Origin of the sequence: Microbulbifer halophilus (assembly GCF_026183675.1) — a bacterium.
GTDB classification, from domain to species: domain Bacteria; phylum Pseudomonadota; class Gammaproteobacteria; order Pseudomonadales; family Cellvibrionaceae; genus Microbulbifer; species Microbulbifer halophilus.
Genome location: NZ_JAPIVK010000028.1, coordinates 1 through 57,671, shown reverse-complemented (window position 1 = coordinate 57,671; position 57,671 = coordinate 1). Strand labels below are relative to the sequence as shown.

Below are 57,671 nucleotides of genomic sequence, written 5' to 3'. Positions count from 1 at the left end.
TGGTCAAGCAGGACAAGTCCGGTGCCAGCGAGATTCTCGCCATGGGGCTGGCCCGCCAGGGCGCCGTGCGCCGGCGTGAGGATATTGAGATCGCGATGGAAGAGAGCATGATGGAAATTGTTCCACAGCTCGAGAAGCGCACACCTTACGTCGCGCTCTTTTCCAACATCGCCACGCTGCTCGGCCTGCTGGGCACCATCATGGGCCTGATCGAGGCGTTTACCGCGGTGGCCAACGCCAACCCCGCCGAGAAAGCGGACCTGCTTTCCGCCAGTATCTCGGTGGCGATGAACACCACCGCTTTCGGGCTGATGACCGGCATTCCGCTGCTGATTATCCACGCCCTGCTCAACTCACTCACCGGCGAAATCGTCGACAGCCTGGAAATGGTGTCGGTCAAGGCCCTGAACATCATCTCCATGTCCTCCCGCCGCCGCCGCGACGCCGGATCGGAAGAACCGGCTGAGCGTACCGAAGGGGATGCCGCCGCGACCGAAGCGCCCGACGCCGAAGGTGATACCGACGGCCACAGTGAAGAGACCGCGAGCGAAGAAGACCTGCAGGCGGAAAAAGCGTAATGAGAAGACGGCGCCTAGGGAGAGATAAAGAAACTCCGGAGCTGGATATTACCGCCTTCCTCAACCTGATGGTGGTGCTGGTGCCCTTCCTGCTGGTATCCGCCGTGTTCTCGCGGGTCACCATCCTGGAGCTGAACATGCCGTCCGGTGCGGGCGGCGGTGCACCGGACGACCCGACGGTGACGGTGGAGGTCGTGGTGCGCAAAGAGGCACTGGAGATCAGTGACGGTGAGAAAGTGGTTGCCCGCTTCCCCAACCTGAATACTGCGGAACAGGGCGAGGCAGGGGACACTGCGGAGCAAGCGGCGGACCGGGAAGACACCGCCGGTGAAGCGGATGGCGCGACCGTACCGCCCACCGACGAAGTCTACGATCTGGAGAAACTGAGCCGGGCCCTGCTCGATATCAAAAGCGAGTATCCGGAGAAAACCGATTCCATGCTGCTGATGGAGCCGAATATCGCCTACGAGCACCTGGTCGGTGTCATGGATACCGTGCGCGGTGCCGATGTGCGCGAAGAGGGCAGCGACCCGGAGGACCCGGAAGCGGTCGAGCATGTAATCCTGTTCCCGGATATTTCCATAGGAGACGCGCCGTGAAACGACAAAGCCGACGCATGAAACGCATGGCCCGGAGTCACAGGCGCAAAAAGACTCAGGGCATGAACCTGACATCGCTGATGGATGTTTTCACCATCCTGGTGTTCTTCCTGTTGACGAACACATCCAGCAATGAAGCGCTGGAACCGCCGAAGGTGATCACGTTGCCGGATTCGGTAGCGGAATCCAAGCCGCGGGAGACGGTGACGCTGATGGTGACCGATGAGGAAATCCTCGTGGAATCGGAATCCGTGGTCGCCACGGCCGACGTGGTCAACAGCGAGGAGATCGTGATCGCCGCCATCAAGGAGGCGATGATCGCGCAGATGGACAAGGCCATTGTGGCGACCGAGACCGACCGGGAAGGAGAGCAGGAAGACGCCGCTGCCACTGAAGGCGAAGACGAGCCTGCGCAGCCGCCGGAAGTGAATATTCTCGCGGACAGGGGCATTCCGTTCCGCCTGCTCAAGAAAGTGATGTCCAGTTGTACCGACGCGGGCTATACCAAGGTTTCGCTGGCGGTGATTCAGAAAGCAGCTCAAGGTTAGTGGAAGTTTGTGAGTAATTTTCTTCAACAAAAGCAGGCGCTGAGCGGCGAGCTGGAGCAGGTTCGCCAGCATTTGCGCGTGCTTGAAGGCGAGCGACAGCAGATCGAAGCCGATCTGGCGGAGCTGCGCAAGGACGAGAACAAGCACCAGCTCCTCGACGAAATCTCCGAGCGTCTCAACAAGCTGGAAGAGCAGGGCGGTGGCGATCTCTTCTGGGCCGACGACTACCGGGAGGATTCGGCCAAAGCGGTTATCCACCGTATCGAGCGGACCGTCAGTGTCTACAACGCCAACCTGGATCTGCTGCAAGGACGCCGCCGGCGTGTTGTCGAAAAGATCGAGGACTGCAGGGACGATATCTTCGAGCTGGACGCCCGCGCGGACCAGATCCGCCGCGACGAGGAAGAGGCGGAGTTCGAATTCGAGGTGACCCGCGATATCGAGCAGGGCGAGTACCGTCCGTCCGTGATGCCCTGGCACACCCAGGGCGAGGACGAACGACGCTTCCGCCGCTGCCTGGTGGCATCGCTGTTGATGGCACTGTTTCTGGGCTACATGGTGCCTCAGTGGACCCTGCCGGAACCGGACGAAGACGAAGTGGTGGAGATTCCCGAGCGCCTGGCCAAACTGGTGATCGAGAAGAAAACCAAGCCCGAGCCGCCTCCGGAGCCGGAAAAGCCCCAGCCTGAGAAAGAGAAGCAGGAAGAGCAGGAGCAGAAACCCGAGCCCGAACAGAAAGTCGCCAAGGAAGAACCCGAGCCCACCAAGGCCGAGAAGAAACAGGCGCGCAAGAAAGCCGAGCGCTCCGGCGTACTGGCCTTCAAGGACAACTTCCAGGACCTGATGGAAGACGACCTGGACGATCGCCTGGGCGAGCGGACACAGCTCAGCACTGCCGACAAGAAGGACAACCAGAGCCAGCGCTCGCTTATCACCGCTGAGGCCGAGGCCAGCAGCGGCGGTATCGACACCGCCGAGCTCAGCCGCAACACGGGCGGCACCGGCGAGTCGATGGAAGGCGTCGCCTTCTCACGTGTGGAGAGCTCCATCGGCACCGAGGGCGACTTTGCCGGCGAAGACCGGCCGCTCAGCGACGGCGTGGGTCCATCCCGCACCGACGAAGAGATCCAGATCGTCTTCGACCGCTACAAGGCCGCACTGTATCGCATCTACAACCGCGAGCTGCGCAAGAACCCGGCCCTGCAGGGCACGATGGTCCTGAAGATCACCATCGAACCCGACGGCTCGGTTTCTCTGGCCCAGGTAGAGTCCAGCGATATGGATTCGCAGACGCTCAACGCGAAGATCATCGCGCGGGTAGAACGCTTCAACTTTGGCGCGAAGGAAGGTGTCCCGACCATTACCATCCTCTACCCGATCGACTTCCTCCCCGCCGGCTAGTCGTTGCGCCCCACTCCCTCCGGGAGAGGGGCCGGGGGAGAGGGTGCTGGGTGCGCCGAGCTCCAGCTCGGCAAGCGGACCACCCGAGACCGCGGAGCTCCCGCCGGGAACGCCGAGCCCCAACTCGGCAAGCGGGCCAAAGGGCATCGTAGAAGCCTGCTCGCAGGCAAAAAAGAGTAAAACCCGTGCTGCCCCATCCGGGGGCGGCCGTCGACCGCCACCGTTTCTGACATCCAGCTTTGGTTTGAATGTCAAGCGTTGTCAACCACTCAGGAGCGCTCAAGAAAGCAGCTCCCAGGCTGCCGCGCATCTCTTAATAATCCACCTGAACTCTCCCTGAGAACCACTTGGCAAACTTCAAAAAAGTTCCCTGCCAGTCCACTAATTTAGACCTGCTTCACGGCCTGTCCACGCCATCCCCTCTAAAGTCCGCCTACCGGGTAGTGTCTGCCCGGCGGCACCCCTGCGCGAGCACCGGGCAGCAATCCTGAAAGAGAACAGCGGCTGATAACTAACGATGATGTCTGAAGTAACTGGGCGAAAATCTTTGAAGAATGCGCTTGTTGGCTTGCTGCTTGGCTGCGGGAGGGGGCCGCTTGGTGCGTTGGGAAGGTTGCTTCCGGTTGCGTTGCTGGTTCTTGTGTCCGGACAGGCCTGGGCCGATTACACCAATATGTGTGTGGCCGATGAGCAGGATCCGCCCACAACGCTGGTCACGCTGGTAGAGGGAGAGAACAACAGTTACTGCGAGTTCTGTGGTTACGGCTGGGTGGAAGTGGAAATCACCAACCCCTACCACGAGGGCTCCAATTCCTCGGACGGGGATGAGGAGTATGAAACCCGGACAAATAACTGGTGTTACGAAGAATACGTAGGTGATTGGCCATGGGGGGACTGGGAATGGCGGTCCTGTACCGAAAGCCGTCGTAACTCGCCGGATTATGGTTCGCCGGATCCGGCGCTGGACTTTGATAACGACAGCTTGGTTATTGAGCTGACTGACGGGCTGGAGCTCTATACTGGAGCCGCGCCAGATCTTCCTCTGGGCGGCACTGTTAGTGGTACCAACATTATTACCGTCAACAACATGAGTGATCTGGCTCCTGGCCAGACAGAGGTGGTGCGTATCCCGGTGCACCGTGATGTCGATAACACCCCGGAAGACCTTTACAACACCAGCCCCTCCGCCACGGCCACGATCAACTACGATATGGCCGACAACTGTAGTGACACTCCCGGCCGACGCCACAACTGGCGGGGTGATGGCTGGTACAACGACTGTGACGGTGGCGGTAGGGGGTGTTCTGGCGACCCGAATAACCCGCCCACCGATTTCTGGCAAAACTACGACCAGCCCAACAACCAGGACAGCGGCAATATCGATATCCTCCAGCCGAGTCTGGAAATCGACAAGCAGGGCTGGAACTACGATTCAGGCCAGCGCGAAAACACCCTTAGCGATACCATTTACGGCCACAACGACGATGACATCGTCTGGCGTCTGCAACTGGAAAACACCGGCGATGCACCGCTGCAGGATTTGCGCATCGATGATGTACTGTCCCGCGCCGATGTGCTCAATGAAAATTTCGTCTGCCCCGATGCCGCCTCCGCCAATGATGTAGCGGATAATAATGGTGCCTTGCCGAGCGGCTCCAGTTGTGTTTCCACCGATAACTTCACCGGCACGGTGCTGAACAATTGGGATGTGGTGCCGCCCTTCGGTGATGGCAATGATATTCCTGCGCCTTATGCGGCCACGGTGGAAGCGCAAACGCCGGGCTCGTCCAACGGCACCATCGATATTGCTCAGGGCGGCACCATCAGCCTCTATCTGGTCGGCAAGCTGCAGGGCAATGCCTCCTGCAGCAATGGCACGCCGCTGATCAATACCTTCAACGATGTGCAATTTGGCTGTGCGGTGCAGACCCCGCCGGGGGGCATTGACTTGGGGCTTAATGATACCGGCGAAGTTCGCACTTACTACGGCCAGGGTTCGGTGGGCGGTGGCCCGGATGCGTTGCAGGTGGAGCGCACGCTCACCGGCATCGACGGCAGCGCCACCGTGGGCATGCGTGGCCTGATGACCATTACCCTGTCCAACCAGAGTGGCGGCACCGTCTGGTTTGATGGCAGCATGGATTACCATCTGCGCGATGAGCTGCCTGAAGGTTATGTGCTCGACCCCAGCTATGCGCCGCAATTACTGCGCCCCGAAGGCAGCAGCGGTTATGCCGATGGTTCTCTTTATGGGAGTTATGCGGGGCAAGTGGATGGCCTGGAGTGGGTCAACCCGGCCGGTGGTGTCGATACGGTGGATACCAACAATTTCACCGATTACCTGAATAACACGGCGCCGGAATTCAAGCTGTTCAGCACCACCGATTATCCAGACGCTAACGCCCCGTCTTCTGATGGTAGTTACCGAGACCTGATGCGCCACGGCGATGTGGTGGTGCTCCGCTTTGCGATTATCTACAAGAACCCCGAGCATTTTGACCTCGCCGCCGATCTGGATGTGGTCACCGAAGAGCCCGGTATTGAACTGTATCAACGCCCCGAGCCTACTGACCCGCCCGCACTGGGCGCCTTGGAAAATATTCTGGAAGTCCAGTTCAAGACACTCTGTGATGCCCAGGTCATCCAGAGCTACAGCCTGACCAATAACGGCACGAGTACCGCCGACGACACCGGCGCAACGATTGATTTTGATCCCGAGGATCTGGATGTCGAGGTTCTTGATGAATCCTTTATCGTCACCAACGACCCGGATCAAACCACGCCGCTGCGCGTGCGTGCCACCAACAATGGTGGCGTCAATGCCCGTGACGCAAATGTCTTTATCAGTTTTGGCCCCACGCTGGAAGTGACTTCGGTGGCGCCGCAGAATGGTAATTGGCAGTGCGATATTGCCGGCATGAGCAACGACCTGGTGCCGCAGCCGACGCCCTACACCGCCTGGGTGGTGAACCCGCCGGGGGATCCGGACCAGCTGCACTTGCCACTCCCCTCCAGCCCTTATGCGACGGTTTACCGTTGTTATCCGAACCACGCTGACCCGCTGAATCGGGTGCTGGCCCCCGGTCCCGGTGAGGCCGTGGAGTTCCACTTCGAAGTCAGAAAGGATGAGGATTCCGGGGCGATTCTGGAGGACGACGTGACCTTCCGTGCCGATGCCATCGGTGAAATCTGGACCGTGGATGACCTGGCACTGGCTGACCCCACTGTGGATATGAGTCACAGCGGCGGCAATACCAACAACCGGGTGGTGCAGAGCTTTTCCACCACCAACACGGCAACAGCCATCACCAACCATCATCCGCAGTGGTTCCCGCAGCCGGGTAATACCAACCAGAACAATGCCCGTAGTGACGGTGAAGTGGATCGCGGAAATCTGTACTCCCTGGATGCGCATTGGTCACGGGGGATTGGCTTTAACCTGATGAAGGATCAGGTGGCATGGAGTGAGACGGGCGGTGATACCGCAGCCATGCATGGGGCAATCCCCACGCTGGGTGAATGCAACGAAGACAACCCGGCAGCATTGATTCCGGCCTTGCCCGACAGCGAAATGTCGGATGACAACCCCAACATCGCTCGCAAGGAGCGCGAGCGGGTACAAATTGGCGAGGAATGTACCAATCGTATCCAGACCGGCGGTTGGTTTGGCTTTGAGTCACGCGGCTTTTCTTTTATTGGTGTGCGCGACGTTCTGGTGCAGGATCAGGTGCAGGATGGCCTGGCTTATATCTCCAATACCGAGCCACAGGTGACCCCGCAAATCGAAGGTGCCACCCCGGAACCGAATCAGCCGACTAGGACCCCCCTGGAAGAGGGGCTCTTCGGCTGGGAGTTTACCGGTAGTCAACCCGGTGGCGATGGAGGTAATGATTACATCATCACCATCGACCAGTGGTTCCATGTCAACGCCACGACTAGGGTTCAGAACAAAGCGGAAAATGATCGCAACGACCCCAATGAGCATGGTGCCGACCGCAATAATATTGTGAATTCCAGTTTCGAGGCGGCCTACCACAACGAAAATACCGGCGAAGACGAATACTTTGACTTCGACGGCACTATTGTCGGTTACCCCTGGGAGCGCATCCGCCGCACCGACGTCATGCTCACCGAGCCCAAAGTGGAAGTTGCCAAGCTGGTTTGTGATAAGGGTAACTTTTCCGCTGATGGAAGTGGCGGCGGTACCTGTTCCTCTGGTTGGCAGACTGATATCGGCGCTGCCGATACCTCGCACAATTATGTTTTCCGCCTGTTCGTGTGTAATGGCGATATACAGAATTCCGACAGCCCGGCGCCCAGCTGTGATGCCAACAACGACAACGGCCAGCCCCGCGCTCCTGCCTATGACCTGGTAGTGACTGATACCATTGACACCCAGGTGCCTACCGACCTGATTAAAGTGATCCCGTTTAATGAAGACGGACTCGATAACGATGGTGATGGACAGGTCGACGAAGGCGACGAGGTTCAGGGTGATGCAGCGAACTCGTTTTCTGCCATTAGCGACAATGTCCTGAATAACAGCACGCCGCCAGTGCTGACTTTCTCCCACGAGGTGGGTGTGGATGAAACTGGTCTGCGTCGTATCGACAACGGTGACAGTGTCTCCCTGTTCTACGAGATCAATCCGGATGAGCGCCTGCAACCGAACCAGGTGATCGTCAATAATGTGACTATCGATACCTATGATTCGTTGGCGGGCAGCACCAACGAGCATGGTAACCAGACCGTGGAGACCCCGGGCAATGGGGATGTTGGTGGAGCACGGATTTACCCGGATACGGATGACCAGAATGTCGATGACCAAGTCACACTGACCCTGATCCAGCCGCAGGCTGAGCCCAAAGAGGTTATTAACACTTCGTTGAATTTGGATAACTCTCCGGAAGTGGTTATCGGCGAGGAAGTTCAGTATCAGCTTACCGCCCGCCTGCCGGTGGCACAGTTACGCAATCTGCAAGTGGTGGACAATCTGCCCGCGGGACTGAGCTGTAGTGATGCGGCAGATGTGGATTTGAGCCAACCTCCCTGGGACGGAGCGGGCTTCAAACGCATTGATGCCAATGGGGACATAGTTGGCGAGGTTCCGCCAATTTCCATTGCCAATGGCGGTATCACCTGTACGGACTCTCAGGTGACCTGGAATTTCGGCAATGTATCGGTGGAGAATGCCACCCCGGGGGATACTCATTTCATTTTCCCGCTCACCTTTGTTGCTGGCGTGGACAACAGCGCCGGCAATAACGATGGTGAGCCCCTTACCAACGGCGGTGGCAGCAACGACACCGATCTCACCAACGGCAGTAAATTGTACTGGCAAGAGGCGAGTGGTACCGAACGTACCGTGGCCTACGGTGAAGTAGATGTGGAAGTCACCGAACCTGAGATTACCGCCTTCACCAAAGACTGGGATATCTCCGCGGCCGATACCAGCACCCCGGATGCCGGTGATGAAATCACCATCACTGTGAGCCTCACCAACAGTGGCAGCGCCGCCGCCTACAACCTGCGCGTGCTGGATACCCTGCACCCGGCCCTGACGTATGTGGCCGACAGCGAAGCCGGTGCCGGTGCTCCGGATTCCGTGGATTATAGCGATCCGAAAGCGCCTATCTTTATCTGGGGCGAGCGTACCGACAATACCGCTAACAACCCGCTGGCTGCCGGCGCCAGCCGCGAGTTCACTTTCAGGGCGAGTGTCGATACCGAGATTCAGCCCCATACCCAGCTGAGCAATAGCCTAGTGGCAGACTGGACTTCGCTGCCAAATGCGCAAACTGCGCTCAATCGCCGTAACAGCATTGGTGCCGATGGCGACCCGGACGGTATGCGTATCGGCTCCCTGGACAACAGTCACACCGCGCCCAACGACTATGTGGCCACCTCCAATGAAGTGGACGGGGAAATCCGTGGCCTGACGCTGACCAAGAACGACCTGACCCCGGCGCTGGCCCCGGAAATCGGCGCCCATAAACAGTTCGAATTGGTTATCGATCTGCCGGAAGGCACCACGCAAAATCTGCAAGTGGCGGACCAGCTCGACAGCGGTTCGGTGAGCTACCTGCTCGCCCGCGATGAATATTATGACGTCAGCTATACCTTTACCGGTATCGACACCATTAACGACGATCCCCCTGAGGAAGCCGCTTTTGATGCCGTCCCGGCGCATGGTGAAAGCGGCACCGTGGAATGGGATATCGGCACCGTAATCACCGAGACCGAAAACGATCTGCCCACGGCAGGCTCGGTGGTCCCGCAAATCGTCATCACCTATTACGCGCGCATCAACAATGATCTGAACACCAATGGCGGTAATGACGGCAATAGCACCCTGGAAAACGGGGCCACGGTGGATTACACCGATGGCCAGACCGGTACGGCGGCCGCTACGATCAATGACGGCACTTCCACCATTTCCGTTACCGAATCCGATCTGGTTCCGAACAAGGCGGTTGAGCAGGTAGGAAGCGGCCAGCTCACCGCCGGGTCGGTGCTTGAATACACCCTGAGCCTGGAAAACACCGGCGATGCCACCGCCTACGACGTCAATATCGTTGATCACATGGACGCCGGCCTGGAGCTGGACAGCAGCTTTACGCCCACCATCAGCGGTATCACCGACACCTCCGGATTCGACGCGACCCCTGACGACGTCGGCGCCGGTGTGCTTACCTGGGGACGTGACAATACCACCGACATTCCGGCAGGCGACGGCAGCCTGGATATTGAACCCGGCCAGACCCTGGTGCTGACCTACCGGGCAGTAGTTACCAACCCCGACGGTACCTTTACCAACACCGCCAATGTGGATTGGACCTCGCTGCAGGACGATGTGGATCACAACAGTGACTACGAGCGTACTGGCGACGGCTGCCCGAATTTCACCGACCCGGATGACTACTGTGTCAGCGCCACTGTGGAGACCGATGAAGCCTCCAACGACACGGCGATCGCCAAGGTTTTCGACAGTGATTCCTGGGTTGATGACGGCAGCGATAACGTCGACGCCCGGCTGCGGGTGGGCGACACCGTGGACTATCAGCTCACCCTGACGCTCAATGAAAACCTCACCGAAGCGGTCACTCTCACCGATGTGTTACCGGCAGGATTGGCATTCGATCAAATTGTTTCGGTGAATGGCGACACTACCGCCCCCTTTGATCCGGCTGGTGACTTTGATCATTCAGCGGTATCCGACCCGACGCTCGCGGGGGATGCCAGCGGCGGCCAGACCCTGACCTTCAACTTGGGTGATATCGACAACACGGATGATGACGGCTCCCCCGATGATTTCGTCATCGTTTACCGCGCCGAGGTGGTAGTCGATGTGCTCGATCATGTGGATACCCTGGGGCCGCTGGATAACACCGCGACGCTGGAGTACAGCCTCAGCGGCAACGCTCAGGCGCCGGAAACCGCGGGCCCGGTCGGCATTACCGTCAATCAGCCAGTCCTCACCGCTCTGGAAAAAACCGACACAGCCAGTGGTCGTACTGGTGCTGGTACTCAAACAGATCCCTATCAGGTAGTACTGGCTACCGACACCATGCAGTTCCGTCTGCAAACCTGTAACGAGGGTGACGCACCGGCCTACAACGTCCAGCTCTCCGACACCCTGGCCACTCAGTTGGATGAAAGTGCCCTGGCCGATGCCAGCGCCTTCACCGTGGAGGTCGGCGGCACTGTAACCACGGATTTCAGTTACAGCGGCCAGCCAGACAATGGTGGCAACTTTGCCCTGACCCTGAACGACAGCGAACCGTTGTTGCCCGATCAGTGCCTGACGGTGGATTACAGTGTCGGCTTCCACGCCGATGTCACCACCAGCGAGATATTCCACAACAGCGCCAGCCTGGATAGCTACTGGTCGCTGCCTGGGGAAGATGGTCAGCAGTACACGGATGACACCGTGGCGGAAGTCTGGATGCAGAACCCGCTCAGCGATGCGCCTCTGCCGGTCAAAACCCTGTTGACTGCCAATACCGCCACTATCGGTGAAGAGGTGCGCTATAGCATCGAGATCCCGGCGGACAATATAGCCCGCGCCGATGTAGTGCTTACCGACGATCTGGCAGGCCAATTTGCTTTTATCGGTGCCTCCTTGAGTATTGACGGCGGCACCGCCGGTGATCTTGTCAATAACGGCACCGATAGCAGCTTGAGCTTCGACCTCGGCACCCTGCAAGCCGGCGAAGAAGCGTTGGTGGAATTGACCCTGCGTGTGGTCAATAATGCCGACAGCAACGCCGGCGACAGTGTGATTAACCAGGCCAGCTACAGCACCGGTGGCAACACTCATACCAGTGCGGCCAGCGATCCACTGACCATCACTGAGCCGCAATTGGCACTGGACAAGTCGGTCGTCAACCAGCCCGCCGATATCAGCGCCGGCTCGGCGCTAGATTACCGCCTGACGATCACGGAATCGGGCAATGCCGATTCCGCCCAGGCCCATGATCTGGTTATCACCGATACGCTGGACCCGGGCCTGGAATATGTCTCCAATAGCTCCAGTGCCAGTATTGGCGAGCCGACAATCAGCGGCGATCCGACCAACGGCCAGACCCTGGAGTGGACGGTTAGCGATTTGGCCGTGGGTACCAGCCAGACCCTGGATTACCAGGTGGAAGTCCAGGACACCGTCAGCCCCGGCCAGACCCTCGGAAACAGCGCCCAGGCAACCTGGACCGGCCTGCCGGGTACTCCCGCCAACCCGGACCATGAGCGTGACGGCAGCGAAACCCCGGAATACAACGATTACGTGACCGAAGAAGCCCGCGTCGAGGTGATGGTGTCGGACAACACCACCTTCGACAAAGCGCTGGTGGATGACACCTTCGGCGGTAACGGTACCCTGCGGGTAGGGGACCGGGCGCACTTTGCTCTGACTCTGACGTTGCAGAATGGTACCTACCCGAATCTGGTGGTCTCCGACACCCTGCCTACCGGGCTGGTGTTTGAAGAGGTGGTCAGCGCCGATTTCTTCGGTAGCGATGAAACCGCCACCGTGGTGAACAATACGAATGTAAACGGCTCCGAAGTAACCTTCGAGCTGGGCAATGTTACCAACCCGGCCGATGCCGCTAGTGACAAACTGGTAATCGTCTATGAAGCGCGGGTGGAGAACGGCAGTGTGCTTTCTCAGGAGCCCACCACCCAGACCCTGGGAAATAACGCGACACTGGATTACGACCTGCCTTCCGGGCCAGCCGATACGCTGCCAGCGCAGGACAGCCTGGACGTGCTGCAGCCGCTGCTCGACATCAGCAGTGTGAGCGTGACCACCGCAGATGGAAACGACGGCGAAATCACGGTGGGCGAGCAGGCCACCTTCACCGTGGATATTGTCAACAACGGCCCGGCGCCGGCCTATGACCTGCAGATCCGGGATCTGCTGCCGGAGGGAATGCGTAACAGCGGTGGCGCGACCACCCAGAGCATCGAGCTGCTCAATAACGGCCCGCTGCCGGTGCGCCAGCCCAACTATGATGCCGCCACCGGTATCGCCCTGTGGGACTTGGACGACAACGATGTCTACACGATTCCGGCGGGCGATACCCTGCGCCTAGTCTACACCGTCGATGGTGATGACAGCCTGGGTGCGGGGCTTGAAATAGAAAACAGCGTGACTCTGCCGGTCTACTACTCCTTCGATAACGACGAGGTGCCAGCCAACGGCCAGCCGGATGAGCGCCAGCCCTATAGCTTTGAAGAGCCGGTAAGCGCCACCCTGACCACACCACTGCCGGAAGCACTATCCAAGGATATTACCCAGCCCGAAGCGGCCATCGGCGAGCCGTTCGCCTACCGCATTACGGTGCCCGCAACACCCGCCGATACCGCCCTCTACGATGTGCGGATTATCGACGACCTGTCCACCTCGGCGGCGGATCTGGGCTTTGTCGCCGTGGACAAGATTAGCGGTTCGGGCGACTGGACACCGGAAAACATCGGTAGCGGCAGCCAGGTGGAAATCGCCGATACCACCGATGGCATCGACATCCCGGCCGGGGAGCAGATCGAAATTGAGTTGGTGGTGGAACTGCTCGACACCGAAACCAATGTTGCCGGGTTGACCTTTAACAATACCGCCAGCTACACCTTCAGCACTTTTGAAGGCGACGAGAGCGCGCTGGCCGATACCTCGCCAGACATGACCCTCGTCGAGCCCGATCTCACTCTGGTGAAATCCGGCCCGGATGTTCTGCATGCCGAACTCGCGGGCGAGTTTACGCTGGATATTGAAAGCGTGGGCGACAGCTCGGCGTGGGATATTGCCGTTGTCGATGTTCTGCCGGACGTGGAGCAGGGCGGCATGTGCGCTACCGAACCGGAGATCGACGCCGTCCGGATTGTTGCGGACGATGGCAGCACTCTGGTGCGGGAGCTGGTCGAAGGTACGGACTACCAGCCCAGCTATGCCGATTGCACCCTCACCCTGCAAACCACCGGCGTCGAGCTGGAGCCCGCCCAGCACCTGATCGTTGAATACCGGGCATGGCTGGATGAGGACACCGCCGGTGACCAGACGCTGGCCAACGTGGCGGCGGCCCAGTGGTTCAGCCAGGGCGAAGACAGCGAGAATCGCCGCGAATACGGCGCGCAGCCCACCAACGGCACGCCGGATATTCTGGACCACGAGGACAACCACGAACTGGTCACCGAGAGCGCCACTCTGCAGGTACTGAAAGAGGCGATCAATGTCACCACCGGGCAGAACCCGGGCGTTGATGCCAGCCCCGGCGACACGCTGCGCTATGAGGTTACGGTTAACAATGTCAGCGAGGTTCCGCTGGCGGAGTTCTCCATCGAAGACGAGCTGGGCGTGCTCAATAACCAGCAGGTTTTTGAAGCGGGCACGCTGACTATCGACGGTGCCACTCTGCCGGCCGGTGCCAGCGACAACAGCGATGCCAGCGGCGGTGCCGCCGGCACGGGCTGGGTGAATGTCGGCAACCTGAGTCTCTCGCCCCAGGGCGAGTCCGGCGACAGTGTCACCGTGGCTTTTGAAGTGCAGTTGGCAGAGGCGATTAACGACGGAACCGAAGTGCTGAACCAGTCGGAAGTCATCGCCTACGGGCAGATCCTGGGTATCAGTGACGATCCCAATATCAATGGTGCGGAAGATCCCGAAGTGGAGGGCGATGAAGACCCCACTCGGATTCTGATCGAATCCGCCCCAGACCTGCTGGTAGAAAAAACCTCGGAAGACATCACCGACGACCCCGACCTGCTGATGGCCGGTGACACCCTGCGCTACACCCTGAGCGTGGAAAACACCGGCGATGAAAATATTGTCGATGCCATCCTGCGCGACCAGGTGCCCGCCAACACCACTTATGTTGCCGGTTCCACCACCCTGAACGGCGCGGAGATATCCGACGGTGGTGCTTCGCCGCTGTCCGCCGGCCTTGCCATCAACACTGCCGGTGAGGAAGAAGGTTTCGTGGCCGCGGGCGAGGGTATCGAACCGGTACTGGTTACCTTCGATGTCACCATCAACGATGTGAGTGACGGCACCATTATTTCCAACCAGGGCTTCGTCAACGGCGCTGGTGCGGGTTCCGGTCCCTTCGAGGAGAAAGCCTCGGACGATCCCGCCACCAGCGAAGTGGACGATCCCACTATCGACATCGTCGGCGATGTACCGCTGCTGTTGGTGGGCAAGACGGTGGCCATTGCCGAAGACAATCTGTCTCCGGGCATCGTCGATCCGGAAGATGTGCTGCGCTACACCATTACCATCCGCAATATGGGCGGTGTGGACGCCACCAATGTGGAGCTGACGGACCTGGTGCCGGCGGATACCACCTATGTGGCCGGTACCACCACCCTGAACGGCAGCGCGGTGGCGGACAGCGGTGGGGATTCCGCGTTGACTGCGGGCCTCGCGGTGAATACCCAGGGCGCTGGCTCCGGTACCGTGGCTTCCACGGAAACTGCCACGGTGACATTCGATGTGCGCGTGGATGCGGGAACGGCCACCGGCACGGTGATCAGCAACCAGGGTGAGGTGAGCGCGGATGAACTGCCGCTGACCCTCACCGATGCGGACGGCAATCCCTCCAACGGTGCCCAGCCCACGGAAATTGTGGTGGGCGATGCCCAGCAACTTTCCATCGCCAAGGAAGTGGCGGTTGTCGGCGGCGGTGCGGCCCTGCCGGGCGCGACACTGGAATACCTGGTGCGCGTTACCAATATCGGTGCCGTGCCGGCCACCGATGTGGTGATCAGCGATGACTTGTTGCTGGCCGGCGACGGCGTGCTCACCTATGTGGATGGCTCCGCGCAGTTGAACGGGCAGGCGGCCGGCGTTTCCGTAACCGGTTCGGTAATCACCGCGAACCAGACGGAACTCGCCGCTGGTGACAGCGCCACCCTGCGCTTCCGGGCCACCATCGGCAGCGCCATGGAGATCGGCTTTACGATCACCAATATCGCGGAGGTGCAGTGGAACGATCCGGCCTCCAGCAATGAGGCCAGCGTCTCCATCGACGTGGGCGGTACCCCGGGTATTGCCAACCTGGCCGGTGCGCTCTGGCACGATGTGAACTTCAACGGCGTGCTGGATGGCGAGGAGCGCCTGTTGCAGAACTGGAACGTGGAGCTGTATTTCGATGGCGCGCTGTTGGAAAGCGCGCAGAGTGATGAAAACGGCCTCTTCCAGTTCGGTGGCCTGGTGCCCAACGGTGCGGGAAGCGGCGCCGGCTACGAATTGCGTTATGCCGCGCCCAATGCCGGTGAAAATACCGCATCCCTGGGTAATACCAGCTCGGACTTCACCGACGGCCCGCAACAGATCACCGAGATCTTCGTCGGCTCCGGTTCCAACCCGCAGAACCTGAACCTGCCGATTGCGCCCAACGGCGCGATCTACGATTCGGTGCAGCGCCAGCCGGTGTCCGGTGCCACGGTGACCATGCTGAGCGCCTCCAGCGGCCAGGAGCTGCCGGACCGCTGCTTTGACGATCGGAAGCAGCAGGGTCAGGTGACCCGGGCCGGCGGCTACTACAAGTTCGATATCAACTTCAGCGAAGGGGCCTGTGCGGCGAACAGTGACTACCTGATCCGGGTACAGATGTCGGGCGAGGATTACATCGCCGGCGAATCGCAGATCATTCCGCCGCAGACCAATGTGGAAACGGCCGGTTTCGATGTGGGCGCCTGCCTGGGCGGTACCGACGACCTGATCGGCGCTACGCCGGATCACTGTGAAGTGCAGCTTTCCGCACAGGCGCCGGGTATCGATATCGACGCTCGCAGCGGGGCTACGGATTACTACCTGCGCCTGCGGCTGGACGACGACCTGATCCCCGGCGAGAGCCAGCTGTTCAACAACCATATTCCGGTGGACCCGCAGTTGGATGGTGCCCTGTCGATCACCAAGACCGCGGCGCTGCTGAACGTCACCCGCAGCCAACTGGTGCCCTACACCATCACCTTCAGCAATACGCTGGGCGTGCCCATGCGCGATCTGCGCCTGATGGATTTCTTCCCGGCAGGTTTCAAATACGTTGCCGGTTCCGCGCAGGTGGACGGCGTGGCGATGGAGCCGGAAATCAATGGTCTGCAGATGAGCTGGTCGAATCTGGACGTGGAACCGGACCAGACCCGCACGGTGAAAATGCTGCTGGTGGTTGGTTCCGGTGTCGGTGAAGGCAAGTATGTGAACCGGGCGCGTATGTATAACCAGCTCTCCGGCCAGCAGGCGTCCGGCGAGGCCTCGGCCACGGTGCGCGTGGTGCCGGATCCGACTTTCGACTGTTCCGATGTGATCGGCAAGGTCTACGACGATAAAAACATGAACGGCTACCAGGACGATGGCGAGGGCGGCGTACCGGGCGCGCGGGTGGTGACCGCCACCGGCCTCAATGCCACCACCGATGCTCACGGCCGTTTCCATATCACCTGTGCGGTAGTGCCGAACCAGGATCGCGGTTCCAACTTCATCATGAAGCTGGACGACCGCAGCCTGCCCAGCGGCTACCGCCTCACCAGCGAAAACCCGCGCGTGGTGCGCGCCACCCGCGGTAAGGCGATCAAGGTGAACTTCGGCACCAGCCTGCACCGCGTGGTGCGCCTGGATATGGCCGAGGCCGTGTTCGAACCGCAGACCACCGAACTGCGCCCGCAGTGGCATTCGCGCACTGAACTGCTGCTGGAAAAACTGAGCGAGGCGCCCTCGGTGCTGCGCCTGTCCTACTTGGCGGAAAACGAGGAGCCGGCTCTGGTAGAGCGGCGGCTGCAGGCGATCAAGGCGCAGATTGCAGACGAATGGGCGCGCGACTACGGCGACTACGAATTGACGATTGAAACCGAAGTCTTCTGGCGGCGCGGCGCGCCGCCCAGCGAAGGAGGATTGGAGTGATGTCCTCTGATAAATATGGCATGCACAAAGCTGATTTCATAAGCTCCCCTCTCCCCTCGGGACAAATCGGCAGGACCGCTGATTTGGACGCCGCAGGCGCCCGCGGAGCGGGTGAGCGCCAGGGATGGCGCAAATCAGTGGGGCCGGGGGAGAGGGTGGCCGATGGTGCCCCCTCCTCTTCCCTCTCCCCCAACCCCTCTCCCAGTGGGAGAGGGGAGCGAGGCCGCGATCCCGGGGTCCGGGTCCCGATGATCCCGGGGCCCGTAGCCTGCATCCTCGCCTTACTGCTCGCATGTCCGACCCACGCACAGGAGCCGGAAGAAACTGTGCAAGCTGACGCGCCCTGGTGGCAGGTCTGGAAACAAATCCCCGGTCTCACTCCGGAAATCGAGGAGCCGGAAGTCGAGTACGAAGAACAGCCGGTCGGCAATAACACCGAGAGCATGATGCTGGGCCAGCCGCGCAAACAGTGGGTGCAGGATGCCACCTTGTTCTCCGAGGCAATGGAGCCGGTGGTCGAGGACGATGCGATCGAGCCGCTGCCCTATGAATCGGTGGACGATCCGGTCAGTGAAGAGGCGGTGGAGACCCTGAAGGAAAAGCTGGACTCACTCGGGGACAAACACAACCTGAAGCTGCACTTTATCGGCCACACCGATGCGGACTCCCTGACATCGCAGCAGCTCGCCGAGTATCTCGACAAGAAAGAGTATTCCCGCGCGCGGGCAAAACATGTGGCGGAGTTTTTCCAGCTGGCGCTGGAGCTGCCGCAGGAGGCGGTGACCTTCGAGGGGCGGGGCGATGCCGAGCCGTCTTCGGACAATATCACTTCAACCGGTCGCGCCCTGAATCGCCGCGTGCAGGTACAGCTCAGTTACGACGAACTGGACGAGGAAGCCCAGGCGGAAATGATGCGCGCCCAGGCGCTGCAGCTGAACCGCGTGAAAGTCTGCCGCCAGGAAACCGTCTGCCGCCTGCACTACCAGGCCGGCAGCGACCAGCGCGCGCGCATCAAAAATCTGGTGACACCGCTGCGCTGGGAGCCGGGGCAGGTGGATCTGCCCGAGGCCTTTGTGCGCCGCATTCGCCAGGTGCGTGCCAACCTGGCGGACAAGAACAACCTGGTGATTCATTTCGTCGGCCACACCGATGCGCTGCCGCTGCCGGAGGGGCCGGCGGAGCTGTACGACGATCATATGGCCCTGTCCCGCGCCGAGGCGCGCCGTGTGTCGCTGGCGGTGCGCGATGCGTTGGGATTGCCGGACTACGCGATTACCAGCAGTGGCAAGGGCGCCACCCAGCCGATCGCCGCCAACGACACGCCCAAGGGGCGCTCCCTGAACCGGCGCGTGGAAGTGGAATTCTGGTACGACGACCCGATGGAGACCGCCGGCGACGGTGTGCAGGCCTGCCCGGAAGCGGCCAGTGCCGAGACCATCACCATCGCCCACGAATCCCCCGGCGGTGAGATTCCGCCGATCCGTTTTGAAAGCGGCGATCCGGCCATTTCCGAGTCGCAATTGATGCGCATGAAAAGCGCCATGGCGGAAGTGGCAGACAAGGCCAATGTGCGGCTGAGCTTCGTCGGCTACAGCGATAACGAACGCATGGAGCGCCGCGAGGCAATGGTCTATGGCGACGATGTGGGCCTGTCCCGCGCCCGCGCCCGCCGCGCCATGGAGCAGGTGCAACAGCAGCTCGATCTCGGCGAAGAAGAGGTGGAGTTCGAGGGCAGGGGCTATGTGCAGTCCGACGATGTGGTGGCCACCGGTTTTATCGAGATGGACGGCGCGCGGGTGGAAGTGCAGGTGCTCTACGACGAGCTGGCAGTGCTGGCGGACAGGGACCGCCTGGAGATCGAACGCATCGAGCGCGAGGCGCTGGCCTACAATCCCTACTCGTTGAACCTGATGCGCATCACCGTGGATGGCGAGCCGGAATACGATCCCTACAAAAACTCCGCCGACCTGCAGCGCTGCACCGACGTGGCACTGGAAAATGCGCATATCCAGTTCCGCTTCGACAACCAGAAGATGTCGCCGCGGCTGAATGTCAGCGCCTATCCCAGCACCATTCGCTACGCCGACGATCCGGAAACGGAAGTGGCCGATAACCGCGTGCGATTCAAGAGTTACAGCAACTATCCGTCATTCGTCGAGCGCGCCGAGGTGCGCCTGTTCGAGGAAGACCAGTCCCTGCGCGACGAGCCGCTGGCCGTGGTGGAACTGGACCGGCGCGGCGAGGGCGAATGGCAGGCGGACTTCGAGGAGTTTCGGGCGCCGCTGAAAAAGGTGCAGTACCTGCTGCGCGTCTACGACAGCGAGGGCCGCTACGACGAAACCGAGGCGCAGAACCTGTGGCTGGTGGACCGGCTGGAGCCGTCGGAAGAACCGCTCGACCCGGAACAGGAGCTGCTGGTGGGCTACGGTGAGAACCGCCTGGCGCGCCGCAACATCCCGCTTGACGGCAACACCGTGCTGGTCAACGGCTCGCAGATTCCGGACGGGCACACCGTCTGGCTCGCGGGCAACCCGGTGCCGGTCAACGGCCAGGGCGAGTTTGTTTCCGAGCAGATTTTCTCCCGCGGCCTGCACACGGTGGAAGTGTCGGTACTGGACGAAGAGGGCAACGGCGAACTCTTCCTGCGGGACCTGCGCTTTGCCAACAACGACTGGTTCACCGTCGGCATTGCCGACATGACCATCGCCGCCGACGACACCAACGGCCCGGCGGCACTGGTCACCGGTGACGAGACCCACTACGACAACTCCGTCAGCTACGACGGCCGCCTGGCCTTCTATACCAGTGGCGGTTTCGGAGAGGGCTGGCGCCTGGCCGCCAGTGCGGACACCGAAGAGGGGCCGGTGGACGACCTCTTTTCCAATTTCATGGAGAAAACCCCGGACGCGCTCTTCCGCCGGCTGGACAGCGATCTCTACTACCCGACCTTTGGGGACGATTCCACCGTGGTCGAGGAAGCGCCCACGTCCGGCAAGTTCTACGTGAAAGTCTCCAATCACGACGACTATGGCCTCTGGGGCAATTTCAAGGCGGCCTATACCGACAACGAGCTGGCGCATATCGATCGCGCCCTCTACGGGGCCAACGGCCACTACGAGAGTGACGCAGTCACCAGCTTTGGCGAGAAGCGTTTCCAGATCGATGCCTTCAGTGCCGAGCCGGGTACCATCGCCGGTCGCGACGAGTTCCGCGGTACCGGCGGTTCCCTCTATTTCCTGCGCCACCAGGATATATTGAACGGTTCCGAGCGGCTGCGCGTGGAAGTGCGGGACAAGGATTCCGGCCTGGTATTAGGAGTCAAGAACCTGACGCCGGTGATCGATTACGATATCGATTACATTCAGGGCCGCGTGCTGCTGAACCGCCCGCTGTCTGCGATTGCCAACGACAACCTGCTGATCCAGGACGGTTCCTACAACGGCAATCCGCAGTTTCTGGTGGCGCGCTACGAGTACACCCCCGGCTTCCAGAAAATCGACACCCTCGCTGTCGGCGGCCGCGCCCACTACTGGCTCGGCGACCACGTCAAGCTCGGTGTCAGCGGCACCCAGCAGGATGAAGAGGATAATGAAACCTCATTGCAGGGCGTCGACCTGACCCTGCGCAAGAGCGCCAGCAGCTGGCTGAAACTGGAAGTGGCCGACAGCCAGGGCGGCAACCTGGATGCCACTTCCTCCTACGACGGCGGCTTCAGTTTCAACAACCCCAACCTCAATGGAGGGGAGCCGATCGACCCGGATGCCAAGGCCGGCGCACAGCGGCTGGAGGGCAGCCTGCAACTGTCGGACTTTTTCGAGGAGACGCGCGGTTCCGGTACCTTCTACCACCAGGAGCGCGAGGCCGGCTTCTCCGCGCCGGGACAATTGGTCAACGGCGAGACCACCCAGTACGGCGCCAGCGTCAGCGTGCCCGTCGGCAGCCGCGCCGATGTCAGCCTGAAGGCGGACAGCAAGGAGCAGGAATACGGCCTGCAGACCACGGCGGTGGATATGGCGGTGGGCTATCGCATCAACGATCGCTGGCGCATGACCACCGGCGCCCGCGCCGATACCCGCGAGGATTATTCCGCGGTAGTGCCGGCCACCCAGACCCAGGGTGACCGCACCGATATGGCGGTGGAAGCGGCCTACGATTCCGGCGAGGACTGGAGCGCTTACGGTTTTGTGCAGGGCACTGTGGAAGTATCCGGCACCCGCGAGGAAAACAACCGTATGGGGCTCGGCGGCGCCTACCGCGTCAGCGAGAAGCTGACGCTGGACAGCGAACTGTCCGGCGGCGATACCGGCACCGCCGCGCGCGTGGGTACCGACTACCTGGTGACCGACAGGACCAACCTCTACCTGAACTACACCCTCGACAACGAGCGCACCGATACCGGACTCCGTTCGCGCAAGGGCAATATGAGTACCGGCTTCCGCAGCCGCTACACCGACAGCCTGAGCATCTACGGCGAGGAGCAGTACAGCCACGGCGATGTCTCCACCGGCCTGACCCATGCGCTGGGTATGGACCTGGCGCCCAACGACCGCTGGAATTACGGCACCAGCGTGGAGGCCGGCACCCTGGAGGATCCGCGCACCGGCGCCAAGACGGATCGCCGGGCGCTGGGGGTGAATATGGGCTTCAGCGACGACGATATCCGCCTCGCTTCCGCGGTGGAGTACCGCACCGACGCGATGGAGACGGCCGCCGACGAAGATACGGTGACCGAGTCCGAACGCCAGACCTGGCTGCTGAAAAATACCGCCAGCTACCAGGTGAGCCCGGACTGGCGCATCGTCGGCAAACTCAATTACTCCGACAGCAAGAGCTCCCAGGGCGAGTTCTACGACGGCAAGTTTACCGAGGCGGTGATGGGCTACGCCCACCGTCCGGTGGACAACGACCGCTGGAATACGCTGCTGAAGTACACCTACTTCTACAATGTGCCCACCCGGGACCAGGTCACGGTACAGAACACCGCGGCGGAGTTTGTCCAGAAGAGTCATATCTTCTCGGTGGACACCAGCTACGACGTCAGCCGCCGCTGGACCCTGGGTGCCAAATACGCCTACCGCCTCGGTCAACTGAGCCAGGACCGCCAGGACCCGGAATTCTTCGACAGCCGGGCCCACCTGTATGTGCTGCGCGCCGACTGGCATTTCGTCAACCGCTGGGACCTGCTGATCGAGGGCCGCATGCTCGACCTGCCGGACGCCCGGGACAGCCGCAGCGGCGCGCTGATCGGTTTATACCGGCATATGGGCAAGCACCTGAAGGTGGGTGTCGGCTATAACTTTACCGACTTCTCGGACGACCTGACGCAGCTGGATTACGACAGCCAGGGTGTTTTCCTGAATATGGTAGGCAAGCTCTGATTTGGGTTGATGGGCACGTCGCTGCGCTCCTTTGACTCGCGCCATCCCTGGCGCTCGCCCGCTTCGCGGGCGCCTTTGGCGTCCAAATCGGCAATCCCTGCCGATTTGTGCCCATCCTACGCTATTGCCCCACACGTAGGATGGGCAAAGCGCAGCGTGCCCATCAGGATCTACAGAGAATATTCAACGGGAGTCTGGACATAGCGGAGCTGTACCACTAGAATGCGCAGCCTCTTCGGCGCTAGTTGAACAAAGCGCCAACAGTTGATGCGGGGTGGAGCAGCCAGGTAGCTCGTCGGGCTCATAACCCGAAGGTCGTAGGTTCGAATCCTGCCCCCGCTACCAAATTCAGGTGTCAGAGGCATCGAAGTGGCCCGACGAGTCGGGCTCACTTTCTTCTTTGGCTGGCCGAAGGTCATAGGTTCAAATCCTGCCCCCCTCTACCAATTTCTTTGCTGCTGTTCGCCAGCGAGGCCCTCAGAAACCTGCAATGTGAATAGCAGGGGTTGGTTTACAATTCTCGGGCCCCGTGCCTTGCTCAACGGAATCTCCGACCGCTCGGTTTAATCCAGGGGGGCGAAGCGCGCGGTAAAATGCCTTAAATGCTCTGGTGCCCAGGTTATCTTGTAACCGCGCAAGGTGCTTTTTCGCTCGACAATATTTTCCATGCTTGCGAGCACATGATCCAGATGCGCCCGGGTGTAGACGCGGCGGGGAATCGCCAGGCGAACCAGTTCCATTGGCGGATGGCGCCACTGGCCGTTGTCCGGATCTTGATGGGCGAAAGCCACGGAGCCCAACTCTACGCCGCGAACGCCACCTTCCAGATACAGTTCGGAAACCAGCGAGATACCGGGAAATTCCTCTACCGGAATGTGTGGAAGAAAAGCGCCGGCATCAATATAGATTGCATGCCCCCCTATCGGTTTAACAACCGGAACTCCCAGCGCGGCCAGGCTTTCCCCTAAATAGGCTGTTTGCTTGATCCGGTACTCCAGATAGTTCTCGTCCAGTCCTTCCTCCAACCCCTGTGCCATTGCCTCCATATCCCGCCCGGCAAGACCGCCATAGGTAGGGAAACCCTCCTTCAGGATCAGGGTATTCCTGATGTCGGTAAACAATTCTCTATCATTGACGGCCAGAAAGCCCCCTATATTTACGAGTCCGTCTTTCTTGCCGCTCATGGTGGCTCCGTCCGCCAGGGAGAAAAACTCCCGAGCGATAGTTTCGATAGACTTGTCGGCGTAACCGGCTTCGCGCTGTTTTATAAAGTAGGCGTTTTCCGCATAGCGACAGGCATCGATGAAGAACGGAATACCCTGACTCCGATATATTTCGCTGATTCCTCGCAGGTTTTCCATGGAAACCGGCTGCCCGCCGCCGGCATTGTCGGTGATGGTGACCATCCCATAAGGGATGTTTTCAGCTCCTGTTTCCTCTATCAGTCTACGCAGGGCGGCAAGATCCATATTGCCCTTGAAAGGATGTTGCTGCGCGGCGCTGGAGGTGCCGCTCGCGCCCAGGTTTACCGGTCGTCCACCACATACCCGGATATTCGCTTCGGTAGTATCAAAATGGGTATTGGATGGTACAACGTTTCCGGGCTTCACCAGTATACCGCTCAGGATATGTTCAGCGGCCCGCCCTTGGTGAGTCGGTACAAAATGCTCGAAACCGAACACACGCTCGACCACTTCTTTCAGGCGGTAGAAGGACGTTGCTCCGGCATAGCTTTCGTCTCCGTTCATGATCCCTGCCCATTGAGCTGAACTCATGGCTCCGGTACCGGAGTCTGTCAGCATATCGATATACACGTTATCTGCAGGAACCATAAAAATATTGTAATCGGCTTTAGTCAGTGCTGATATTCTTTCTGCGGCTGTGAGCCGCTGAATCGGCTGAACAGACTTGATGCGAAATGGCTCTTCCGGATATTCCATTTTCTTTTTCTCCCTGCTTTGAAGATTTTTGATTCTAGGGATGCAATGGAATAAATGATACAGGCGAGGTCGCCGGCTTCATCGGCGTTATGCTAACTATTTAGCAGAAATACAGCTGAGTTTTTTCACGCCAGTGAGAGAGTGCCCCTCCAGGGTAGGGAGGCTGAAGCTATAGTGTAATTTTCGATCCGCGGGTACGTCTTGGGTTGGGCTTCTCGAGAATTTCCTGCGTATGACGGAACTAGTGGTCCATGCGGTAAATTAAGTAACACTATCTCTTCGCCACAGGCCCCAGTGCTGCGTTGAAAAAGCTTGAATTAGCGCTGCTAGTCCTGCGCTTTTTCGCCTTGCCTTGGAACCTGTGGCTGTGAGCTAGAGTCACCGAATTTACCGCATGAACCACTAGGGTCGCGTAATTCTACTCCCAGCCACTCAAAACAATCTTGCCAATTGTTCGACCACCCTCAACCAACCTGTGCGCTTCGCGCAGGTTGGCTGCATTGATCGGTTCCATCACCTGGTTGACGGTCGTCGTGAGTTTACCGCGGTCGATGAGTCGGCTTATCTCGTTGAGAATTTCCTGTTGTCGAATCATGTCCGGTGTCTGGTACATGGCGCGGGTAAACATGAATTCCCAGGAAAAAGTGGCGCTTTTGCTTTTCAGCAGGTTCAGTTGAAGGGGCTCTTTATTGTCGACGATCGAGCAGATTTTCCCCTGGGGCGCTATGGCGCTGGCCATGGCGCGCCAGTGCTGGTCGGTGTCGTTCAGGCAGAGAATATAATCGACGGACTCGATGTAGAGGTCGCGCAGCTCCCGATGCAGGTCGTTGCGGTGGTTGACCAGGTGGCGCGCGCCCATCCGTTTGACCCAGATGCCGGATCTGGTGCGGGAAGCCGAGGCGATCACCTTGAGCCCGGCCAGCTTGCTGGCCAACTGGACGGCGATGGAGCCGACCCCGCCGGCGCCGCCGATAATCAATATGGATTTGCCGGCATCGTCGCCGCGCGGTGATATTTCCAGTCGGTCGAACAGGGCCTCCCAGGCGGTGAGACCTGTCAGCGGTAGGGCGGCGGCCTGTTGGTAGTCGAGGCTTTTCGGCATCCGCCCGACAATGCGCTCGTCCACCGGCTGCATCTGGCAGTAGCTGCCCGGCCGGGTGATATCGCCGGCGTAGTAGACGCGATCGCCCACTGCGTAGTGTTCCACCTCGGCACCCACGGCGAGCACTTCGCCGGCGGCGTCCCAGCCCAGGATACGGGCCTTCTCTTCTCTCGAGGTATCCCCGGGTTTGGGCGCGCGCACCTTGGTATCCACCGGGTTTACCGAGATTGCCTGCACTGCCACCAGCAGATCCCGGGAGCTGGTCTGCGGGCGGTCGACATAGACATCCACCAGCGAGTGTTCATCCTCGATGGGCAGGTATCTGTAGAGGCCGATTGCTTTCACTGCGTGGTTTCCTGTCCCTGTGTGATTGGGGCCTGAATGCGCGGATTCAGGTTGGGCCTTATTCTTCCTGCCGAAACAGCATCTCTACCTTGAGGCCGTCGGGGCCGGCAACAAACACCTGGCGGTCGCCGGTGGCGGGGACGGTCGTTTCGCGATAATCGGCGCGGTGTTGCTGGAGCCGGGATATCAGTTGCCGGTAGTCGGCGCCCTCGATGGCGACATGGTCGAACGGGCCACTGCCTATTATGTCACCAACTTCCACCACGTGAATCATCGGTTGCCCTTCGCTGTAGAACCAGGCGCCGGAAGAATTGAAAGGCGGGCGATAGCCCTGCTCCAGGCCGATCACCCGGGTCCAGAAAAGGGTCATTTTCTCGAGATCGGTAGCGCGCACCTGTACGTGATTGATCTGCATTTTCCCTCCCGTGAAGATACAGATGATAGCGCCTTTCGCGTCAGGCGTTCGCGGGTTTCAGTGCGCGGGCGCGCCGCAGCGGACGGCGCTTCTTCCACCAGAGATAGACGCCGGTGGCGAACAACAGCGCGGGCATGAGACCGGCGAACAGCACCAGCCAGCGGCCGAACAGGCCCAGGGCATCGCCGTTGTGCAGCGGGAATTGCCAGCGCAGCACCTTGTTGCCCGGCGGGATTTCGGTGACGTCCCGCACCATCAGTACTTTGCCGCTGTACTGGTCCAGGCGCACGAAGCTGGCGCCGTAGTTGCGCCAGGGTTCGCCGTCAGCGCGGAACGACAGGCCGTAGCTGTCGCCGGCGTCGCGCGGCAGGTAGATGCGTTTCAGCTCGCCGCCGGGAAACGCGCCGCGCCCGATTTCCACGATGGTATCCGGGTTCAGGGGCGTGCCGGTGTCCTGTCGGGAACGGGGCAGGGAGGGGCGCGGTTCGGTGGGCAGGAATGTGCCGACCACCGCCTCCACCTGTTGCGGGAATACCAGCGTCACGCCGGAGAAGGCGGTCAACAGCAGCAGTGGCAGGAAATAGATGCCGGCTACCTTGTGCAGATCGAAATAGAAACGGAAGCGGTTGCCATCGCGCTTGATGGTGAAAGCCCGCTTCCAGCGGCCACCGCGGCGGCTGCGGCGCGGCCACCAGATTACCAGGCCGCTGATACAGAAGAGCATCAGCAGCAGGCCCACAAAGCCGACAACGGTTTTACCGGTCTTGCCGGTCAGCAGTGTGTAGTGCAGCCGGTAGATCCAGGTCATGGTGTATTCGCCCCAGCCGCGCACTGCCAGTACTTCGGCGTCGGTGGGGGAAACGCTCACTTCGATCGGGCCCGGCGCGCCCTCGGGCGCAGGAAAACGCACGACAAAGGGGCTGCCCTCGCCGCGGGGTGTCATCAGGCGCTGCGGCTCGCTGCCGGGCACGGCTTCGCGGGCGGCTGCCAGCACCTCGCTGTAACTGGCCGGTTGTGCACTCGGCTTGAAATCGACCGTGCGCGGCGCGAGTTTTTCATCCAGCGCGTGATCGAATACCAGCAGGCTGCCCGTGAGGCCGATCAGGGACAGCAGCAGGCCCAGGGTCAGGCCGGCGTATTTGTGCAGGGGAAAAAAGAATTGCCGCATGGATTTTTACATTGCCGGTTTGCCTGCAGTTGCGCCCCTCTCCCATTGGGAAAGAGACCGGGGGAGAGGGCGCGCGGATACGCCACCAGAGCCGGTATACCGGCGAATGATAACTCAAGTTTCGGGGTTCGATTCAGGGAGCTGGAGCGGGGTGCGCCTTTCTGGGACACGCCGTGTATACGTCCCTGTAGGCTTGTCTGCGAGGTGTCCCGGCCGCTCCAGGTATTCACGGCGCCTTCGGCCCCTCTCGCAGACAGTCCCAGAAAGGCGCACCCCGCTCCAGCTTGTGCCACTCGCGAGCACCACAAACTCCGAAACTTGAGTGATAAGTCAGAACAGGCGCGAGTAGGACAGGTTCACGCTGCGGCCCAGGCCCTTGAAGTTGCGCGTATCCTGGTACGCGACACTGGTGAATGTCTGGGAGTAGTAGGTGAAGTAATCCTCGTTGGTCAGGTTCTGCACTCCCAACGTGAAGTCGCCACCCAGTGCTTGCAGGTTGGCACTCAGGTCGATGGTGGTATAGCCGTCGAACTCCGAGTAGGTGTTGCCATCTCCATCCTTGAAATCGCGGCTCAACAGCCAGTTTGCCTGCAGTCGTGTGCTGAGGCGATCGCTCCAGGCGCGGCTCCAGCTCAGGTTGGCGCGGCTGGGGGCAATGTCGGCTCCACCCTGGTCTCGGTCCACTTTGCCGTCGCCATCGGAGTCGGATTGGCCGTCGGTCTGGGCATAACGCAGTTCCAGTGTGTCGGTTTCGCTGGCAGACCACTGGCCGCGGAACTCCAGTCCGTCGATTTCGGTTTTCTCGCGCTTGAGGGTATAGATCCCCCTGGGGTCCGCCTGCAGCCGCTGGCCAAAATCGGAGTCCGAGCGGTAGTAGGTGACCTGCGCCGCCAGCCCGGCACCGCTGTATTCGATACCGATCTCTTCGTTATCAGTGATGATGGGGGTCAGGTTCAGGAAGCTTTCCACATCCTGTCCCGGCTGGTCGATACCGCGCAGAGCGCGACCCACGTCCGGCATGGAATAGCCCTCGGCATAGTTGGCGAACAGCCGCCAGGCGTCGTTGAGCTGGTAGGTGGCGCCGAGGTTGCTCAGGGTCTCGCTGAATTCGGGTTCTCCGCCCTCGACAGACTGGCTGCCGTACTTGGCCAGGGTGGTGAAATCGTCCACTTTGAGTCTGGATATTTCGCGGCGCAGCCCGGCGGTGACTGCCAGTCGGTCGATGCCGCTGAACTCGAGCTGTGCGTAGGGGGCGACACTCTCGTAGCGGGTTTTCGGTACCCAGGTGCGGTTGGTGAGGATCAGCTGCTGCCAGGTCTTGTCTTCGAGCAGGTCCAGGCCGTAGGTCAGGTTCACCGGCGCGCCGGCCAGTTGATCCGCGATCAGGGTGATTTTCACCCCGCGCTTTTCCGAGTTGTTCTGCGACTGGTCGTAGATGGTCTCGCCGTAGGTTTCGAGATCCTGGAAGGTGGCGCTGTCGGTAGCGCCATAGGTGCCGGCAAAATCCTGGGAGAAGGCCTGAACCCGCAGCTTCTGGCCGAGCAGGTCTTCGTTGCTGTACTGCAGGTTGACGGTGGTGGCTTCGTTGGAGGGGGATTTGCCGGGAACTGCGCCCTCCTCGGCAGTAGTGGGGATACCGGCGTCCCAGTCGCCGTCTACGGAAACCCAGTTGGTACTGCCGGACAGTTCGTAGCGGTTCAGGGTCAACTCCAGCCGCTGGTCGTCCCAGTTGTGGCCGATTTTCACAAAGGCGTTGACCGTCTCGCTGTCCATGGTATCGCCCTGGGTGTTGTCGAAACCGATAACATCGCCGTTGGCGTCGTAGCCGAGACCGGTATCGCGATAGGTCACGCTGCCCAGCAGATCGAAGCTGTCGAACTGGCCGGACAGGCTGTAGCTGCCGCTATAGCCCAGGCTCTCGCCGGTATCCTCCGGCTGCAGGGCGGACTCCAGCCGCAGGCTCTGTTGCAGCTCATCGCTCGGCTCGCGGGTCACCAGATTGATGATGCCGCCGGAGGCGCCCATGCCGTGGATGGCGTTGGCACCGTGAATCACTTCCACCCGCTCCAGCATCAGCGGATCGATGGTGTGGCCGTCGCGGCCGCCGCTGCGCAGCGGGTTGGACTGGGGGACACCGTCGATCATGTACAGCGGTTTGCGCCCGCGCAGGCTCTCGCCGGAGTTGGTCATCTTCTGGCGCGCTGGCGAGAAGCCGGGAATCAGGTTGCCGAGCACCGTGGACAGGTCGCTGGTGGCGCTGAGCTGTTCCGCCAGCTCCTCCTGGTCGATCAGGGTGACGGTGTTGGGGATGGTGCTCAGGGGCTTCTCTGTGCGGTTGGCGGTGACGACAATCTCCTCCTCGATGGTGCGCTCGTCGGCAACGCCGGCGGAGGAAATCAGGGAAATGGCCAGGGCGAGCGTGGTGCGGGTGCGCATACAGAGAAACTCCTGTTTTATTGTCTGGCTGACGCGACACTGCGGTCCCCTGCCTTTTACCTTCCTGCGGTCGGGGGCGGGGACTCTCGTCGTGTCCTGTCGGGATGGGTGCGGATATTAATGCAGTTGAGAATGTTTATCAATTGCGGTGAGATGCCTGGCGCCGCAAATCTCCCTCCGCAGCAAAAGCGGATGGAGAGTTGAGAGCGCTGGCGGGCACCGCCTACACTGTGCCTCGCAGCGCCCCGCAGCCATGTGAATATAAATGCCAGATGTGACTTGACTCCCCGGGGCGGCGCCCCTAGAATGCGCAGCCTCTTGAGCGGTTGGGGCAACCCATCGCAGGGGAGCGAAGAGCACCAGGCTTCGTTTCCCAGAGTTGTTGCGGGGTGGAGCAGCCTGGTAGCTCGTCGGGCTCATAACCCGAAGGTCGTAGGTTCAAATCCTGCCCCCGCTACCAAATTTTTGCTGTGGGAGTGAGCCGTGCTCGCGATTTCGCCTGCAAGGCAGGCTCCCGCAGGCGGTCAAAAGCCCCTGTAAGGGGCTTTTTCGTATCTGCAACAAAAAAGTTGCGGATGCTTTCGAAGTGGGCCGCGGGCCCATTTTTTGTTTATATGGGGTGCATTTTTGCATCTCCCCGACGGGGCGGCCGATGGCTGTGCAGATCGGCACTCCGCCGGTTTGTGTGGCGACTGGTAATCTGAATGACGAGCAAGCGCGAACAGTTGGAAGAATTGCTGGCCCCGGTGGTTGAATCCCTGGGCTGCGAGCTGTGGGGGGTCGAATACCAGACCCACGGCCGCAACGCACTGTTGCGTATTTATATCGATTCCGAGGATGGCGTGGCCGTGGAAGACTGCGAGAAAGTCAGTCGCCAGGCCAGTGCCGTGCTGGATGTCGAGGATCCGATCAGTGGCAGGTATACCCTCGAGGTCTCCTCTCCGGGACTCGATCGTCCCCTGTACAAGCTGAATCAGTACGAACGTTTCGTCGGCGCGCAGATTGAAGTGCGCCTGCGTATGCCTCTGGACGGCCAGCGAAAATGGCGCGGCCTGCTGGCCGGGGTCGAGGGCGAGGAAGTGGTATTGCGTGTCGACGGCGAGAACGAATACCTGTTGCCCGTCGACAGTATCGAGCGGGCGAAGGTGATTCCCCAATTCAAGTAGGCGCCTGCAAGCGGGCGACGAATACAAAGCAATGTAGGAGCCTGCGCGCAGGCGAAGCTTTATTTTAAAGAGGCAGCTGCATGAACAAAGAGATCTTGCTGGTCGCCGAGGCGGTTTCCAACGAGAAAGGCGTTGATCGGGAAATCATTTTCCAGGCGATCGAGGCGGCACTGGCAACGGCCACCAAGAAGCGCTACGACGAGGATTCCACCATCGAGGTGATCATCGATCAGGACAGTGGTGACTACGAGACCTTTCGCAGCTGGGAAGTCGTGGACGACGATACCCTCGCTGAGCTGGGTACCCAGTTCACCCTTGAAGAGGCGCACGAGAAAGATCCCGAACTGAAGGCCGGCGATGTCTACCGCGAGCAGGTGGAAAATGTCGAATTCGGCCGTATCGCCGCACAGACTGCCAAGCAGGTGATCGTGCAGAAGGTGCGCGAAGCCGAGCGCGCCAAGGTGGTGGAAGAGTACCGCGATCGCGTCGGCGAACTGGTCAGCGGCACTGTCAAGAAAGTGACCCGCGACTTTATTGCCGTGGACCTGGGCAGCAACGCCGAGGCGCGCCTGCCCCGCGACCAACTGGTGGGTCGCGAGATCTTCCGGCTGGGCGACCGGGTGCGCGCCATCCTGCTGGAGATCGAACCGGAGGCGAGGGGCCCGCAGCTGAAGCTGAGCCGCTCCTGCCCGGAGATGATCATCGAACTGTTCCGTATCGAGGTGCCGGAGATTGCAGAAGACGTGATCGAAATCCGCGGCGCCGCGCGCGACCCGGGGCTGCGCGCCAAGATCGCCGTCAATACCAACGACGGCCGTATCGATCCGGTGGGGGCCTGCGTGGGCATGCGCGGCGCGCGCGTCCAGGCGGTTTCCAACGAGCTGTCCGGCGAGCGCGTGGATATCGTGCTCTGGGATGAAAACCCAGCCCAGTTCGTGATCAACGCCATGGCGCCGGCGGAAATCGAATCCATCGTGGTCGACGAAGACGCCGGCTCCATGGATGTGGCCGTTGCCGAGGAAAACCTCGCCATGGCCATCGGCCGCAGCGGCCAGAATGTACGCCTGGCCTCCGAGCTCACCCAGTGGCAGATCAATGTCATGAGCACCGAGGAGTGGGAGAACAAACAGGAAGCCGAGTCCAGCACGGTCATGGAGACTTTCATGGAGCGCCTGGATATCGACGAAGACGTCGCCGGCGTGCTGGTGGAAGAAGGCTTTACCACTCTGGAAGAAGTGGCCTACGTGCCCATTGAGGAAATGCTGCAGATCGAGGGCTTCGACGAGGAAATCGCCGAAGAGCTGCGGGCCCGCGCCAAGGATGCGCTGCTGACCCAGGCGCTGGCCTCCGAGGAACAGCTGGACGCAACCGAGCCGGCGGAAGACCTTCTGAACATGGAAGGCATGGATCGTCACCTGGCTTACTTGCTGGCCAGCCGCGGTATTGCGACCATGGAAGACCTCGCCGAGCAGGCAGTGGACGACCTGCTGGACATCGAGGATGTGGACCAGGAGCGCGCCGCCGGGCTGATCATGAAAGCGCGCGAGCCCTGGTTTGCCGATGACAGCGGCGAGCAAGCCTGAGCGTGCAGCTGCGCACACAACGGCGTGTGCAAATAAGACATCTACGCACATAAAGATGGTGCGCAAATGAGATAAGCTCCGACCAAGCGACTTACAGGAGAGAGAATGGCCGAAGTAACAGTTAGCGAACTCGCGAAATCGGTTGGTGCCACCGAGGATCGTCTGCTGACGCAGATGAAGGAAGCGGGTTTGCCCCACACTTCTGCGGATGCGGTGGTGTCGGACGAGGAAAAACAGGTCCTGCTCAACTTCCTGAAAAGCAGTCACGGGGAGCAGGGGGCTGCGCCGCGCAAGATCACCCTGAAGCGCAAAACCACCACCACGCTGAAAACCGGCTCTGGCACCGGCCGTAAAACCGTGAATGTGGAAGTGCGCAAGAAACGCACCTATGTGAAGCGCCCGCAGGAACAGCTGGAGGCGGAAGCCGCCGAGGAAGCCGAGCGCCAGGAGGAACTGGACAAGGCGCTGGCCGAACAGGCCGAACTGGAAAGGGCCCGTGCCGAACAGGCGGAGGCCGAGCGCGCCCGCGCGGAAGCGGAGGCCCGGGCCGAGGCAGAGGCGGAAGCCGAGGCTGCACCGGAGCCAGCGGAAGAGGAGGCGCCGCCGGCGGAGCCCGAAGCCGCTGCCGGGCCGGAAGGGGGCGAGGCAGAGGAAAAGGCCGAAGAGAAGCCGGCGCCGGTGCGTTCCACCTATGTGGACGACATCGAAGCCATGCGCATTGCCGCCATGGAGCGCCGCAAGGAGCAGGCGGCCAAAGAGGCGCAGGAGCTGGAAGACAAGAAGGCCCGCCTCGAAGAGGAGCGCAAGCGCGCCGAGCAGGAAAAGCAGCAGCGCGAAGAGCAGGTCAAGACCGAGAAAACCGAAAAGACCGACAAGATCAAGCCGTCGCTGCGCCGCAAGCTCGAGGCCGTGCCTCCGGAGAAAGAGAAGGACGAGCCGCGCAAACGCCGCGGTCGTCGCGGTGCCAAGTCGGGCCCCAAGAAGTCCAGCAAGGCCTCGCTCTACGATCAGGCGCTGGAGGCCTTTGAAAGCGACGAGTCGGAGAAGCGCAGCACCCGCTCGCTGTCGCGCCCGACTCTCAAGATCAAGAACACACATGGGTTCAAGAAGCCCACGGGAAAGCAGGTGTACGAAGTACAGTTGGGTGAAACCATCACCGTCGGCGAGCTGGCCAAGCAGATGAACATCAAGGCCGGCGAGTTGATCAAGCGCCTGATGAAGATGGGCGAGATGGTCACCATCAACCAGAGCCTGGACCGCGAGACTGCACAGTTGATCGTCGAGGAAATGGGCCACAAGGCCGTCGCGGTTTCCGAGACAGAGCTGGAAGACAGCCTGGTGGCCGAGGCCAAGGAAGTCGAGGGCGATGAGGTGTCCCGTGCGCCGGTGGTGACCGTGATGGGTCACGTCGACCACGGCAAAACCTCATTGCTCGACTACATACGCAAGACCAAGGTTGCCTCCGGTGAAGCCGGCGGCATCACCCAGCATATCGGTGCCTACCGGGTGAAAACCGGCCAGGGCGAGATCGCCTTCCTGGACACCCCGGGCCACGCCGCCTTTACCGCCATGCGCGCCCGCGGCGCCCAGTCCACCGATGTGGTGATCCTGGTGGTGGCCGCCGACGACGGCGTCATGCCGCAGACCGAAGAGGCCGTCAATCATTCCAGGGCAGCCGGCGTACCGCTGGTGGTCGCCATCAACAAGAGCGACAAAGAGGGCGCGGACCCGGACCGGGTCAAGAACGAGCTGGCGGCGAAGGATGTGATTCCCGAAGACTGGGGCGGCGACACGCAGTTTATCGAAGTGTCCGCGCACACCGGCCAGGGCATCGACGAGCTGCTGGAAGCGGTTTCCCTGCAGGCGGAAATGCTCGAGCTGAAAGCCAAGGTCAAGGTGCCGGCCACCGGCGTGGTGATCGAATCGCGCCTGGAAAAGGGCCGCGGTGTGGTCGCCACCCTGTTGGTGCAGAACGGCGAGCTTAAGCGCGGCGATATCGTGCTGGCGGGCCAGAGCTATGGCCGCGTGCGCGCCATGACCAACGAACTGGGCAAGAAAGTCAAGGAGGCAGGCCCGTCCACCCCGGTGGAACTGCTGGGCCTGGATTCCACCCCGAATGCCGGCGACGAGTTCCTGGTGGTGGCGGATGAGCGCAAGGCCCGCGAAGTGGCCGAGCAGCGCGCCGAGAAGGAGCGCCGCGAGCGCATGCAGCGCCAGCAGGCCGCCAAGCTGGAAAACATGTTCGCGGACATGGAAGCCGGCGAGAAGAAGGTACTGCCGGTGGTGATCAAGGCCGACGTGCGCGGCTCCCTGGAAGCCATCCTGTCCGCCCTGGCGGAGATCGGCAACGAGGAAGTATCCGTCAATGTGGTCTCCAGCGGTGTGGGCGGTATCGCCGAGAACGACGTCAACCTGGCCCTGACCGCCGGCGCCATCGTGATCGGTTTCAATACCCGTGCCGATGTCGCCGCGCGCAAGCTGGCGGAGACCGAGAGTGTCGAGATCCGCTACTACAGTGTGATCTACAACCTGCTGGACGAAGTGAAGCAGGCGCTGTCGGGCATGCTGGAGCCGGAAGTGCGCGAGGATATCGTGGGTATCGCCGAAGTGCGCGATGTCTTCCGCTCGCCCAAGTTCGGCGCCATCGCCGGCTGCATGGTCACGGAGGGCACCGTCTACCGCAACAAGCCCATCCGCGTACTGCGCGACAACGTCGTGGTCTACCAGGGCGAACTCGAGTCTCTGCGCCGCTTCAAGGACGATGTTCAGGAAGTGCGCAATGGCATGGAGTGCGGTATCGGCGTGAAAGACTACAACGACGTCAAGCCGGGCGACCAGATCGAGGTCTACGATATCGTCAAGGTGGCCCGTGAACTGTAAGCGCCTTTCCTCCCCTCTCCCTCTGGGAGAGGGGTTGGGGGAGAGGGCCGGCCGAAGGCCCCAGTAGGAGCCTGCCTGCAGGCGATAGCCAAGCCATTTTCTATAGGTAACCAATGGCAAGAGAATTCCACCGCGCCGATCGCGTCGCCGACGCCATGCGCCGCGAGCTGTCGCAACTGATCCAGCGGGAAGTGCGCGATCCGCGCGTTGGCATGGTCAATGTCAACGATGTGGAAGTCAGCCGCGACCTGTCCTCCGCCAAGGTCTTCGTGACCCTGGTGGGCAACGACGACCCGGCCGCGATCGAGGCCTCCATGGATGCGCTCAAAAGGGCTGCGGGCTTCCTGCGCAGCCAGCTGGCGCGCGCCATCCAGATGCGCAGCATCCCCCGCCTGCAGTTCCGCTACGACGAGACCTCCGTCCGCGGCCAGGAACTGTCCGCCCTGATCGACAAGGCGGTAAAAGAAGACCGCAAGCACAGCGACGACGATTCCGAAGAAGGGTAATCCATGGGCCGCAGACCTAAATGGGGCCGCAAGGTCAACGGTGTGCTGTTGCTGGACAAACCCGCCGGCATCACCGCCAACGACGCCCTGCAGAAAGCCAAACGCCTGTTTTTCGCCAACCGCGCCGGCCACACCGGCGCGCTGGACCCGCTCGCCACCGGCGTGTTGCCGGTCTGTTTCGGCGAGGCGACCAAGTTCTCCCAGTACCTGCTGGATGCGGACAAGCGCTACCGCAGTACCTTCTGCTTCGGCATGGCCACCGAGAGCGGCGATGCCGACGGCGAGGTGATCGCCACCGCCGACGCCTCCGGCCTGACGGAGAGGGATGTGCTGACTGCGATAGAACCTTTCCGCGGCCGCATCAAGCAGGTTCCCTCCATGTATTCGGCCCTCAAGCACAAGGGCCAGCCGCTCTACAAGCTGGCGCGCCAGGGCGTGGAGGTGGAGCGCGAGGCGCGCGAAGTGGAAATCTTCGAGTACGAACTGGTGGGATTCACACCGGGCGCCCAGCCGCGGGCCGAAGTGGAGATCCATTGCTCCAAGGGCACCTATGTGCGCAGCCTGGCGGAGGACCTGGGCCGCGAGCTGGGTGTTGGCGCCTACGTCGACCGGCTGCACCGCAGCGCCGCCGGTCCCTTCGACGAGGCGGACGCCGTCACCCTGGACGAGCTGACGGAGGAGCGCGGCGAGGGCAGGGCGGAACTGCTGGATCACCACCTGCTGCCGGTGGACTCCCCCGCCGCAGACCTGCCCGCGCTGACCCTGCCGGAAGACTCCGGTTACTATCTGCGTCAGGGGCAGCCGGTAATGGATTTGCAGGTCTACCGTATCGGCGCGGAAGGTGATATGGTGCGCCTCTTCCTGGAAAATGGCGATTTTCTGGGCGTAGGAGAAATTACCGACGACGGCCGGGTAGCCCCCCGGCGTCTGGTAAGCACCCTGTAGGTAAGAGCGGCCGTTGGCCGCGATCGCCTGCGGGGCAGGCTCCCACATTAACCGGGAGCTAAAACCGTTAGCCGATCTGTAAATATGCACGGGTCGGCCGAATCTTCAAAGCATATTACGACGAGGTATTTCGTTATGGCACTGACTGCATCTGAAAAAGAAGCAATCCTGAAAGAGCACGGCCAGGTCGAGGGCGACACCGGTTCCCCGGAAGTCCAGGTGGCCCTGCTGTCTGCCAACATCAACAAGCTGCAGAGCCACTTCTCTGAGCACAAGCAGGATCACCACTCCCGCCGTGGCCTGATCCGCATGGTAAACCAGCGCCGCAAGCTGCTGGACTACCTGAAGAAAAAGGATCTGAACCGCTACGCACAGCTGATCGCAAAACTCGGCCTGCGTCGCTAAGACCCTGGAATGCCCGCCTCCGGCGGGCATTCTTTTATGTAGCGGGTTGCTCCGCTGTTCTCCCCTCTCCCGCTTGCGGGGGAGGGGCCGGGGGAGGGGGCCTCGAACGGCGCCCCTCTCCCTAACCCTCTCCCCGGGGAGAGGGAAACACCGTAGGGGTTGCTGGAATGGGCCAGTAACCGTAAGGAAATAGGAAAAAAACGTGAATCCAGTAAGCAAAACCTTCCAGTACGGCAATCAGCAAGTCACCATCGAGACCGGCCGCGTTGCGCGCCAGGCGACCGGTGCGGCGCTGGTCACCATGGGCGAAACCGTGGTGCTGTGTACCGTCGTGGGCGCCAGGGAAGCCAGGCCCGACCAGCCCTTCTTCCCGCTGGCCGTACACTACCAGGAAAAGGCCTACGCGGCCGGCAAGATTCCCGGTGGCTTCTTCAAACGCGAAGGCCGCCCGTCCGAGAAAGAGACACTCACCTCCCGCCTGATCGATCGCCCGATCCGCCCGCTGTTCCCGAACGGTTTCATGAACGAAGTACAGGTGGTTCTCACCGTACTGTCCGCGGAAAAAGACGTGGATCCGGATATCGCCGCCATGATCGGTACTTCCGCCGCCCTGTCCGTCTCCGGTATTCCCTTCGGCGGCCCCATCGGCGCCGCGCGCGTGGGCTACACCCAGCAGGACGGCTACCTGCTGAACCCGACCTACAGCGCGCTGGAGACTTCAGAGCTGAACATGGTGGTTGCGGGCACCAAAGACGCCGTGCTGATGGTGGAATCCGAAGCCAAGGAGCTGCCGGAAGACATCATGCTGGGTGCGGTGCTGTTCGCACACCAGGAAATGCAGGCGGTGGTCAAGGTCTGCGAAGAGCTGAAAGCGGAAGCCGGCAAGCCCGAGTGGGACTGGCAGCCCGAGCCGGTCAACGAAGCGCTGCAGGCGGCACTGGAAAGCCAGTTCGGCGAGAAAGTGGCAGAGGCCTACAAGGTCACCGACAAGCAGCAGCGCACAGCGCGCCTGGGCGAACTGCGCAACGAAGCCGCCGAAGCACTGGCGACGGAAGAGATCGACGAAGGCGAGGTCAAGAGCTACTTCGGCAAGCTCGAGAAGAAAATCGTGCGCGGCGCGGTTGTGCGCGGCGAACCCCGCATCGACGGTCGCGACTCCAAGACCGTGCGTCCGATCAGCACCGAAGTCGGCGTCCTTCCGAAAGGCCACGGTTCCGCCCTGTTCACCCGCGGCGAGACCCAGGCGCTGGTCGTGGCCACACTGGGCGCCACCCGCGATGCGCAGATCATCGATGCACTCGAGGGCGAGCGCAAAGACTACTTCATGCTGCACTACAACTTCCCGCCCTACTCGGTGGGTGAAGCGGGTCGTGTCGGCTTTACCGGTCGCCGCGAGATCGGCCACGGCCGCCTCGCCCGCCGCGGTATCGGCGCGGTGCTGCCGAGCCCGGACGACTTCCCCTACACCGTGCGCGTGGTGTCCGAGATCACCGAGTCCAACGGCTCCAGCTCCATGGCTTCCGTATGCGGTTCCAGCCTCGCGCTGATGGATGCCGGCGTGCCGTTGAAGGCGCCGGTTGCCGGCATCGCCATGGGCCTGGTGAAGGAAGAGAACGACTACGCGGTGCTGACCGATATCCTCGGTGACGAAGACCACCTCGGCGATATGGACTTCAAGGTGGCCGGTACCACCAGCGGTGTCACCGCACTGCAGATGGATATCAAGATCGAGGGCATCACCGAAGAGATCATGGATACCGCCCTGGAGCAGGCCCTGCAGGCGCGCCTGCACATTCTCGCGGAAATGAACAAGGTGATCGGCGAGTCCCGCTCCACCGTCAACGAGAATGCGCCGCGCTATTCCACCCTGAAGATCCACCCGGACAAGATCCGCGACGTGATCGGCAAGGGCGGCGCCACTATCCGCTCCATCACCGAAGAGACCGGTGCCTCCATCGATATCGAGGACGACGGTTCCATCAAGGTCTTCGGCGAAGACGGCGAGAGCCTGGAGGCGGCGGTGACCCGCATCGAGGAACTTACCGCGGAAGCCGAGATCGGCGCTCTCTACGAGGGCACCGTGGTGCGCATCGTCGACTTCGGCGCTTTCGTCAACTTCCTGCCGGGCAAGGACGGTCTGGTGCATATCTCCCAGATTGCCGAAGAGCGTGTCAATGCGGTCACCGACTACCTGAGCGAAGGCCAGAAGGTGACGGTCAAGGTACTGGACGTCGACCAGCGCGGCCGCATCAAACTGTCCATCAAGGAGGCAAAAGCGGAACAGGCCGAGAAAGAGGGGGCCGGTCAGGCTCCTTCCGAAGAAGGCTGAACGCTGTTCTCCCGAAAAACCCGGCACTCGCCGGGTTTTTTTATGGGTGCCCAACTTGCCATGCGGCTTGCACTAACATGAGGCGCTTAATATTTGATCTTATCGTACAGGTTTCACCCTGATCGACCACTCTCATCCCTCCAGAATTATTCCTGGACCGCCTGTGATCGGCGTCAGCCTCGTGCAAGCTTCCCCCGGAAAACCTGCCAGATCTTTGCAGATCTATGTCCCGAATTACCTGATCGGCTGCTTTTTGTTCAATAAAGACTGACTTTTCTTCATTTCATGAATATTTTTCTGAAATTTTTATGAACTAAGTCTCGCCGAACAGGAATTTTTTTCGCACAATGCTAGCGAGGAATAAGATATTCCTTAGAAAAATATTCCAGTTTATAAAGTATTTCATTTGCCGCTCGGGTCCCGGTGTCTGAACACGGGTTCCGGGCCGGGGATCGGAGAGAAGCCCCGAAAGAGTGCAAGTGAATTGCGCAGAAAAAGATAGCTGGGTCGAAGTTTCAGGGGCGGGAAGTATCAGCCCACAGGATAAATACAACAAACTGTCCGGGAGACATTTCGCATGTTCCAAAAAAGCAAGCTCAGTAGTTCAGTGGAAAGAACCGGGAGTACCTCTGTTCTGGGCCGTGCCGCTTCCCTGGCGGCGGGCACACTCTTTTCCGCGACCGTGATGGCGCAGCAGGTGGGGACCATCGGGGGGCAGGTGTCTCTCGACAGCGGCATCGACGCAGCCGATGTCACGGTCAAGGCCACCAGTGATGTCATGCCCCGCGCCCGCACCGCCACCACCGACGACGAGGGCGAGTTCAAGCTGCCGATGCTGGTTCCCGGTATCTACACCCTCACATTCACCGCGGAGGACGGCAGTTCCCGTACCGTGAAGGCGGAAGTGCTGCTGGACCAGATGACCATGGTGGATGTGAATCTGTCTCCGCAGGTTGCCGGGGGGATGGAAGAAGTGGTCGTGACCGGTGAGATCATCACCGCCGGTGGCAACTCCTCGCTGTCCGATGCCATCGGCGCGGACGTCCTCGAGGCCCTGCCGGTCGGCCAGGACTACCGGGATCTGATGAAACTGGCCCCCGGGGTCCAGTACAGCCAGAATGCCGTGCGCGGCGCCAGCGCCGGCGGCAGTGGCCAGGACAACGTCTACAAGTTCGACGGTGTCAACGTGACCCTGCCGATGTTCGGCACCCTGTCGGCGGAGCCCTCCACCCACGATGTGGAACAGTTTTCCGTTGAACGCGGCGGCGCGCGCGCGATCGGTTTCAACCGCGCCGGTGGCGTTACCGTGAACTCCAAGAGCAAGTCCGGTACCAATGAATTCAAAGGCCGCGTGGAGTACCGGGTCCAGCCGACGGGTTTGAGCGAGTCCCCCGACGATGGTGTCGATTCGGATGTCACCAGGAACTGGACGACCGCCAGTGCCGGCGGGCCGCTGATCGAAGACCAGCTGTTCTTCTACGGTTCCTACTACGGTCCCAGGGAAGACGGCGAGAGCAAGGAAACCGCCTACGGCCCGACCAAGGATTACACCAGCGAGCGCGACGAATACTACGGCAAACTGACCTATGCGCCGGTCGACGGCCTGTTGCTGAACGCCGCCTACCGCACCTCCGAGCGCGTGAACGAAGGCGCCTCCATCGGCGAGTTCGAGGCCGATTCCGTGTCCGTCGGCGAGGAATCCAGCCAGGATATTCTCACCCTGGATGGCTCCTGGATCGTCAATGACGATACCACCGTCAGCTTCCAGTACAGCGACTATGCGCTGGAGACGGCGGGTGTGCCGGATACCCGCCTGGGTTTCCAGCCGGTGATCGGCGACTCCCTGGATCTCGCCAACCTGGAGCAGATGGGCTACTTCAGTGTCCCCAACGTGGGGCCGGAAAACACGGCTGCCTACAATGACTTTGCGCAGCCGTTCGTGGATCAGTACGGCTATCTGGATGCGAACGGTAACCGCGTGGGCGATGGCGGTATCGGCGCCTACTTCCAGTCCAATATCCAGAACTTCTACCGCGAGAGCCTCGAGCTGGCCCTGGACCACAGCTTCGAGATCGGTGCCACCTCCCACGAGCTGCACATCGGCTACCAGTGGTCCGACGGCCGCGAAGAGCTGGCGCGCCTCTCCAACGGCTGGGGGGCGATCAGCGTGATCGAGGGTGCAGGTGCCGAAGACGCACCGGACGACGCCTGGTTCCGGGCCCGCACCGAGCAGATGAGCTTCGTCACCTCCGATGGCAGCACGGTGCCGCCGATCAAGTCCTCTACCGAGACACACAACCTCGAGATCAACGACTCCATCGCCTGGGGTGACTTTATCTTCGATGTGGGCTTCCTGATCAGTCAGGACACCCTCTACGGCCAGGGGCTGAAGGAAGACGGCAGCACGCTGTCCGGCTACGTGGCTGCGCCGGGCCACAAGTACGAGATGTACGAAGTGGACTGGAAGGATATGATCCAGCCGCGCCTGGGAGTCTCCTGGGCCTACAACGGTATCGATACCCTGTTTGCCAGCTTCGCCCAGTACAATCCGGCCGCCTCTTCACTGGCCCGCGCCGCTTCCTGGGACCGCAACAGCGCCGCCACCATCGAGGTATTTTTCGATGAAAACGGCGACTATATCAGCTCCTCGCCGCGCGCCGGTTCCTCGGGCAAGCTGTTTGCGGATAACCTGGACCCGCGCCGTGTCGACGAGCTGACGGTCGGTACCACCCGGGAATTCGACAACGGCATCAGCCTGCGCTCGCATATCCGCTACCGCGAGGGCTCCCATTTCTGGGAGGACACCTGGAACGGTTCGCGCGGGTACGGCTGCTACGGCCCGGAAGAGGAGCTGTGCGTGCCGGAGCATATCGCGAAGAAAGGGCTCTATATCGACGACCTGGACGCGATGCGGGAACAGATCGGCAGCGGTTCCAGCTATGTGATCGCCGAACTGGATGATGCCTACACCGAGTATCTGGAATTCAGTCTGCAGGCATCCTGGATGGGTGAGCGCACCTACCTGAATGCGTCCTACACCTACAGCGACTACACCGGCAATTTCGACCAGGACAACACCACTGCCACCAACGACGCCAATACCTTTATCGGCTCTTCCTACCTGGCCGACGGTATCGGCCGGCAGGTCTGGGACAACAAGGACGGTACGCTGCGCGGTGAGAAGCCGCACGTGCTGAAACTGTTCGGCCAGTACACCCTGGACTGGAACGCCAATGTCGGCGCCTTCCTGGTGTACCAGTCCGGCGAACCCTGGGAGACCTGGGACGGCGATCTCTACGGCTACATGGATCCCACTGACGGCACCAACCGCTACGCGGAAAAGGCCGGCAGCCGCCGCTCCGCGAGTCACTGGCAGATGGACCTGAACTACACCCAGAACTTCCAGGTGTACGGCGACTACACGCTGCAGTTGCGGGCGGATGTGTTCAACCTGTTCGATCGCCAGACGGGCTACAACATCAATCCGTATATCGACTCGGCAACCTACGGCGAGGCGCGCAGCCACTACGACCCGCGCCGTGTGCAGCTCTCCCTGGCCATGGATTTCTGAATCCGGCCCGGGAGCTCCCCCACCTCGGGGGAGCCCGCTGCAGACAGATGCCCCGGCCCCGTCGGGGCATTTTTTACGTGCTCAAGTTTCGGGGTTCGAAGCGGCACCCCGCCCCGGTCCCGGAACTGAACTCCGAAGCCTGAACCTACCCTCCCGCCACCCCACCCGTTAGAATCCCCTCAAAAGAAAAGGGGAGACCGACTTGCACAACTACTGGCTGATCGAGATTCTGCTCGCACTGGCGGCGACCCTGGTTGCCAACCAGTACTGGTATATCGCCCGCAGCCGCTGCCGGTCGCCGGCGCTGCTGGTGATGGCGGGCATGCTGTGCCTCGCGCCGGCGGCCGCCGCCGGCGCCTACCGCTACGGTATCGATCCCGGTATTACCGGGCTGCATCGCGCTCTGTCGCAGCTCTCCGGCTATCTCACTTTCCCGTTGGCGGGGCTGGCGCTGCTGTGGGCGCGCCTGGGACCGCGGTTGGGCCAGCGGTCGCGCTGGCCCGCCTATGCCCTTCTGGTACTGGTGATCGGTTCAGCACTTGCGGCGACAGCGAGTTCCCGGTTCTCGCCGGCGGCAGTGGCCGGTTTCTGCTCGACCCTGGGTCTCGCCCTGTGGTTGCTGGTGGCCCTGCTGGAGCTTTTTATGGCGAGATTCATGCAGCGTTACCAGGCCCTGCTTCTCGCTCTGGGTGCCGCGCTGGTGCTGCTCGCGGGGCTGGTGATAGGTACCGGCGCGACGACGCTGCTGGGACTGGCCCGCACCAACTGGTTCCACCTGTTGCTCGCCGCAGGCGCACTGTCTCTGTTGTGTGCACGACCGATTTTTACCAAAGGAGAAATGACAGGTGAGTGAATTACAGGCAAAGGACACTGTTCGACGCACCGACAGCGGTGAGCTTTACGGCAAGCCGGGCCTGGAACTGATACTGGTGGAGACGCCGCTGTGTCGCGCGGTGATCGCCGAGCAGGGCGCCCAGTTGCTGGAATTCCAGGCCGCCGACCGCGAACCGCTGCTGTGGCTGAGCCCCGCCGCCCGGTTTGTCGAGGGCAGGTCGGTGCGCGGTGGTATTCCGCTGTGCCTGCCCTGGTTCGGCATCAACCGCGCGGATCCGCACAAACCCAAGCACGGGCTGGTACGCACCCGGCCCTGGTCCCTTGCCGGCAGTGACCTGGAGGCGGATGGCGAGCTGGAACTGCGTTTCTCCTTCGATCACCCGGGCGACGAATTGTTCGAGGCGGCTTTCCACTGTGAAGTGGCGATGCGGTTGGGTCGCACGCTGACACTGAATCTGCGGCTGGAGAATCGCGGTCCCGGAGAAGCCGAGTACAGCTGGGCCTGGCACAGCTACTTCCCGGTGGAGAATGTACGCGAGATCGAAGTGCACGGCCTGGAAAACACCGGGTACCTGGACAATACCCGCCAGCTGCAGCGGGCGATACAGGGCGGGTCACTGACTTTTCCCGGCGAAGTGGATCGCGTGTTCGAAAATGCCGCTTCCCACCAGCGCATCGTCACCGACAGCCCGATCAGCCTCACCAGTGAAAACTGCAACAGTGTCGTCACCTGGAATCCGGGCGGGGAACTGGCCGCGGAAATGGCCGATGTGGGAGAGCACTACCGCGGTTTTGTCTGTGTGGAACACGGCAACGCCTTTGCCAACAGCTGGCGACTGGCCGCCGGCGAATCCGCGAAGGCGACGCTGTATCTGAGACGTTAGCGCGGATATCCCGATGAAAGATCCGGTCCGGCAGCCGGCGGAGCATTGGGGCCGGCACCATTCCCACCATCGACGATGCCAGATGTGCACTGGACCTGCCCGGGGCCCGCGGACCCGCACCGGCGGTCTTCCCCTTTGCATCGCCGCCGATCGGTGCCGGATACACAGCCGGCCTGGCCTGCCGGTTGCGTTGCTCTCGCGATCGCCTGTCCCGCCGATACCCCATTTCCTCCCGCTTGTGGGGCCGGATTGCATTCGGTAGAATAAAATATTCCAACAATTGTTGTTTATAGTAATGGATTATGGCTTGTGATGATTAGAAGCCTTCCTCGCCACCTCATCTACCCGCCGGTTCTCCTGGTGATCCTGCTGTCGGTTTCTGCCTGTTCGGGCGGAGGGGGCCCCGCCCCGCAGGAGCTGTCTCTGCGGGAAAAGGTCGCGCAGAAGATCATGCTGGATATTCGCTACTACTGCGACGACCGCGACGGGCCGCCGAACGGCGAATGCCGCCGACCGGTGACCGAACTGCCGCGGGATCTGCGCCAGCTGATCGCGGACACCGGTCTTGGCGGTGTGGTCCTGTTTGCCGACAACCTGGTCGACAGCGCGCAGATAGTGCGCCTGAATCGCGATCTGCAGGCGGCGGCCGCACAGTCGCGGCTGGGCACGCCGCTGCTGATCGCAGTGGACCAGGAGGGCGGGCGGGTAACCCGCCTGCCCCGCGCCGAGTCCGTCGCCTTTGCCGGCAATATGGCCATAGGCGCGACCTACCCGGATCACGGCGACCGCTATGCCCGCAGCACCGCGGCCGCCATGGCCCGGCAACTGAAGGTGCTGGGTTTCAACGTGAACTTCGCGCCGACCCTGGACGTGAACAGCAACCCGGACAATCCGGTGATCAATGTGCGCTCCTATTCCGAGGATCCGCAGGTGGTGGGGGAGCTGGGGGTGGCCAGTGTCGATGCCTTCCAGGCCGAGAAAATTGCCGCGACGGTCAAGCATTTTCCCGGGCATGGCGATACTTCCGTGGACAGCCACACCGGCCTGCCGCGGGTCGAGCGCAGCCGGGAAGCGGCCGGGGCCGTGGACCTGTTGCCCTTTGCGCGGGTATTTGCCGAAGCCGCGCCGGCGCTGACCATGACCGCCCATATCCAGTACCCGGCGCTGGATGACACCCGGGTACGCACTGCGGAAGGTGAGCAGATCCCGGCGCCGGCGACACTGTCGCGCGCCATCCTCACCGACCTGCTGCGCGGAGACTACGGTTACCGGGGCGTCGTCGCGACCGATGCGTTGGATATGGCGGGCATCAGCAATTACTTTTCGCCCACCGATGCGGTGGTGAAGACTTTTGCCGCCGGTGCGGATATCGCCGTGATGCCGATCAAGATCCGCTACCCGCACCAGTTGCGTAATCTCGAGGTCCTGATCGACCGTGTGGCGGAAGCGGTAGAGCGGGGCGAGCTTTCGGTGGCGGAGCTGGACACTTCCGCGGCGCGGATCGAAAAATTGAAACGGCAGTATGTCGACAGGGACTGGATCGCACGCGGCGCCCGGGACAATATCCGCCTCGCCGGCGAGACGATGGCGGATTCGCGCGATGCGGAACTCGCCGGTGCGCTGGCGGGCGCGGCGCTGAGCCCGATTTTCCCGGTAGAGCCCGGCACCCTGCCGGTGGTGGATCGCTCCACCGGGCGTATCCAGGTGCTCGCCCCCTCGGCGGAAGTCGGGCAGGCGTTCAGGCTGGCGCTGTCGCAGGTGACCGAATCGCCGGTCGAGATTCTGCATCCACGAAACGCTGCCGCGACGCTGGCCGATTCCAGCGCGGATGTGCTGCTGGTCGCCAGTATCGTGCCGCGGGAAAGCGCCGTGGAGCGCGGCGGTATGGACGACCTGGCCGGGCTTCGGCAGCGGCGGCTCGACAGCGACGCGCTCTACGAAATCTATCGCGACAGTCTGCGCCTCGCCCGCGAGCGGGGCCGCAAGACGGTATTCGTCAGCATGCGCTCGCCCTATGAGGCGGCGCAGTTCCGCGGCATGGCCGACCTGCAGATCGCCAGCTACGATTACAAGGCCTATATCGATAAGGATGGCGGCCTGCACGGCCCCATCTACGAGGCAATTGCCCGCGCCCTGACCAGTGCCGAACCGCCCCCGGGGATCCTGCCGGTCACCGTCGAGGCCGGAATACGGCGCGCGGGGCTGCCCTGACGCTCTGCTATATTTTCCACGGGCGGGTTTTCAGAGAGTTGCTTGTATGATTCGTCACTGCGCGAAAGTCATTCGTTCGGAAATTCGCGCGGGGCGGACCGGTGGCCCGACCTCCGGCCTGGCGGCCGGCTATGTGCAGGCCGGTGTCGCCATAGTGCCGGCCAGCCACGCGGACGACTTTGCCCGTTTCTGCGCCGCCAACCCCGCCAGCTGCCCGCTGTTGTACCGCTCGGAGCCGGGCCGGCCCCTGCTGGCGCCCGCGGGCGACGATATAGACGTTCGCAGCGACCTGCCGCGCTACAGGGTGTACCGGAAGAACCGGGACTGCGAGGAAGTCACCGATATCACCGGGCACTGGCGCGACGATCTGGTCACTTTCCTGCTGGGCTGCTCTTTCTCTTTTGAAGAGGCGCTGATTACCGCCGGGCTGGAGGTGCGGAATATCAGCACGGGAAAAAATATCCCCATCTACCGGACCGCCATCGCCTGCACGCCGTCCGGCCCCTTCAGCGCCAATCTGGCCGTGAGCATGCGCCCCTTCGGGGCGGATCAACTGAACCTGGTGCACAGCATTTCCGGCCGCTATCCGCTACTGCACGGCGAGCCGGTTTCGGCAGGCGATCCGCAACACCTGGGGATCGCGGATTTGCGCGAGCCGGATTTTGGCGATGCGGTCTCGATCGCGGAGGGTGAGGAGCCGGTCTTCTGGGCCTGCAGTGCTACCGCCTGCGAGGCCCTGCAGAATGCCGGCCTGGATTTCTGTGTGACGCACAGCCCGGGACATATGCTGGTGACGGACCGGCTGGCCAGCAAGATGGAAAATATCTCTGCCGGCACTGTACCTGCCTGGAACGACACCGCGGCTCGATAACCGGCGGTGAAGGCCCGCAGCCGCTGCCATTCGGGTTCTACAGCAGTGCCCGGTAAATGGCCGTTACCACGCTGCCGTATCTGCCGACCGAAAAGAGATCGCCGATAAACTTCCCCGTATTCCCACCGCTTTTGATCACCGGCGAATGTTTTTTGTTGGTCAGCAGCACGATGCCGAGATTGTTTTCGGGGTCGATGACGGTGAGTGTGCCCGTCCAGCCGGTATGTCCATAGGCGCCGGCGCTGGCATCGGGGCCGAACATCCACTGAATTCCTTCGTCGCCGTTCACCCGCCAGCCCAGGGCGTAGGTGGGGGCACTCGTCGAAGGAGCGGTGAAGCGATCGATGGTCTCGCGGTCGAACAGGCGCTGGTTGCCGTAGCCGCCGCCGTTCAGCATGACCTGCAGGAGCACGGCCAGGTCACCGGTGGTGGAGAAAAGGCCGGCGTGCCCGGAAACGCCGGCCATGGAATAAAAAGCTTTTTCGTCGTGAACCTGGCCGAGCAGGGTTTTGGTGCGGATATTGGGGAAAGTAACGGTGCCGCCGCGGCTGTTGCCCCGCAGTTCGGTCGCGGCAAAATCCGCGGGTTCGAAGCCTTTCTGCAGCGGGGTAAACAGGGTGTTTCCCAGGCCCAGCGGCTCGTACAGTGTCTGTTCCACATAGCGATCGAGCCGCTGGCCGGTGATCCGCTCCACGATCAGGCCCAGCAGCATATAGTCCACATCGCTGTAGACGTGCCGGGTGCCCGGCCGGTAGGCGAGAGGTGTTCTCGCTATCTGGCCGAGGGTTTTATCTCTGTCCTGCGAGTAAAGCTCCCCGGCAACCTCCGGGTTGTGGTACTGCGGATCCGCCATAAAGCCGGCGCTGTGGTGCAGGATATCGACGATACGCAGTGCGTCCTTGCCCTTGATCCTGTCGGATTCCGTATCCCGGAATTCGGGCAGGTATTCCCCGACCCCGGCCTGCAGGTCCAGCTTTCCTTCGCTGACCAGTTTCTGCAGGGCAAAGTTGGTCGCGTACATTTTTGTGTTTGAGGCGAGATCAAAGAGGGTGTCCGTCTCCATGGGGGAGAACTCTGTCAGCGGTGTGTCGCCGGAAAATTTCTGCCGGTAGCCGTAGCTTTCGCTTTTGACGATTTTTCCATCTTTTATGATGATCAGTGCGGCGCCCGGAAAGCCGGCGGCGATCTCGCGCTCAATCAACGCGTCGACCCGCTGCAGTCCCCGGGAGGAAAAACCGGCTTCCTCCGGCGAGCCGGCTGTGCTCAGCACCGGGTAGGGAACCGGTTTTTGCGCCTTGCCGGGCGCTGCGTCGGCCTGCGCCGTGGATACAAGCAGCGCGGAGGCGAGCAGGAGGCTGAGCGCTTGGCCGGCCATGTGCTTCATTGTTCTTTTCCCCGATACCGGTGTTTGCCCTGCGCCCCAACCACGCGTCATTCCGCCGGCTGCAGCTCCGCAATTACCCCGGTGTCAATATCGTCGTAGCTGCCCAGTTTATCCGGAAAATACTTTTCCAGCAGGGCCAGCAGGATGGCGCGGGTCTGGTTGTCGACCTCACCATCCACTTTCCAGGGCCTGAAATGATACTGGAAGGCGCGAGTGTAGAGACCGATATCCCCGTCGGTCGCGGTTTCCGGGTCGATGCCGTAGCCGTAGTCCGCGAGCCAGCGGGCAAAACGGAGGCGGATACTCTCGCGGTCACTGCTGGTGTTGCCGCGCAGGTTCTCCAGGTGGCGATTGACGGTATCGTCGTCATACCAGGCGCCGATACCGGCCGCCGCCAGTTGCTCCCAGGGAAATCGGGGGCCGGGATCCACCTTCCGGTAGGGTCGGATATCGGCGTGGGCCACCACCCGGGTGGGCGTGATCTCCGGATAGCGGGCGAGGATGTCCCGGGACAGCTCGATCACAAGCTCGATCTGCTCGCGGTCGAACTCGGGGAAAAAACACACTTCCTCGCCGGCTTTCTGCGCCACCATTTCCACCGGTGGGTGGCAGCGGCCCCGATTGACGATCTCGATACCGATGGACTGGTCGTTGACCTGGGTGCGGTCCTCCCATTCCCCCGGCCCCGCGTGCCAGGCGCGGCGGCTCTCGTCCACCAGCTGGTAGACGCGCAGATCGGGGTGGGGGTAGCTGGAGTCGCCGTGCTCGGGGACCAGGTAGTGGGAGCTGACCGGGTAGGAACTCGGTTGGGTCAGCACCTCCAGCGAGGAGGCAAAGTCGGAAGCGGTAAAGTGCATCACCAGAAAGCGCACCCGCTCGCTGGCGTTCTGTGACGGCACCGTCTCGACCCGAAAGTCGCCGCTGGCGGTGTTGTGGAAGCCGTTTCCGGCGCAGGCGCTGAGTGCCAGGCTGCAGGTCGCCGCGATCAGTGCCTGTTTCCCGCACGCCTTTATTCTGCTCTTGGGCATAGAGGTTCCTTCAGTCTGGTGGCCGGGTGAAACCCTGCGGCGATCGGAGGCCGGGTTCTTTTGCCCCGGCCGACCACCGTTTGGCAATCCTCGGCAATTATTTATTTCGTGACTTTCCTGCATATAAGGACAGACTGTATCTGCCGATGGCTGTTGGTGTTGATTTCCGCGCAGCCCGCTTTCGAATATTGTGCTGGAATCGACAATTAAACATAAAAAATTCTTGATCGTCCAGGGTATATGAAATAGTTTATTCCTGAGTAGGGGGTCTCTTTCAGCAGTGAATAATTCAATAACATTTGCGCGAGGGATAAGATGATCAAGCTAAGTCAGGCCATCCGATTGGCCAATCAATCACTCGTCAGCCTGGGTTCACTGGGTGCCCTGGCGGTCTTCTCTGCCGGGGCCGTGGCGCAGAGCAGTGGCGAGAGTCTGGAAGAAGTGAGCGTTGTCGGTATCCGCGCCAGCCTGGAGCAGAACATCGACATGAAGCGCGACGCGGATTCGGTGGTGGATGCGATTACCGCGGAGGATATTGGCAAGTTTCCGGATAAAAACGTCGCCGAGGCGCTGCAGCGTGTTCCGGGAGTCTCCATTTCCCGCGACTTTGGTGAGGGCGAGGATGTATCGATTCGCGGCACCGACTCGTCCCTCAACATGACGCTGTTGAACGGCCAGACGGTGGCGACTTCCCAGTGGAAGGTGTTGAGCGCGCTGTCCCGCGGATTCAACTACGCCATGTTGCCTTCCGACCTGATCTCCAGCGCGGAAGTCTACAAGACGCCGCAGGCGGATATCGACGAGGGCTCGGTGGGCGGCACCATCATCCTGCGCACCCGCAAACCCCTGGAGCTGGATTCCGGCACCGCCGGGGTAAGCCTGGAGAGCCAGTACAGCGATTTGCCCGAGCAGTGGGATCCGTCCGCCTCCGCCTTTGCCTCCTGGAAAAACGAAGCCGGCACTTTCGGCGTGCTGGGCGCGGTGGTTTCCCAGGATCGCACGGTTGAGCGCCACGGCTCGGAAGTGTTCGGGCCCGGAAGCTATACCGACAGCGCAACGGGCGAGGGTGTCGTGGTGCCCTGGGCGCTGGGTTCGGCTCTCTTCAAGCAAAAACGCGAGCGCCGCGGCGTGGACCTGAATCTGCAGTACGCGCCCAATGAGCAGTTCGATGCGACGCTGCATTACCTGGCTTCCGAGATGGGCGCCTCCAACAGTAACCAGAACTTCCTGCCGATAATCAGCAACGCGATCCAGGAAGGGGCCGTCGCTACCCAGACAGATGAGGATGGCATCGTCACCTCTGCCGAAATCGATGGCGGCATGGTGGAGCAAATGCATGTCGCCTATGACGTGATCTACCGCGACGGTTCCAGTATGGATACCGACGTGCTCGACCTGGATCTGAATTACGACCTGGGCTTCGCGCGACTGCATGGCCAGGTCGGCCGCACCACGTCTGAAGGCAGGGCCAACGACGACTTTTACGAATTCGTCAACCGCCCCAACGGTGACCGCGTCGACTGGACCTACACCAACGACGGCCACCCCAGCAGCAGTTTTGTCGACAGCGGCTGGATCACCGATCCCGCCGACGAACTGATGCTGAAGGGCTATTTCGAGTCCCGGATTGCCATGTACGACGAGGAGAGCTACGCCCAGGTGGATGCGGAGTTCGACCTGGAGTCGGGCCCCTTCAACCTGCTCAAGGTGGGCTACAAGCACCGCGACCGGGACACGGGTCAGGATCGGGTCCGGACTGAAGCGGCCAATCTCGGCGATGACGAGTACTTTGGCAGCGCCGGCGATTTCTGGAGCGGTGCGCTGGTCAGCGGCCTGCACGGGGAGACAGGCTTCGGGCCGAGCGCCTATTTTGATCCGGACCGCGACAAGCTGGATGAATACTTCAACGGCCTGCCGGACTGCGGGGCCGACACTACCGAATTGTGCTCCAGGCGCGACTTTACCTACTACCCGTCGATATTCGATATCAATGAGAACGTCGACGCGCTCTATGTGAAAGCGGATTTCGACGTGGAGGGTATCCGCGGTAACGTCGGCGTGCGCTATGTCACTACCGACACCACTTCCGGCGCCTGGAATTTCTCCGATGCGCAGGGCGCATTTGTACATGAAGTGATAAAGTCGGACTACAGTGACCTGCTGCCCAGCCTGAACCTGGCCTGGGACCTGAACGACGACGTGGTATTGCGTTTCGCCGCGGCCAAGGTGATCGCTCGCCCGAGCCCGAGCCAGCTTACCAGTTCGGTATCGACCACTCCGGAAAGTAGCAAGGGCTCCGGCGGCAACCCCTACCTGGATCCATACCGTGCGAGCCAGTTTGACTTCGGCGCCGAGTGGTATTTCACCGAGGGCGCCCTGGCTGCGGCCACGCTATTCAACAAGCGAATCAGCAACTTTATTTTCACCGAGATCCGCCCCGAAGTGGTGGCCATACCCGATGGCTCGATCGAAATCAACGAGATGTCGCGCCCGCAAAACGGCCCCAGTGTCGATCTGAACGGGGTGGAGACCCAACTGCAGTACAGCTTCGACAACGGTTTCGGTTTCGTGGGTAATTACACCTACACCGACGTGGGCGACGCCGAGACGGCGAGCGGCCCGGTAACCCTGCCGGGCAACAGTGAGCACATGGCCAACCTGAGCGGCTTCTATGAGAGCGAAATGTTCAGCGCACGCCTGGCCTACAACTATCGTTCCGAGTTCTTCAGCTCGAAAGCCAGTATCGGCGAGACCTTCCGCGATGAGCAGTCTTCCCTGGATGCGCAGCTGAGTTATTACGTGACCGACAGGTTGACCCTGCGCGCCGAGGCATTGAACCTGACCAATGAAACCGTGAGCAACACCTTCAAGCTGGATGGTGGTGGCACCATGCAGCTGGGCGAGTGGGAAAATGGTCGCCGTTTCTTCCTCGGGGCGAACTATAAGTTCTGACAGCCTTGTGAGTGGTTGGTAAACGGGGCAGTGCGATATCGGCTGTCCGAAAATTATCTCTCCCATCGTTATTGATACCGGCGCTATTGCGCCGGTTTTTTTAGGTCGATTATTCTTGGTTGTTTGGGTGTTTTGAATAATGTATTCTGCAGAAAATGCGATGACTGCCCGCTCGGGAGTTTGGTTAGACTGGTGGCGTGCTAAGCCATGATTGAAATGATGAAAAAAACAACAGTATTGGCAGGTTTCTTTTTTGCTGCGCTAATGGCCGCCTGCGCCGGGGCGGCGGAACCGCGGGAGCCGGGGGTGGGGGAATTCGTCACCGATGTGCCCGGTATCCGGGAGGAGATGTTTTCCGCCGATTTCTGGGTTCAGCGCCTTGAAAGCGACGGCCTGCGCATGACCGCCGAAGACATTTCTGCATTCAACACCGCCAACTTCACCCGCGGTGAATATCTCCACGACCTGGCCGAGCTTGGGGATCGCCTGAGTCGTGCGGAGGTTGTGGCGCTGCTGGACGGGGTCAGCCGGCCCGCCTCCTCGCCCCGCTACCATGCTGACGGCCGCCGGGTTTCGGCGGCGGATTACGCCGGGCTGGATGCCAGTGTGCAGCGCGACAGGATTCCCGCCGAGGTCGGGGTGCGTTGGGGGCTGGTGGTGCAGCGCGCGAGCATGCGCAGTTACCCTACGCGGGAGCGGATCTTCAAGCATCCGGGGGGCGGGGACCTGGACCGCCTGCAGGAGACCGGCGTCTTCCCCGGCCAGCGGGTTGCACTGTTGCACGAAAGCGCGGACGGAAACTGGTGGTTTGCGCTCAACTATCACTACGCCGCCTGGCTGCCCAAGTCCGCTGTGGCCGTCGGCGACAAAGATGCCATCGAGTCCTGGTTGGATCGGGGGCCGCGGCTTACGGTGACCGGCGCGCAGGAGCGTACCAATTACAATCCGGTAGATTCCCGCACTTCGGAACTGCTGCTGGAAATGGGCGTATCCCTGCCGCTGCTGGGGGCGGGGCAGGTGGGCCACGATGTGCACGGGCAGAATCCCTATGCCAGCCATATCGTGGAGCTGCCGGTGCGCGAAGCCGACGGGTCCCTGGCCTTCGAGCCGGCGCTTATCGCGCGCAGCCGGGATGTGCATATGGGGCATCTTCCCTATCGTCCGTCAGCGGTTCTGCAGCAGGCGTTCAAGTTCCTGGGGGAACGCTACGGTTGGGGACACGACTACAATGGCCGGGACTGCACCGGTTTTGTGGGCGAGGTGTTCAAGAGTTTCGGTGTGTTGATGCCGCGCAATTCCGGCCAGCAGGGGCACGGCAAGTTTGCACCGACCCGTTTTTTTGACGAGGGCGATAAAGAGGCCCGGCAGCGGGCACTGGCATCGCTGACAGTGGGGGACCTCCTCTATATTCCCGGCCATGTAATGATGTATATCGGCCGGGTGGACGGAGAGTCCTACGTTATCCACGATGTCACGGGCCTCAATTATTTCGACTCCGATAACAAATTCTACAGCGGTACACTTTCCGGCGTATCGGTGACGCCGCTGAGTCCGCTGATGCTCAATCGCGAAAAAAGTATCATCGATAGTATTTACGCAGTCAAAACCATCATCTGATCGGTACCGTTATGAAAATTGTCGACGTGAAGCTGGGCATGCTCAAAGTGCCCCTGATCACCCCCTTCAAGACAGCGCTCCGCACCGTGGAATATGTGGAAGATGTGGTGGTGATGCTCGAAACCGATACCGGCCACATCGGCTATGGCAACGCCCCGGCGACGGCGGTGATCACCGGCGATACACACGGTTCGGTGATCGAGGCAATTCGCACCGTTTTTACACCGCGACTGCTGAACCGCAGCGTCTCCGACCTGAATCGGCTGACGCGGGAAGTCAATGCGGCAATGATCAATAATACCAGCGCCAAAGCGGCGGTGGAGATCGCCCTGTATGATCTTTTTGCGCAAAGCTATAATGCGCCCCTCTACCGTATCCTGGGTGGTGGGGATAACAGCCTGACCACGGATATTACCGTCAGTGTCGACTATATCGACAAGATGGTGGCCGATGCCGAAAACGCCGTTGAGCGGGGCTTCGAGATCCTGAAGCTCAAGGTAGGCAAAGACATCGGCCTGGATATCGAGCGGATCAAGGCTGTTTATTCCGCGGTGAAGGGCCGCGCCCTGCTGCGGCTCGATGCCAACCAGGGCTGGAGACCCAAAGAGGCCGTGTTGGCCATCCGCAGTCTCGAGGATGCGGGCGTGATGCTGGAGCTGATCGAGCAGCCGGTCAAGGCGGCCGACCTCGAGGGAATGCGATATATCTCCGAACGGGTGAAAACACCGATCATGGCCGATGAGAGTATATTCGGTCCCCTGGAGGTAATGGAGGTGATCAGGCGCCGCGTAGCCGATATCATCAATATCAAGCTGATGAAGACCGGCGGTATATCCAGTGCCCTGAAAATCGCCGATATCGCCGGGCTCTACGATTTCGAGTGCATGGTCGGCTGTATGCTGGAAACCAGTATCGGCGTATCTGCCGCGGCGCATGTGGCCGCCGCCAAATCGCCGGTGGTTTCCAAGCTGGATCTGGATGTACCCTCTCTGTGCCAGTACGATCCGGTGGTCGGTGGCGCTACCTACAAGGATGCGGATATCATCCTGAATGAAACCCCGGGATTGGGGATCGAAAAAATAGAAGGGCTGCAGCTGTTGAAATAATACTCGGCTGCAGAATGGCCGGTGGGGCGGCAACAGATGACGTGCTTACTGAAAATGCGCGCGATGCGCGACCAGATGTCGGTTAATGAGCGAAAACTGGCCGACTTCATCATGGAAAATACCAAATTGTTGCGCGATTACTCGTCGCAGCAGCTCGCCGATGCGGTGGGGGTGAGCCAGTCCAGTGTGGTCAAGTTTTCCCAGAAACTGGGCTATAAGGGCTACCCGAGCCTCAAACTCGCCGTTTACGAGAGCTATGCCGGCGCATTGAACCAGTCTGCCCCGGAAGAGGGCTATACCCATCTCTCCCAGGCGGATACCCCCATCAGCCAGTTGGGGCAGAAAAAGCTCGAAGTCCTGGAAAATACCGTAAGCATCAATGAGCCTGAGCAGTTGCAGGCCGCGGTAGCCGCCATCCGTTCCGCGCGCTGTATCCAGGTGTCCGCCTGCAGTGGCTCGGCGGCGGTGGCCCAGTACCTCACCTACCAGCTGCTGGAGTTGGGAGCCTGGGCCGTATTCGATCAGGGTGGCGCCCTGCAGAAGAGCATGGCCGAATCCCTGCAGGGGGAGGATCTCCTGTGCATCATCTGTGATATGGGCGGCGAGGAGTCGCTGGTGGATATCGCCAACAACGCCCGCGAGCGGGGCGTCAAGGTGCTCAGCCTCACCCGCTACAACTACAATGCGGCCAGTATCCACGCGGATGTCAGTCTCTACGTGATGCCCGCGGAGGAAGAGCAGGCCATGCAGCGCCTGTTATTCCGCTCGGCGCAGTTGCATGTGATCGAAAGCTTGATTGGTGGTCTGCTGATCGCGGACCAGTGATTCCCGGCGCGGTTACCACTTTCCCTCCACTGCCGCGCCTCAGTCCTCTTCCACCAGTTGCCAGTCGAGCTGGTAGTCCCACTGGTCGAAATACAGTTTGCCGCCGCGCCACTCGACTTCTCCGTTGGGAACTCGCCTTCTCTAATCCCGGTGTCGGATCCCATCAGAACAGTTGTGTACTGGGTATCTCTATATCTTCTTTTGCGTGCTTTCTTATCGCTGGAAAGGGAGTAAGCGATCAATAAACCCCACCTAAAACCCAGCGCCTCTTCCGG

29 protein-coding genes and 3 tRNA genes (1 of these 32 running past the window's edge) are annotated in these 57,671 nt (G+C 61.2%); 25 read left to right on the top strand and 7 right to left on the bottom strand.

Going from position 1 to position 57,671, the window contains the following annotated elements:
- The 8 genes from OQE62_RS14485 to OQE62_RS14450 form a co-directional block, all read left to right on the top strand.
- Positions 1 to 578: the 3' portion of a MotA/TolQ/ExbB proton channel family protein gene (locus OQE62_RS14485; RefSeq protein ID WP_265722759.1), read on the top strand. 202 nt of this gene lie to the left of the window's left edge; 578 of the gene's 780 nt are visible here — the last part of the coding sequence; the start codon falls outside the window, past its left edge; it ends in the stop codon at positions 576 to 578.
- Positions 578 to 1,177 carry an ExbD/TolR family protein gene (locus tag OQE62_RS14480; RefSeq protein WP_265722758.1) on the top strand — a complete coding sequence of 200 codons (600 nt, stop codon included), beginning with the start codon at positions 578 to 580 and terminating at the stop codon, positions 1,175 to 1,177. The genes OQE62_RS14485 and OQE62_RS14480 overlap by 1 nt, the downstream gene beginning before the upstream one ends.
- On the top strand, positions 1,174 to 1,725 hold the full coding sequence (locus OQE62_RS14475) for an ExbD/TolR family protein (protein WP_265722757.1): 552 nt from the start codon (positions 1,174 to 1,176) through the stop codon (positions 1,723 to 1,725). The genes OQE62_RS14480 and OQE62_RS14475 overlap by 4 nt, the downstream gene beginning before the upstream one ends.
- A 9-nt stretch (positions 1,726 to 1,734) precedes the next feature.
- Complete coding sequence (locus OQE62_RS14470; RefSeq protein ID WP_265722756.1) at positions 1,735 to 3,126, top strand: AgmX/PglI C-terminal domain-containing protein; 1,392 nt, start codon at positions 1,735 to 1,737, stop codon at positions 3,124 to 3,126.
- A 640-nt stretch (positions 3,127 to 3,766) separates the two neighbouring features.
- The gene (locus tag OQE62_RS14465) at positions 3,767 to 17,515 is read left to right on the top strand and encodes an isopeptide-forming domain-containing fimbrial protein (protein WP_265722755.1); all 13,749 of its coding nucleotides are present in this window, start codon (positions 3,767 to 3,769) and stop codon (positions 17,513 to 17,515) included.
- A gap of 326 nt (positions 17,516 to 17,841) precedes the next feature.
- The gene (locus OQE62_RS14460) at positions 17,842 to 22,893 is read left to right on the top strand and encodes a flagellar motor protein MotB (RefSeq protein ID WP_265722754.1); all 5,052 of its coding nucleotides are present in this window, start codon (positions 17,842 to 17,844) and stop codon (positions 22,891 to 22,893) included.
- A 268-nt stretch (positions 22,894 to 23,161) separates the two neighbouring features.
- A tRNA-Met gene (locus OQE62_RS14455) sits at positions 23,162 to 23,238 on the top strand.
- Positions 23,239 to 23,250: 12 nt separating this feature from the next.
- Positions 23,251 to 23,339, top strand: a tRNA-OTHER gene (locus OQE62_RS14450).
- 117 nt (positions 23,340 to 23,456) lie between these two features.
- On the opposite strand, the gene OQE62_RS14445 is transcribed toward OQE62_RS14450, so the two are convergent.
- The 5 genes from OQE62_RS14445 to OQE62_RS14425 all read right to left on the bottom strand — a co-directional run bounded on the left by OQE62_RS14445 (position 23,457) and on the right by OQE62_RS14425 (position 30,299).
- Positions 23,457 to 24,833: a tryptophanase gene (locus OQE62_RS14445; protein WP_265722753.1), complete on the bottom strand. Its 1,377-nt coding sequence runs from the start codon at positions 24,831 to 24,833 to the stop codon at positions 23,457 to 23,459.
- A gap of 418 nt (positions 24,834 to 25,251) precedes the next feature.
- Entirely contained in the window at positions 25,252 to 26,280 is a 1,029-nt protein-coding gene (locus OQE62_RS14440) for a zinc-binding alcohol dehydrogenase family protein (protein ID WP_265722752.1), read from the bottom strand.
- 58 nt (positions 26,281 to 26,338) lie between these two features.
- A complete protein-coding gene (locus OQE62_RS14435) occupies positions 26,339 to 26,695 on the bottom strand; it encodes a VOC family protein (RefSeq protein WP_265722751.1) in 357 nt (118 codons plus the stop codon).
- Between the two features lie 40 nt (positions 26,696 to 26,735).
- A complete protein-coding gene (locus OQE62_RS14430) occupies positions 26,736 to 27,863 on the bottom strand; it encodes a PepSY-associated TM helix domain-containing protein (protein WP_265722750.1) in 1,128 nt (375 codons plus the stop codon).
- 330 nt (positions 27,864 to 28,193) lie between these two features.
- On the bottom strand, positions 28,194 to 30,299 hold the full coding sequence (locus tag OQE62_RS14425; RefSeq protein WP_265722749.1) for a TonB-dependent receptor: 2,106 nt from the start codon (positions 30,297 to 30,299) through the stop codon (positions 28,194 to 28,196).
- Positions 30,300 to 30,682: 383 nt separating this feature from the next.
- Between OQE62_RS14425 and OQE62_RS14420 the strand changes: the two genes are divergently transcribed.
- From OQE62_RS14420 to OQE62_RS14360, 13 genes are all read left to right on the top strand, one after another.
- Positions 30,683 to 30,759 (top strand) — tRNA-Met (locus tag OQE62_RS14420).
- Between the two features lie 244 nt (positions 30,760 to 31,003).
- Positions 31,004 to 31,465, top strand: coding sequence for a ribosome maturation factor RimP (gene rimP / locus OQE62_RS14415; protein WP_265722748.1), 462 nt, complete (start codon positions 31,004 to 31,006; stop codon positions 31,463 to 31,465).
- Between the two features lie 80 nt (positions 31,466 to 31,545).
- Positions 31,546 to 33,048 (top strand): transcription termination factor NusA, encoded by a 1,503-nt coding sequence (gene nusA / locus OQE62_RS14410; protein WP_265722747.1) that lies wholly within the window; start codon positions 31,546 to 31,548, stop codon positions 33,046 to 33,048.
- 105 nt (positions 33,049 to 33,153) lie between these two features.
- Entirely contained in the window at positions 33,154 to 35,928 is a 2,775-nt protein-coding gene (gene infB, locus OQE62_RS14405) for a translation initiation factor IF-2 (RefSeq protein WP_265722746.1), read from the top strand.
- 113 nt (positions 35,929 to 36,041) lie between these two features.
- Entirely contained in the window at positions 36,042 to 36,434 is a 393-nt protein-coding gene (gene rbfA, locus OQE62_RS14400; RefSeq protein ID WP_265722745.1) for a 30S ribosome-binding factor RbfA, read from the top strand.
- A gap of 3 nt (positions 36,435 to 36,437) precedes the next feature.
- Positions 36,438 to 37,379 carry a tRNA pseudouridine(55) synthase TruB gene (gene truB / locus OQE62_RS14395; RefSeq protein ID WP_265722744.1) on the top strand — a complete coding sequence of 314 codons (942 nt, stop codon included), beginning with the start codon at positions 36,438 to 36,440 and terminating at the stop codon, positions 37,377 to 37,379.
- Positions 37,380 to 37,514: 135 nt separating this feature from the next.
- Positions 37,515 to 37,784 carry a 30S ribosomal protein S15 gene (rpsO, locus tag OQE62_RS14390; protein ID WP_265722743.1) on the top strand — a complete coding sequence of 90 codons (270 nt, stop codon included), beginning with the start codon at positions 37,515 to 37,517 and terminating at the stop codon, positions 37,782 to 37,784.
- Positions 37,785 to 37,986: 202 nt separating this feature from the next.
- Complete coding sequence (pnp, locus tag OQE62_RS14385; RefSeq protein ID WP_265722742.1) at positions 37,987 to 40,113, top strand: polyribonucleotide nucleotidyltransferase; 2,127 nt, start codon at positions 37,987 to 37,989, stop codon at positions 40,111 to 40,113.
- 577 nt (positions 40,114 to 40,690) lie between these two features.
- Positions 40,691 to 43,684, top strand: coding sequence for a TonB-dependent receptor (locus OQE62_RS14380; RefSeq protein WP_265722741.1), 2,994 nt, complete (start codon positions 40,691 to 40,693; stop codon positions 43,682 to 43,684).
- 202 nt (positions 43,685 to 43,886) lie between these two features.
- On the top strand, positions 43,887 to 44,537 hold the full coding sequence (locus tag OQE62_RS14375; protein ID WP_265722740.1) for a hypothetical protein: 651 nt from the start codon (positions 43,887 to 43,889) through the stop codon (positions 44,535 to 44,537).
- Positions 44,530 to 45,402 (top strand): D-hexose-6-phosphate mutarotase, encoded by an 873-nt coding sequence (locus OQE62_RS14370; RefSeq protein ID WP_265722739.1) that lies wholly within the window; start codon positions 44,530 to 44,532, stop codon positions 45,400 to 45,402. Before OQE62_RS14375 ends, OQE62_RS14370 begins: the two co-directional genes overlap by 8 nt.
- 312 nt (positions 45,403 to 45,714) lie before the next feature.
- Positions 45,715 to 47,613 (top strand): glycoside hydrolase family 3 N-terminal domain-containing protein, encoded by a 1,899-nt coding sequence (locus OQE62_RS14365; RefSeq protein WP_265722767.1) that lies wholly within the window; start codon positions 45,715 to 45,717, stop codon positions 47,611 to 47,613.
- A gap of 46 nt (positions 47,614 to 47,659) precedes the next feature.
- The gene (locus OQE62_RS14360; RefSeq protein WP_265722738.1) at positions 47,660 to 48,484 is read left to right on the top strand and encodes a putative hydro-lyase; all 825 of its coding nucleotides are present in this window, start codon (positions 47,660 to 47,662) and stop codon (positions 48,482 to 48,484) included.
- A gap of 37 nt (positions 48,485 to 48,521) precedes the next feature.
- On the opposite strand, the gene pbp4b is transcribed toward OQE62_RS14360, so the two are convergent.
- Positions 48,522 to 49,868 (bottom strand): penicillin binding protein PBP4B, encoded by a 1,347-nt coding sequence (pbp4b, locus tag OQE62_RS14355; protein ID WP_322746581.1) that lies wholly within the window; start codon positions 49,866 to 49,868, stop codon positions 48,522 to 48,524.
- Positions 49,869 to 49,915: 47 nt separating this feature from the next.
- The gene (locus OQE62_RS14350; protein ID WP_265722737.1) at positions 49,916 to 50,896 is read right to left on the bottom strand and encodes an N-acetylmuramoyl-L-alanine amidase; all 981 of its coding nucleotides are present in this window, start codon (positions 50,894 to 50,896) and stop codon (positions 49,916 to 49,918) included.
- Positions 50,897 to 51,211: 315 nt separating this feature from the next.
- Here OQE62_RS14350 and OQE62_RS14345 point away from each other — a divergent pair, with 315 nt between their 5' ends.
- The 4 genes from OQE62_RS14345 to OQE62_RS14330 all read left to right on the top strand — a co-directional run bounded on the left by OQE62_RS14345 (position 51,212) and on the right by OQE62_RS14330 (position 57,396).
- Entirely contained in the window at positions 51,212 to 53,848 is a 2,637-nt protein-coding gene (locus OQE62_RS14345; protein WP_265722736.1) for a TonB-dependent receptor, read from the top strand.
- A 219-nt stretch (positions 53,849 to 54,067) separates the two neighbouring features.
- Complete coding sequence (locus OQE62_RS14340) at positions 54,068 to 55,465, top strand: NlpC/P60 family protein (protein ID WP_265722735.1); 1,398 nt, start codon at positions 54,068 to 54,070, stop codon at positions 55,463 to 55,465.
- Between the two features lie 11 nt (positions 55,466 to 55,476).
- The gene (locus OQE62_RS14335; protein ID WP_265722734.1) at positions 55,477 to 56,571 is read left to right on the top strand and encodes a dipeptide epimerase; all 1,095 of its coding nucleotides are present in this window, start codon (positions 55,477 to 55,479) and stop codon (positions 56,569 to 56,571) included.
- Positions 56,572 to 56,607: 36 nt separating this feature from the next.
- Complete coding sequence (locus OQE62_RS14330) at positions 56,608 to 57,396, top strand: MurR/RpiR family transcriptional regulator (RefSeq protein WP_265722733.1); 789 nt, start codon at positions 56,608 to 56,610, stop codon at positions 57,394 to 57,396.
- The last annotated feature ends 275 nt before the right edge of the window (positions 57,397 to 57,671 follow it).

Bases quoted from the DNA above. Each gene is read 5' to 3' on its own strand.
- OQE62_RS14480 (WP_265722758.1), top strand. From the start codon at position 578: ATGAGAAGACGGCGCCTAGGGAGAGATAAAGAAACTCCGGAGCTGGAT.
- OQE62_RS14445 (WP_265722753.1), bottom strand. From the start codon at position 24,833: ATGGAATATCCGGAAGAGCCATTTCGCATCAAGTCTGTTCAGCCGATT.
- OQE62_RS14435 (WP_265722751.1), bottom strand. From the start codon at position 26,695: ATGCAGATCAATCACGTACAGGTGCGCGCTACCGATCTCGAGAAAATG.
- OQE62_RS14430 (WP_265722750.1), bottom strand. From the start codon at position 27,863: ATGCGGCAATTCTTTTTTCCCCTGCACAAATACGCCGGCCTGACCCTG.
- OQE62_RS14425 (WP_265722749.1), bottom strand. From the start codon at position 30,299: ATGCGCACCCGCACCACGCTCGCCCTGGCCATTTCCCTGATTTCCTCC.
- rimP (WP_265722748.1), top strand. From the start codon at position 31,004: ATGACGAGCAAGCGCGAACAGTTGGAAGAATTGCTGGCCCCGGTGGTT.
- nusA (WP_265722747.1), top strand. From the start codon at position 31,546: ATGAACAAAGAGATCTTGCTGGTCGCCGAGGCGGTTTCCAACGAGAAA.
- infB (WP_265722746.1), top strand. From the start codon at position 33,154: ATGGCCGAAGTAACAGTTAGCGAACTCGCGAAATCGGTTGGTGCCACC.
- rbfA (WP_265722745.1), top strand. From the start codon at position 36,042: ATGGCAAGAGAATTCCACCGCGCCGATCGCGTCGCCGACGCCATGCGC.
- truB (WP_265722744.1), top strand. From the start codon at position 36,438: ATGGGCCGCAGACCTAAATGGGGCCGCAAGGTCAACGGTGTGCTGTTG.
- rpsO (WP_265722743.1), top strand. From the start codon at position 37,515: ATGGCACTGACTGCATCTGAAAAAGAAGCAATCCTGAAAGAGCACGGC.
- OQE62_RS14380 (WP_265722741.1), top strand. From the start codon at position 40,691: ATGTTCCAAAAAAGCAAGCTCAGTAGTTCAGTGGAAAGAACCGGGAGT.
- OQE62_RS14365 (WP_265722767.1), top strand. From the start codon at position 45,715: ATGATTAGAAGCCTTCCTCGCCACCTCATCTACCCGCCGGTTCTCCTG.
- OQE62_RS14360 (WP_265722738.1), top strand. From the start codon at position 47,660: ATGATTCGTCACTGCGCGAAAGTCATTCGTTCGGAAATTCGCGCGGGG.
- pbp4b (WP_322746581.1), bottom strand. From the start codon at position 49,868: ATGAAGCACATGGCCGGCCAAGCGCTCAGCCTCCTGCTCGCCTCCGCG.
- OQE62_RS14350 (WP_265722737.1), bottom strand. From the start codon at position 50,896: ATGCCCAAGAGCAGAATAAAGGCGTGCGGGAAACAGGCACTGATCGCG.
- OQE62_RS14345 (WP_265722736.1), top strand. From the start codon at position 51,212: ATGATCAAGCTAAGTCAGGCCATCCGATTGGCCAATCAATCACTCGTC.
- OQE62_RS14340 (WP_265722735.1), top strand. From the start codon at position 54,068: ATGAAAAAAACAACAGTATTGGCAGGTTTCTTTTTTGCTGCGCTAATG.
- OQE62_RS14335 (WP_265722734.1), top strand. From the start codon at position 55,477: ATGAAAATTGTCGACGTGAAGCTGGGCATGCTCAAAGTGCCCCTGATC.
- OQE62_RS14330 (WP_265722733.1), top strand. From the start codon at position 56,608: ATGACGTGCTTACTGAAAATGCGCGCGATGCGCGACCAGATGTCGGTT.